At 48.3% G+C, this 57,671-nt stretch carries 56 protein-coding genes (2 of these 56 cut by a window edge); 7 read left to right on the forward strand and 49 right to left on the reverse strand.

Annotated features, from left to right (window positions below; genetic code table 11):
- Together ACAN54_RS03825 and ACAN54_RS03830 are read right to left on the reverse strand one after the other, a co-directional pair.
- Positions 1-1,143: the 5' portion of a hypothetical protein gene (locus ACAN54_RS03825; RefSeq protein ID WP_379152737.1), read on the reverse strand. It extends 1,494 nt beyond the left edge of the window; the window shows 1,143 of its 2,637 coding nt (coding positions 1-1,143); the start codon lies at positions 1,141-1,143; the stop codon falls past the left edge of the window.
- Positions 1,144-1,264: 121 nt separating this feature from the next.
- The gene (locus ACAN54_RS03830) at positions 1,265-2,107 is read right to left on the reverse strand and encodes a helix-turn-helix transcriptional regulator (RefSeq protein WP_379152739.1); all 843 of its coding nucleotides are present in this window, start codon (positions 2,105-2,107) and stop codon (positions 1,265-1,267) included.
- Between the two features lie 251 nt (positions 2,108-2,358).
- Between ACAN54_RS03830 and ACAN54_RS03835 the strand changes: the two genes are divergently transcribed.
- Positions 2,359-4,413, forward strand: coding sequence for a beta-galactosidase (locus ACAN54_RS03835; RefSeq protein ID WP_379152741.1), 2,055 nt, complete (start codon positions 2,359-2,361; stop codon positions 4,411-4,413).
- 181 nt (positions 4,414-4,594) lie between these two features.
- Here the strand turns inward: ACAN54_RS03835 and ACAN54_RS03840 are convergent, their stop codons facing one another.
- From ACAN54_RS03840 to ACAN54_RS03895, 12 genes are all read right to left on the reverse strand, one after another.
- Complete coding sequence (locus ACAN54_RS03840; protein WP_379152743.1) at positions 4,595-4,954, reverse strand: hypothetical protein; 360 nt, start codon at positions 4,952-4,954, stop codon at positions 4,595-4,597.
- Positions 4,955-4,983: 29 nt separating this feature from the next.
- Positions 4,984-5,901 carry an alpha/beta hydrolase gene (locus ACAN54_RS03845; RefSeq protein WP_379152745.1) on the reverse strand — a complete coding sequence of 306 codons (918 nt, stop codon included), beginning with the start codon at positions 5,899-5,901 and terminating at the stop codon, positions 4,984-4,986.
- A gap of 108 nt (positions 5,902-6,009) precedes the next feature.
- Positions 6,010-6,417 (reverse strand): MerR family transcriptional regulator, encoded by a 408-nt coding sequence (locus ACAN54_RS03850; protein WP_379152747.1) that lies wholly within the window; start codon positions 6,415-6,417, stop codon positions 6,010-6,012.
- Between the two features lie 37 nt (positions 6,418-6,454).
- A complete protein-coding gene (locus ACAN54_RS03855; RefSeq protein WP_379152749.1) occupies positions 6,455-7,762 on the reverse strand; it encodes a hypothetical protein in 1,308 nt (435 codons plus the stop codon).
- A gap of 20 nt (positions 7,763-7,782) precedes the next feature.
- Positions 7,783-8,871, reverse strand: coding sequence for a DUF58 domain-containing protein (locus ACAN54_RS03860; RefSeq protein WP_379152751.1), 1,089 nt, complete (start codon positions 8,869-8,871; stop codon positions 7,783-7,785).
- Positions 8,872-8,874: 3 nt separating this feature from the next.
- Positions 8,875-9,852 (reverse strand): AAA family ATPase, encoded by a 978-nt coding sequence (locus ACAN54_RS03865; protein WP_379154153.1) that lies wholly within the window; start codon positions 9,850-9,852, stop codon positions 8,875-8,877.
- 94 nt (positions 9,853-9,946) lie between these two features.
- The gene (locus ACAN54_RS03870) at positions 9,947-11,041 is read right to left on the reverse strand and encodes a GerAB/ArcD/ProY family transporter (RefSeq protein WP_379152753.1); all 1,095 of its coding nucleotides are present in this window, start codon (positions 11,039-11,041) and stop codon (positions 9,947-9,949) included.
- Positions 11,042-11,062: 21 nt separating this feature from the next.
- Positions 11,063-12,226: a Ger(x)C family spore germination protein gene (locus ACAN54_RS03875; protein ID WP_379152755.1), complete on the reverse strand. Its 1,164-nt coding sequence runs from the start codon at positions 12,224-12,226 to the stop codon at positions 11,063-11,065.
- Entirely contained in the window at positions 12,223-13,653 is a 1,431-nt protein-coding gene (locus ACAN54_RS03880) for a spore germination protein (protein ID WP_379154155.1), read from the reverse strand. Before ACAN54_RS03880 ends, ACAN54_RS03875 begins: the two co-directional genes overlap by 4 nt.
- Positions 13,654-13,810: 157 nt before the next feature.
- Complete coding sequence (locus tag ACAN54_RS03885; RefSeq protein WP_379152757.1) at positions 13,811-14,791, reverse strand: aldo/keto reductase; 981 nt, start codon at positions 14,789-14,791, stop codon at positions 13,811-13,813.
- 134 nt (positions 14,792-14,925) lie between these two features.
- Positions 14,926-16,218, reverse strand: coding sequence for a right-handed parallel beta-helix repeat-containing protein (locus ACAN54_RS03890; protein ID WP_379154157.1), 1,293 nt, complete (start codon positions 16,216-16,218; stop codon positions 14,926-14,928).
- Positions 16,219-17,211: 993 nt separating this feature from the next.
- Positions 17,212-18,072, reverse strand: coding sequence for a DUF421 domain-containing protein (locus tag ACAN54_RS03895; protein WP_379152759.1), 861 nt, complete (start codon positions 18,070-18,072; stop codon positions 17,212-17,214).
- Positions 18,073-18,243: 171 nt separating this feature from the next.
- Between ACAN54_RS03895 and ACAN54_RS03900 the strand changes: the two genes are divergently transcribed.
- Positions 18,244-18,450, forward strand: a complete 207-nt coding sequence (locus tag ACAN54_RS03900) for a DUF1657 domain-containing protein (RefSeq protein ID WP_379152761.1) — start codon at positions 18,244-18,246, stop codon at positions 18,448-18,450.
- A gap of 310 nt (positions 18,451-18,760) precedes the next feature.
- Here ACAN54_RS03900 and ACAN54_RS03905 read toward each other — a convergent pair whose 3' ends face one another.
- Together ACAN54_RS03905 and ACAN54_RS03910 are read right to left on the reverse strand one after the other, a co-directional pair.
- Positions 18,761-19,825 carry a Gfo/Idh/MocA family protein gene (locus tag ACAN54_RS03905; protein WP_379152763.1) on the reverse strand — a complete coding sequence of 355 codons (1,065 nt, stop codon included), beginning with the start codon at positions 19,823-19,825 and terminating at the stop codon, positions 18,761-18,763.
- 23 nt (positions 19,826-19,848) lie between these two features.
- A complete protein-coding gene (locus tag ACAN54_RS03910; RefSeq protein WP_379152765.1) occupies positions 19,849-20,736 on the reverse strand; it encodes a sugar phosphate isomerase/epimerase family protein in 888 nt (295 codons plus the stop codon).
- A gap of 124 nt (positions 20,737-20,860) precedes the next feature.
- On the opposite strand from ACAN54_RS03910, the gene ACAN54_RS03915 reads away from it, so the two are divergent.
- Positions 20,861-21,748 carry a helix-turn-helix transcriptional regulator gene (locus ACAN54_RS03915; protein WP_379152767.1) on the forward strand — a complete coding sequence of 296 codons (888 nt, stop codon included), beginning with the start codon at positions 20,861-20,863 and terminating at the stop codon, positions 21,746-21,748.
- A gap of 140 nt (positions 21,749-21,888) precedes the next feature.
- Here ACAN54_RS03915 and ACAN54_RS03920 read toward each other — a convergent pair whose 3' ends face one another.
- The 5 genes from ACAN54_RS03920 to ACAN54_RS03940 form a co-directional block, all read right to left on the reverse strand.
- Complete coding sequence (locus tag ACAN54_RS03920; protein ID WP_379152769.1) at positions 21,889-22,992, reverse strand: Gfo/Idh/MocA family protein; 1,104 nt, start codon at positions 22,990-22,992, stop codon at positions 21,889-21,891.
- 18 nt (positions 22,993-23,010) lie between these two features.
- Positions 23,011-23,739, reverse strand: coding sequence for a ThuA domain-containing protein (locus ACAN54_RS03925; RefSeq protein ID WP_379152771.1), 729 nt, complete (start codon positions 23,737-23,739; stop codon positions 23,011-23,013).
- A gap of 40 nt (positions 23,740-23,779) precedes the next feature.
- Positions 23,780-24,940, reverse strand: a complete 1,161-nt coding sequence (locus ACAN54_RS03930; RefSeq protein WP_379152773.1) for a Gfo/Idh/MocA family protein — start codon at positions 24,938-24,940, stop codon at positions 23,780-23,782.
- Positions 24,937-25,989 (reverse strand): LacI family DNA-binding transcriptional regulator, encoded by a 1,053-nt coding sequence (locus tag ACAN54_RS03935; RefSeq protein ID WP_379154159.1) that lies wholly within the window; start codon positions 25,987-25,989, stop codon positions 24,937-24,939. The genes ACAN54_RS03930 and ACAN54_RS03935 overlap by 4 nt, the downstream gene beginning before the upstream one ends.
- A gap of 93 nt (positions 25,990-26,082) precedes the next feature.
- The gene (locus ACAN54_RS03940; protein ID WP_379152776.1) at positions 26,083-26,949 is read right to left on the reverse strand and encodes a LysR family transcriptional regulator; all 867 of its coding nucleotides are present in this window, start codon (positions 26,947-26,949) and stop codon (positions 26,083-26,085) included.
- Positions 26,950-27,079: 130 nt separating this feature from the next.
- Between ACAN54_RS03940 and ACAN54_RS03945 the strand changes: the two genes are divergently transcribed.
- Positions 27,080-27,982, forward strand: a complete 903-nt coding sequence (locus ACAN54_RS03945; protein ID WP_379152778.1) for a DMT family transporter — start codon at positions 27,080-27,082, stop codon at positions 27,980-27,982.
- Positions 27,983-28,087: 105 nt separating this feature from the next.
- Here ACAN54_RS03945 and ACAN54_RS03950 read toward each other — a convergent pair whose 3' ends face one another.
- The 6 genes from ACAN54_RS03950 to ACAN54_RS03975 all read right to left on the reverse strand — a co-directional run bounded on the left by ACAN54_RS03950 (position 28,088) and on the right by ACAN54_RS03975 (position 34,361).
- A complete protein-coding gene (locus ACAN54_RS03950) occupies positions 28,088-29,572 on the reverse strand; it encodes a DHA2 family efflux MFS transporter permease subunit (protein ID WP_379152780.1) in 1,485 nt (494 codons plus the stop codon).
- A 45-nt stretch (positions 29,573-29,617) separates the two neighbouring features.
- On the reverse strand, positions 29,618-30,232 hold the full coding sequence (locus tag ACAN54_RS03955; protein ID WP_379152782.1) for a TetR/AcrR family transcriptional regulator: 615 nt from the start codon (positions 30,230-30,232) through the stop codon (positions 29,618-29,620).
- 169 nt (positions 30,233-30,401) lie between these two features.
- Complete coding sequence (locus ACAN54_RS03960; RefSeq protein WP_379152784.1) at positions 30,402-31,172, reverse strand: stalk domain-containing protein; 771 nt, start codon at positions 31,170-31,172, stop codon at positions 30,402-30,404.
- A gap of 138 nt (positions 31,173-31,310) precedes the next feature.
- Positions 31,311-32,114 carry a M15 family metallopeptidase gene (locus tag ACAN54_RS03965; protein ID WP_379152786.1) on the reverse strand — a complete coding sequence of 268 codons (804 nt, stop codon included), beginning with the start codon at positions 32,112-32,114 and terminating at the stop codon, positions 31,311-31,313.
- A 152-nt stretch (positions 32,115-32,266) separates the two neighbouring features.
- On the reverse strand, positions 32,267-33,733 hold the full coding sequence (locus ACAN54_RS03970) for a DHA2 family efflux MFS transporter permease subunit (RefSeq protein ID WP_379152788.1): 1,467 nt from the start codon (positions 33,731-33,733) through the stop codon (positions 32,267-32,269).
- Positions 33,734-33,791: 58 nt separating this feature from the next.
- On the reverse strand, positions 33,792-34,361 hold the full coding sequence (locus tag ACAN54_RS03975; protein ID WP_379152790.1) for a TetR/AcrR family transcriptional regulator: 570 nt from the start codon (positions 34,359-34,361) through the stop codon (positions 33,792-33,794).
- Positions 34,362-34,529: 168 nt separating this feature from the next.
- Here ACAN54_RS03975 and ACAN54_RS03980 point away from each other — a divergent pair, with 168 nt between their 5' ends.
- Positions 34,530-34,970 carry a DUF4395 domain-containing protein gene (locus ACAN54_RS03980; RefSeq protein ID WP_379152792.1) on the forward strand — a complete coding sequence of 147 codons (441 nt, stop codon included), beginning with the start codon at positions 34,530-34,532 and terminating at the stop codon, positions 34,968-34,970.
- A 9-nt stretch (positions 34,971-34,979) separates the two neighbouring features.
- On the opposite strand, the gene ACAN54_RS03985 is transcribed toward ACAN54_RS03980, so the two are convergent.
- The 7 genes from ACAN54_RS03985 to ACAN54_RS04015 all read right to left on the reverse strand — a co-directional run bounded on the left by ACAN54_RS03985 (position 34,980) and on the right by ACAN54_RS04015 (position 40,714).
- A complete protein-coding gene (locus tag ACAN54_RS03985; protein ID WP_379152794.1) occupies positions 34,980-35,318 on the reverse strand; it encodes a DUF6054 family protein in 339 nt (112 codons plus the stop codon).
- 46 nt (positions 35,319-35,364) lie between these two features.
- The gene (locus tag ACAN54_RS03990) at positions 35,365-35,901 is read right to left on the reverse strand and encodes a hypothetical protein (RefSeq protein WP_379152796.1); all 537 of its coding nucleotides are present in this window, start codon (positions 35,899-35,901) and stop codon (positions 35,365-35,367) included.
- A gap of 72 nt (positions 35,902-35,973) precedes the next feature.
- Positions 35,974-36,960, reverse strand: coding sequence for an ROK family protein (locus ACAN54_RS03995; RefSeq protein WP_379154161.1), 987 nt, complete (start codon positions 36,958-36,960; stop codon positions 35,974-35,976).
- A 193-nt stretch (positions 36,961-37,153) separates the two neighbouring features.
- On the reverse strand, positions 37,154-37,897 hold the full coding sequence (locus tag ACAN54_RS04000; protein ID WP_379154163.1) for an ABC transporter permease: 744 nt from the start codon (positions 37,895-37,897) through the stop codon (positions 37,154-37,156).
- A gap of 48 nt (positions 37,898-37,945) precedes the next feature.
- On the reverse strand, positions 37,946-38,740 hold the full coding sequence (locus tag ACAN54_RS04005) for an ABC transporter permease (protein WP_379154165.1): 795 nt from the start codon (positions 38,738-38,740) through the stop codon (positions 37,946-37,948).
- 79 nt (positions 38,741-38,819) lie between these two features.
- The gene (locus tag ACAN54_RS04010; RefSeq protein WP_379152798.1) at positions 38,820-39,875 is read right to left on the reverse strand and encodes an ABC transporter ATP-binding protein; all 1,056 of its coding nucleotides are present in this window, start codon (positions 39,873-39,875) and stop codon (positions 38,820-38,822) included.
- A 56-nt stretch (positions 39,876-39,931) separates the two neighbouring features.
- A complete protein-coding gene (locus tag ACAN54_RS04015) occupies positions 39,932-40,714 on the reverse strand; it encodes a GTP cyclohydrolase II (protein WP_379152800.1) in 783 nt (260 codons plus the stop codon).
- Between the two features lie 187 nt (positions 40,715-40,901).
- On the opposite strand from ACAN54_RS04015, the gene catR reads away from it, so the two are divergent.
- Positions 40,902-41,228: a catDE operon transcriptional regulator CatR gene (gene catR, locus ACAN54_RS04020; protein WP_379152802.1), complete on the forward strand. Its 327-nt coding sequence runs from the start codon at positions 40,902-40,904 to the stop codon at positions 41,226-41,228.
- Between the two features lie 91 nt (positions 41,229-41,319).
- Here catR and ACAN54_RS04025 read toward each other — a convergent pair whose 3' ends face one another.
- The 8 genes from ACAN54_RS04025 to ACAN54_RS04060 all read right to left on the reverse strand — a co-directional run bounded on the left by ACAN54_RS04025 (position 41,320) and on the right by ACAN54_RS04060 (position 50,224).
- Positions 41,320-42,204, reverse strand: coding sequence for an ABC transporter permease subunit (locus ACAN54_RS04025; RefSeq protein WP_379152804.1), 885 nt, complete (start codon positions 42,202-42,204; stop codon positions 41,320-41,322).
- On the reverse strand, positions 42,201-43,169 hold the full coding sequence (locus ACAN54_RS04030) for an ABC transporter ATP-binding protein (RefSeq protein WP_379152806.1): 969 nt from the start codon (positions 43,167-43,169) through the stop codon (positions 42,201-42,203). The genes ACAN54_RS04025 and ACAN54_RS04030 overlap by 4 nt, the downstream gene beginning before the upstream one ends.
- Positions 43,166-44,287 carry a hypothetical protein gene (locus tag ACAN54_RS04035; protein WP_379152808.1) on the reverse strand — a complete coding sequence of 374 codons (1,122 nt, stop codon included), beginning with the start codon at positions 44,285-44,287 and terminating at the stop codon, positions 43,166-43,168. Before ACAN54_RS04035 ends, ACAN54_RS04030 begins: the two co-directional genes overlap by 4 nt.
- A 61-nt stretch (positions 44,288-44,348) precedes the next feature.
- Complete coding sequence (locus ACAN54_RS04040) at positions 44,349-44,867, reverse strand: sigma-70 family RNA polymerase sigma factor (protein WP_379152810.1); 519 nt, start codon at positions 44,865-44,867, stop codon at positions 44,349-44,351.
- Positions 44,868-45,469: 602 nt separating this feature from the next.
- A complete protein-coding gene (locus tag ACAN54_RS04045; protein WP_379152812.1) occupies positions 45,470-45,913 on the reverse strand; it encodes a glucose PTS transporter subunit EIIB in 444 nt (147 codons plus the stop codon).
- Positions 45,914-45,934: 21 nt separating this feature from the next.
- Positions 45,935-46,795 (reverse strand): PRD domain-containing protein, encoded by an 861-nt coding sequence (locus tag ACAN54_RS04050; RefSeq protein WP_379152814.1) that lies wholly within the window; start codon positions 46,793-46,795, stop codon positions 45,935-45,937.
- 181 nt (positions 46,796-46,976) lie between these two features.
- A complete protein-coding gene (locus ACAN54_RS04055; RefSeq protein ID WP_379152816.1) occupies positions 46,977-49,718 on the reverse strand; it encodes a CHASE3 domain-containing protein in 2,742 nt (913 codons plus the stop codon).
- A gap of 113 nt (positions 49,719-49,831) precedes the next feature.
- Positions 49,832-50,224, reverse strand: a complete 393-nt coding sequence (locus ACAN54_RS04060) for a DivIVA domain-containing protein (RefSeq protein ID WP_379152818.1) — start codon at positions 50,222-50,224, stop codon at positions 49,832-49,834.
- Positions 50,225-50,413: 189 nt separating this feature from the next.
- Between ACAN54_RS04060 and ACAN54_RS04065 the strand changes: the two genes are divergently transcribed.
- The gene (locus ACAN54_RS04065) at positions 50,414-50,974 is read left to right on the forward strand and encodes a TraR/DksA C4-type zinc finger protein (RefSeq protein WP_379152820.1); all 561 of its coding nucleotides are present in this window, start codon (positions 50,414-50,416) and stop codon (positions 50,972-50,974) included.
- Positions 50,975-50,976: 2 nt separating this feature from the next.
- Here ACAN54_RS04065 and ACAN54_RS04070 read toward each other — a convergent pair whose 3' ends face one another.
- From ACAN54_RS04070 to ACAN54_RS04100, 7 genes are all read right to left on the reverse strand, one after another.
- On the reverse strand, positions 50,977-51,336 hold the full coding sequence (locus ACAN54_RS04070; RefSeq protein WP_379152822.1) for a replication termination protein: 360 nt from the start codon (positions 51,334-51,336) through the stop codon (positions 50,977-50,979).
- Positions 51,337-51,685: 349 nt separating this feature from the next.
- Positions 51,686-52,342 (reverse strand): general stress protein, encoded by a 657-nt coding sequence (locus tag ACAN54_RS04075; protein ID WP_379152824.1) that lies wholly within the window; start codon positions 52,340-52,342, stop codon positions 51,686-51,688.
- Positions 52,343-52,447: 105 nt separating this feature from the next.
- A complete protein-coding gene (gene hrpB, locus ACAN54_RS04080) occupies positions 52,448-54,943 on the reverse strand; it encodes an ATP-dependent helicase HrpB (RefSeq protein WP_379152827.1) in 2,496 nt (831 codons plus the stop codon).
- A gap of 127 nt (positions 54,944-55,070) precedes the next feature.
- Positions 55,071-55,466, reverse strand: a complete 396-nt coding sequence (locus ACAN54_RS04085) for a DnaJ family domain-containing protein (protein ID WP_379152829.1) — start codon at positions 55,464-55,466, stop codon at positions 55,071-55,073.
- Entirely contained in the window at positions 55,463-55,843 is a 381-nt protein-coding gene (locus ACAN54_RS04090; RefSeq protein ID WP_379152831.1) for a GIY-YIG nuclease family protein, read from the reverse strand. The genes ACAN54_RS04085 and ACAN54_RS04090 overlap by 4 nt, the downstream gene beginning before the upstream one ends.
- Before the next feature lie 21 nt (positions 55,844-55,864).
- Positions 55,865-56,653 (reverse strand): DUF2087 domain-containing protein, encoded by a 789-nt coding sequence (locus tag ACAN54_RS04095; RefSeq protein WP_379152833.1) that lies wholly within the window; start codon positions 56,651-56,653, stop codon positions 55,865-55,867.
- A gap of 223 nt (positions 56,654-56,876) precedes the next feature.
- A protein-coding gene (locus ACAN54_RS04100; protein ID WP_379152835.1) for an SDR family oxidoreductase crosses the window boundary here: on the reverse strand, positions 56,877-57,671 show its 3' portion. The gene runs 15 nt beyond the window's last position; 795 of the gene's 810 nt are visible here — the last part of the coding sequence; its start codon lies off the right edge, out of view — the gene reads right to left on this strand; the stop codon is at positions 56,877-56,879.

A 57,671-nucleotide genomic window follows, 5' to 3' on the forward strand; every position in this document is an offset into this window, starting at 1 on the left:
ACCGCTAGAGCTGATAGGGAAGGTTGTCCCTTTTGCGGATCGAACCGAGAGGTCATAAGAAGGTAGAACCACCGCTTGTTTGCCGGCATTTTTAATCCGGAACTGGAACGTCCATATCCCTGTAGCATCTTCAGCATAGACATTTGCTGCAGTTAACTGAAATTCGATAGTATTGCTGTTGATGCCGACCTTTTTGATAGCCCCTTTGCCTACGTTCAGGTCAGGGGTTGCAGCCGCAGGAAGCTTGGACGAAAATTTAGCGAGATCAAGTTTAAGCGTCTCATCCCTCTGAACATATTGTATCTTCATGTTGTCGGTCTTTAGGTACGGCGGAATCTCGGTTAGGTAATAAATGGTTTTCTTTTCCTGGGGCTGAATCTTATAACCTGCCTGCGAATTGTCGAGTGCCAGCTCGAAGGCTGTTCCTCCTGCAGACATTAGGTATGCGGAATAACCTGGGTCCGAGAGTACCTTATTCCCCACATTGCTGAAGTTAACCCCAACCTTTGCGAATACCTTGCCTCCATATTTATAGAGCTGTAGGGATTCCGAAGCAGCAGTGACTGGAATGTTGTTAATGTTGAGTTGCTGTTTTTGGCCGATGGCTGCACTCGATGAGTAATTAGAAGGAATACTGAGGGTTCCCGCATGTCTCAGGTAACCTTTGCTTTTGGGGTCCCACACATACATTGTAACTTTAAGTCCGTTAAGTGAATTTATTTTGCCAATGTTAACATAGTAGGTTACCCGTTCGGTTTGTCTGGATACGACTTTGTTCTTAGCCGAATCGGCGGTCACCGGATTGCCTGGAATGACAGAGCCTCCAGAAGTAACTACTCTCGAAAAATAATGACTCAGACTTGCATTGCTACCCCCTGCGTTGGAGTAATTCAGCGTATACGTTAGAATATTCCCTCCCGCCTGAGACCAGAGAGTCACATCTTCTAACGTAGCTTTGACATTCGCCTCCAGCTGGATGGAGCCCAGATTCTTGGGGACGGCGCTTATTGTAGATACTGCAGATCCATGCAAACCGCCGTTATTTACCGGCGCAGAGGCGGCTGATGCAGGATTAGCAGACAGTTGTCCAATAGCGAATGTGCTTAACAGTAACGCGATATATGTAGTTCTAAGCTTTCTCATTGATTTCCTCCCATGTACATTTGCTAGGAATAATTATAGTGGTTGAGAATCAGGTAAATGTATCCAATTTGTAACCATAGATTTCAATCTGTAACTTTCACATGAAAATAGAAACCGTATGTTAAGTCGCAGTTGATCCAAATGCAAGCCTATATTGGTTGGGGGGCATTCCCTCAAACTGTCTGAATACTTTAATAAAATAGCTCGATTGGGCAAAGCCAGCCTGCCGCGCGATTTGTGAAACGGAGAACTCAGTAGATACAAGCAGCAGTTTCGCTCTGGCCAAACGGCATTCTGTCAAATAGCGGTTCGGGGTCTTACCCATGACTGTACGGAACAGACGCAGAAAATGATAGCTGCTGTAACCCGACAACCGGGCCATGGTCTCCAGTGTCCAGGTCCCCGCACACTCCCTGTGAATGAGATTCGCTGTGTTGCGGATGGAATGCCTAATCTCCAAAGAAACTGCGCCATTCTGCGGTTCGGAGTTTTGCAATAGTGTAATCAAGATTTCATATAACAGCGCCGACAGCTTCGGTTCGTAACGGGTCTCGTAGGAAGTGCCAAGCCGGTACATCTCCTCAAATAAACTTTCCAGCCCCGCTTCCGGATCAAAGGTGAAGAAGTAACCCCTCGACTGATCGGCCTCCTCCAGTAATGGCAGCGGCATACCGGTTCCAAAGTGTACCCAACGTACATCCCAGGGCTGGCTCAGATCAGAACCGTACTGTTGATAGGCGCCTCTGGGGAAAAGAAAACCTTTGCCTCTCTCCATCGGAATCCGTTCCCCCTCATGAAATACATAACCTTCCCCGGCAAAGATCAAATGAAGATTATAGCTGTCCAGGAATCCTTCCGCTCTTCTTTCTGTATGCTGGGGAAATTCGGTGTAGTGGCCCAAAAACTCTGGATAACATACATATTTGGTGTAAGCCGGTGTTGGCAGATAACATTGATTTCTCATTCGTTCATTAGCTCCCCTCAGTGCTCTTGTGTAATCTCGCAATATCGTCATATAAAAGCAATATTTTGTTATATAATGTTCATTTCACTTGATAATACAATAGATATGTAAATGAAATAAAGCATATTTTTCATAATATCAGTGAGTCTCTGCCTCTGATATTGCTGCTTTTGCTTGGAAGAAGATCACCCAAAAGCGGCCCCATTTCGGGGACACAACGATGAAGTGTTCTCTATCCTTTGGAGGTTATGATGAGAAAGCCCTTAACAAATGATCAGTTTGAGCTTGGCGTATGCTACTATCCTGAACACTGGCCGGAGGAACTCTGGGCAGATGATTACCGCCGTATGGTTGAAACCGGATTCACAATTGTCCGGATGGCTGAATTCGCTTGGAACCTTTTTGAACCTGAAGAAGGTGTCTTCCAATTTGATCTGTTCGACAGAGCAATCGATCTGGCTCATAGCTATGGCCTTAAGGTAATTCTGGGTACGCCAACGGCTACACCCCCCGCCTGGCTTACCGAACGTTACCCTGAGGTGCTGAATGTTACTTATGACGGAGTGACGCTACAGCACGGCATGCGCCGTCATTACAATTACAGCAGTCCCCAATACCGGGAGCTCTGCGCCAGAATCACCAGACAGCTCGCCCAGCATTATGGCAGCCATCCGGGTGTGGTTGGCTGGCAAATTGACAATGAACTGAATTGTGAAATTAATGTATTCTATTCGGAGAGTGATCACCAGGCCTTCAGAGAATGGGTACAGGCCAAATATGTAACGCTGGAGAAGCTGAATGAGGCTTGGGGAACTGTTTTCTGGAATCAAACCTATAACAGCTGGTCACAGGTTTTCCTGCCGCGCCCTACCCCTTCAACCATGCAGCCTAATCCGCATCAGGCGCTGGATGAGAAGCGGTTCATTTCAGATAACACCATTTCTTTTGCCAAAATCCAAGCTGATATTATACGGGAACTAGCCCCTTCCCAATGGGTAACCACCAATGGATTGTTCGGACATCTGGACAGCCATGAGCTGAATGATCAGCTTCTTGATTTCTTCAGCTATGATTCCTACCCGCAGTTCGCAAGTATCAGTACGGATCCTGCAGAAGCAGAACCGCTGCTGGACCGGAGCTGGAGCCAATCATTGACTGCGGTCCGCTCGATCAGCCCCAACTTTTGCATCATGGAGCAGCAATCCGGCCCTGGCGGCTGGGTTAACCGGATGGATATGCCTTCACCCAAACCTGGTCAAATGAGGCTCTGGACGTATCAGTCCATTGCCCATGGAGCAGACAAGCTGCTCTACTTCCGTTGGCGGACAGCCACGGTGGGCAATGAAATTTATTGGCACGGCATCAATGACTATCATAACCAGCCAAACCGCAGGGTCAGGGAGGCAGAACAGATTGGCCGGGAGCTGGCTGCAGCTGGTAAACATATTGTGGGTACCCGCTCTAAAGCGGATATCGCCATTCTGCGTGACTACGACAATGAATGGGATGGAGAATACGATGTTTGGCATGGACCTTTTACGTGGCAGAGCAACAAGGAATGGTTCAAAGCACTGCAGAAACGGCAAATCCCGAACGATATCATCTACATGCGCAGCAAAACCACCATTGACGACCTGATTCCATATCATGTTCTGGTCTATCCGCATCCGGCCATTATGAGCGATGAGACAGCAGAACTGCTGGATCAATATGTGCAGCAAGGCGGAACGCTGATTTTTGGCTGCCGGACCGGCTACAAGGATACCCGCGGACAATGTTATATGCGGCCTTTTCCAGGTGCTGCGAAGGACCTCTGCGGCATCAGCGTTGAAGAATTCACCATGGTCAAAGGCACCCGTCTTCCTACCTCCATCCGCTGGGGTAACGATTCCGGGGTACTTACCGGGGCAGATGCATTCAACGATATTCTTCATGTCGAAGAGGACACAGTCGAGGTGGTCGGCACCTATGTAACCGATTATTATGCCGGCAAACCGGCAGTCACCAGAAACAAACGCGGCAAAGGAGAGGTGTGGTATTACGGAGCTGTTTTTAACGCGGAAGCAACCCTCCAGATCATAGACAGACTTTCGCTTCACTCCCCTGTAGCGGAATGGCTGGAGCTTCCTTCGGAAGTAGAGCTGCAAATCCGCAAAAGTGAAAATAACAGTTATGCGTTTCTGCTGAACTTCAGTGAAGAACCTGCAACGATTCAGCTCAAAGAACAGAGAATGGATCTGTTGACTGGTGATGTCATCAACGGCCCATACAGCCTTGAAGGCTTCGGAGTACTAGTGCTCTACTAAAGTTGGCGAAAGACTCTTCCATACCGCAGTTATCTGCAGAGGAGGAGTCTTTTTAGTAATTAGAGTTCTCTCTGTAACTGGATATCTTCTTATTTCACTGATCAACCTACGGTTGTTATTCTCATAAAACAGTAAAGAGACCGTTCCGAAGAACCGTCCCTCATAAATCATAAGTTAGTAATTACTTCACCAGACTATTCAGATAAGCATCTGCTTCTTCAAAAGTCGGATAATGGACAGCAAACTTTCCGAATAATCTGTTCATCTGCATCTTCCACACCTTGGAGTTCGCAACATATACCCATCCACCCACTCCATGCGCGACGGCTATCTCACCTGTTGGCGCAAGCATGGAAGCAACCTCAGGGGTGAGAATGGATTGGGACTCCGTTACATCAGTGACTCCAGTGAAGCCTGGTTTCAGTTGCTTCATGGCTGCTTCAAAATCAGATATATAAGCTGGCACATCCGTTTCCGTAAGACCAAATGATTTTACAACCACTTGATTCTTGGCTACATTAACTTCCATTGTGTAAGGCATATTATTTCCTCCTGTATCCGTTCGACCCTCTATTTATCCCAGATCCTTGTGACAAAATCTCCAATATTCCCGATCGCTTCCTGCCCTTCCGGAAGTAGAGCGGACATCATCTGGAACACGCTCCACAGGTTCTCCCATATTTCCAGTTGCACCTCACCTCCGGCAGAACGTACACGCTCTGCGAGCCGTTCGGCATCATTCAGCAGCACTTCCTGATCCCCGACCTGTATCAACAATGGTGGCAGCCCACCCAGTTGAAGCCTTAGTGGCGAGAGCAGATCAGGCATATCCCCCTCATATCCTCCAAGATAATCCTGCAAGATTCTATGATTTCCCTCCCTGCTTCCCGTAGGATCCAGTTCTGCTCTGCTGTCATAGGATTCCCCGTCCAGGTGGACAAGATCGCCGTGTGGGGAGAGAAGAAATGCGGCGGCAGGCAATCCCTCACCTGTATCACGTAACGTAATCAGGGTCATTATTACGAGAGTGGCACCTATAGAATCCCCGCCCAGTATGATGTCTTCCGGCAGGAGACCCTGCCGCAGCAGCCAGAAGTAAGCAGTTAGACAATCTTCATTGGCTGCAGGATATACATGCTCGGGTGCAAGACGATATTCTAACGTAAACACCTTCACACCGCTGGCGGAAGCAATTCTTGCAGACAGATCACGGTAGATCTCACAATTCCCGGAGATGAATCCTCCTCCATGAACGTAGAGTATAGCCTTCTTCCTGTCCTCTGCGGCATAGTCTTCCATAACATTAAGCCATTCTCCTGCTACACCGTCCGAATCAATTCTTTCGAAGGATATTCCATGAAGCGGTGGCAACCGTGAGGCGGATTCGGCCATTTCCTGACGGATTTGAACTGCTGTTTTTCCAATAATTTGATTATTTTGTTTCAAATATTGCTTCATGGCTTGAATCATTTCCTTAGAGCTCTGCATCCTTCATTCCTCCCGGCATTGGCCTGATACCTGTATTGTAAACCCTGTATCAGGGTACAGAGTCAAGCAGGATCAGAAGCGCAAAACCTATGAACGCCTCCCGAATTTTTATGTATCCATTCTAAGAATTTGCAGGGTTTCCTTCACACCGGGATGATGTTCCGCAGATTCAAGGTTTAATTTCAGATTCTGCAGAAGCAGTCTGGTACCCTCACGTTTGGCAATTTCCAGATCCACAGCAATCATCTTCCGCTCAATGGCCATAATGAAATCTGTAATGCCTATACTTCCTTCCTCCGACTTAGCCAGTGCTTTTTTGATTTCACGCAGCGTGAATCCGCAATTCTTGGCATTCTGTATAAAAATGATCCGGGTGAGTGCCTCCTCTGTATACTTGCGATAACCCGAGACCGTCCGCTGCGGCTGGGGAAGCAAGCCGTGCTTCTCATAGTACCGGAGCGTTTCAATATTGACTTTCGCTGCCTTTGCCAGTTCTCCACGTAAATAGGTAACCATGGACTCTCTCTTCCTCCCGTTGCTGTTTCTGAAACGGCTATAACTTCAGCTTTTCCTTCAGCTTTAGTACTTCTGCTTCCGAAGGTTCAGTCTCCCCATATCTGGCCTGATTATAGAACTGGAGAAGCTGATCGGAAGTGGCGTCAGCAGTAATTGTTGAATGTCTATGCTGGCTTTTCTGGCTCACACTCCACTTTTCAACATCTTTCAGAGTCTCCTGAGGGGTAAGATAGCTCCTCTGCAAGTAACCTTGAGCACGTTTGTTCTTCAGCCAGTGGCGGTATAGCCAGCGGGTCTGCTCACGCCCTCCGTTCAAACCTTCCCAGCGGTCCCGCCTGGAAGCAGAAGTTGTACGGTTCCGCCAGTACTCTCTTACGCCTTGAACCGTCTTCTCCCAGGTGAAAATACTTTTTTCTTCATCTTGATATGCGGTATTGGTCGATGGTGATTCTCTGCGGAGTAAGGCTAACACAGAGTCGATGAGTCTTCGCCACACTCCACTTGTATTGCGGTATAACCATCGTAGGCCCAAATACAATATTATGATCAACACCGCTGCTCCAATGGCATAAAAAGCAACATTCAGAATTATCGCCAGCAGTCCAGGCTCATGAGTATCGCCTGGGGGCATATCAGGCATTACAGGTGGCGGAGCATCCAGCTCCGGCGCCGGCTCATCGGAGTCGGAGAACAGCCGGCTCACCCAGCCGAAGAAGACCTTCACGGCACGCCAAATTAATAGTCCCAATACTCTGCCTGCCCCCGCTGCAAGTAGCGCCGCCACTGCAATGAACAAAAGAACAAACAAGCGGTTATGCCGGCGAATCCCTCCCGGAAGAGGAGAACCGGCTCCTGTGAATGAGCTGTAATGCAAGTGACTAGTGTTAGAATCCAAGAGGGCCAGAATTAGACAGAGACTGCCGCTCCAGGTCAATTCTGTAACACTTGGCTGAAGCAGTGGAATACGATCGAAAGCAATTACAGCTACAAAATATACTGCAAGCCCAGCTATATATATGCTAATCCTGTTGCTACGGCTCCCGGCAGTTATGCCAAGATAGGCTGATATCATAGCACCTGCATATAATGGGATTTCTTCTAATGAAAATGATCCTGATAAGATTCCAGCCAGCACACCAAGCAGAAGTGCTGCCAAGAGCTGCTTCCACTTCCGGTCGCAGAACTGATGAAGCGTCCCTCCCGCCATGGATATGAGCGGCAGGGTATAGATCCATGGCAGCAACGCAGAACCGGACTGCAAATACTTCTGTAACACGATCCATACAGGGAGGAACAGCAGCCATTCTACAATACATGTCAGGTAGAGCTGCAATGTATATTTCAAGTGTTTTGGAGCTTGCAGCCTCATACAATCTCCCTCCCTTCCACAGGAATTTGCAGCCACTCTACACCATTCCCGGATAGTCTTAGCTGTTCGGCTGCCTGCTGAAGTTCAGGACCGAGGTGACAGGAAATAATGAGGTAATCTGAGTCGGTGTTTCCTTTCTCCGCTTCCTGCTCCAGCAATCTGCTCATTGGCATTGTCCGATCCAGCTGCAGCCTTGCCAGTAATCCTAGAATGTCATCCAGCCGTCCCATAGGTTCAGCATCTACCGGATCATTCGCACCGCCTCCATCCAGCCTTCCGTTACTGAGGAAGCCGGTTTCGATACCATGTCCAATGGCATAATCTGCTACCGTAGCGACATAACGAATGCCAAGCTCAATCCGCTCCACATCCGTGACGGTTCTCCACATGGAATCGCTGATCTCCATGTTTAGGCAGATCACAAGCCTTGAAGCAGCCGTAAATTCCTTTTGGTGAACCTGCATCCGGCCGGTACGGGCTGTGGCTTTCCAGTTCAATGACCCCAGCGAATCGCCAGGATTGTATTCACGTGTGCCTGCTGTAAGAAATGGGTCCTGAACAATCCAACGCTTGACAGGGAGCTCACCCAGCCAGCTGTGTACAGGAAGAGGCAGCTCGTACAAGTCCACCAACATAGGAAAAACCATAAGTTCAAGCTGTAAGGGGAAGGTTTGGGTGCTGCGGCTAAGTCCGAACAAATCCCCAGTGATCATGGTAGCCGTATCCAGACGGAACAGCCCGCGCTGTAGACAGCGGACCTTGTGTGTACGTTTGATATGGCGGAAAGCCCGTAGGTAGAATAGGCTCAAATGGTTCTGATAGATTTCACCACTGCTGATGCCCAGATTCTCCTGACTTCCGAATTCGAGCCCCCGGGCGATGCTGGACTCCAGACGAAGCCAGGGCAGCGGCAGCAGCTTGCCATTGCTGATCTCTTCCACCATCTCGACTGTTTCTCCCTCAAACACCGCATCAGAAGAGAAATAACGGGTATAATTCACCTTCTTCAGAGCATTTCGCTGATAAACCGCGGAGATGAACAGCATCAGCAGTAGCGTGCTGATGATAAACCAGGGCAGTGTCATGATTTAGTCCACCCTTCCACCTCTGGCGGCCGTTAAAGGCTCAGCGGGAACCTCAACCTCACGTAGTACTTGCTGCACAAGCTCTGCCGCCTGTCCTTCACGGGAACCGGGGCCGCGCTGCATCAGCAGACGGTGGGCAAGCACAGGTATCGCTACTGCCTTGATGTCATCGGGCAGTACATAATCCCTTTCCCGGAGGAGTGCGTACCCCTGGGCAGCACGAAGCAGCGCGAAGCTCGCACGGGGGCTTGCGCCTAGTCTGACTGCAGGAGCTTTGCGAGTCGCTTCAATAATGCTAATCATATAACCCAGAAGATCATCACTGACTGTAACATCTGCGGCAAGCCTCTGCAGTTCTTGAATATCACGTCCGGTAGCTACAGCTACTGTATCCTGCAAAGGATTATTCCCGCGGAATCTTTGAAGAATATGAACTCCCTCTTCATAGGTTGGATAACCTGTGGTGACCCTCATCAGGAACCGGTCCAGTTGTGCTTCCGGCAGCGGGAAGGTTCCCTGGCTGTCCACTGGATTCTGTGTAGCAATGACAAGAAAAGGCGCTTCCAGCTCATGAGTCAGACCATCAATGGTAATCTGCCGTTCCTCCATGCATTCCAGCAGGCTGGATTGGGTCCGAGGAGTTGCACGGTTAATCTCATCCGCTAAGAGAATGCTGGCGAAGACGGGACCAGGACGGAACTGAAACTCGCCTGTTTTCTGATTATAATAATTGATTCCGCTAAGATCCGAAGGCAGCAGATCTGGAGTGAACTGGATGCGCTTGAAGGAGCAGTCCAGCGAGCGTGCCAATGTTTTGGCGAGTAATGTTTTACCCGTACCCGGCACATCCTCCAGTAGTACATGTCCGTTCGCCAGCAGGGCGGTCAAGAGCAGATCTACCCCTTCATCTTTGCCGACAATAACTTTAGCCAGATTGACTCTTATTGCTTGTATTAGTGCGTTCGCTTCCTGAAGCATCATGAAGAATAACACCATCCGTTCCATATTTAGGTATGTGTTAAAGCTTAATCATACCAGAAAGCGCATCCAATTTATAATAGATAAGTCGCTGCGGTTATTTGACAGCCGGACTGATCTTGGAACGGATGACTGCAACGATGTAGTAATAGACTGGGATGCACTCGACGAATAGCCACAGGTAGATGGTCAGATTAGCGTTGAAATCTCTATAGTATATTATTGTATTATTAATGGAATACAAATAAGCTATGATCATGGAACAACCCATTAACAGAGGAACCATATACTTCCGCCCTTTTTGATGGGTCAGGTACATAGCGCATTTGGCAGATATATACATCAAAAATGATCCGTGAATGAACATTGAAGCCGACCAGATCCCAATGAGGATAGGGTCCATATTCCCGAGAATATTGTGATGCGAGGAACTGCGGATCATATCCAGAAAAGGATATTGCAGCTCACTGCCCAAGTGCGGGCCAAAATTCAGCATGGTCAGCACCCATGCAGATAATATGATGAATAGGAGGCATATCCCGGTTACAGCCAGGTTTTTTAGCATCTTGATCCCGATTTTAAACTCCGGTGCCACGAAGAGAAATACGACCCATTCCGCTAACCATGACATTGTTGAAATAGAATCATTGATGGCAAGGCCGGGATCATGATAATGCAGGAAGGCCGGTAACATCGAGAAATCCGCATATGGAATAAATAAATAGACGGATAAAAGAATAGCAGCGAAAAAAATCAAAAAAATTCCATCCGCCATACAGATAATTGTAGACAATCCTAGAGTCGCACAGTACATGATTACGAGTCCTATGACGGTTATTATGAAAATCGGCGAGGTTCCCCTCATATAATTAGAGCCAAAAAACAGGACAAAGTTCTCAATATCTAAAGCAGTATAATAAATACACCAGCATAACAGCATCAGCACCATCAGCCTGTGTACCCATTTCCCCATAATCTCATTGCCAAATTCAATCCATCCCTGGTCTTTTCTCAGGCAGCCTACCTGCATAGTAAAGAACAGAATGATCAGGCTCAGAAATCCGCCGCCGATGAGCGCAATCCATCCTTGATAACCAGAAGTATCCACGAGTACAGGAATCAGGAAAATAGTGGTCTGGGAACTCAGATAAACCAGGCTGAATCTGAACAACTGCCATTTCGATGTGTGCATAAAATCTCCTTTGACTATTCTTTATTTTCCCGAACCAACATCCTGAATCTGAAAGGTTACTTGTACCTTAATTTGTGCCTCATGCGCATAATAATCTGCCCAGTGTTCCCTGAGCTTTTTCCATAGGTCCGGATAATTCCATTCCAGCTGCATGCCCAATTGCAGTACATCCGTTCCCGCCTCCTGTGTAGCACGGATAGAATCGGAAACCTCTTTCATTACCCTATCCTGAATCTTCTCCAGCATAACGTAGCTAAGTAAGATCGCCTTCCGGCCTTGTGAGTCTTTGAAGTTAGTGATGCTTATTTTCCCCTTCAGCTTTACATAGAAAACCGGTTCTCCATCTATTAATTTGGAGCTTATCGATGATTTGTTGCTTAAGAACAGTGCGGTTGCTCGACCCGGATCGTCTCCATCCCAGCTAACCGTATACTCGGGCAGAGCTAGTTGTCCCGCCAAGTTTCCCGCTGCCCAGGCAAGTGCCCTGCCCTCCCTAAATTGCAAAGTAGCCCGCATCTTGCCATCCTGAAACAGCGCAACTCCCTGAATGCCTGCCCAATGTAAAGATTCGCCCTTGTCCGATTGGCCACTCTTATGTCCAAATGAGAGATAATTCATGGCATAGCCCATATTCGAGGACTCTGCCAGCAAGCAGTCTCTAATTGTAGTTGCATACAGAAGGTTCTCCTCCGAAAAATTCATCAGCACCTGGTCGGGCAACTGCTCAAATATAGCCGATAGCTGGGCTACTTCCTTCGCTTTGCCTGGAGCCGTCATCATATATGTTCCAAGCGGGATTTCAGGCTGACGCTTGAACCATTGCAGAGCCTCCTCTATCCCCTGACTGGCGTATTCCTTCCCCAGCACAACCACCTTGATATGAGAGATTTCCAGCCTGCGGGACAAGTCTTTTTGAATTAAAATAACAGCATCCGTAATGTTTGCAGCCGTCTTAGTTACCATAGAATAGGATTTGCCGTCTCCGCCCCCCGATTGTGTGCTGGAGAGCAGACGGTTGGGCAAAGGCGAGCTGATCGAAACTTCAACCGTTCCCGGTTCTTTTCCCACATCAATATAGAGACCAAATATAAAGATGAGTTCATCCAGTTCAATTTTGGATCCGCAGCCAGCCAGATTCAGGAGCAGTACAACGCTCAGAACCAGCTTAAAGAGCTTCATTTTCATTTCTGCCTCTTTTCATTTTTAGTGTTCGTGAACGAAGTGCTTCTTTTCGTCATAAAAGGAGAAGGCACACGAAGCAATGTGTCCTTCCAATCCTGGAAGACAAGTGGGGCAATCGGCTGCAGGTAAGGAGTGCCGAAAGATCTAAGATTCGCCAGATGTGCGTAAATTACAAATGCTGCGACAAATACGCCAAGCAGCCCCATCGTTCCGCCGAGAATCAGCAGCACAAAGCGGAGTAGTCGAAATGTTAAACCCAGCTCAAGATGGGGAATAATATAAGATGCGATGCCTGTAATAGAAACAACGATAACCATGGGAGCCGATACAATCCCAGCCTGGACAGCAGCCTGTCCGATTACAATCCCGCCAATAATGGATACAGTTTGTCCTACAGGCTTGGGGATCCGGGTGCCGGCCTCTCTAAGCGCTTCGAACGTAAGCTCCATAATCAAGGCCTCCGTCAAGGCGGAGAACGGAATATTCTCCCTCGCAGCAGCAATGGTAATCAGCAGATCTGAGGGGATGATCTGACTGTGAAAAGTTGTGATAGCCACGTATAAGGACGGCAGCAGGATAGATATCATGGAGAAAAAGAATCGGACCAATCGAATCCAGCTTCCTGCATAGAAGTTCTGATAATAGTCTTCAGAGGATTGCAGCAAAGAAAAAAAGGTTACCGGTGTCAGTAAAGCTGAAGGTGTCCCGTCCTGCAGCAAGCCCAACCGTCCTTCCATTAGAGAAGCCGCAACCGAGTCCGGACGCTCTGTATACTGAAATAAAGGAAAGGGTGAATACTGGCCCTTCTCTATTTGCTCTGCTACATTGCTTATGCCAAGCGCAGAGTCCACTGTGATGTCCCTCAGCTTTTTCGTGAACTCATCCACAATTTCCGGCTTGCACAGCCCTTCAATGTAGACCAGATACACATCTGTTTTCGTATACCTGCCGATAGAGAAATGCAGGGTCTTCAAATCTGCATGTTTGATCTTATGTCGTAGCAAAGACAGGTTCGTCTGCACATCCTCGATAAAGGCCTCCTGAGGCCCTATAACCACCAGCTCATTCTGCGATTCGGAGACCGCTCTTTTCTGATAATGCGTAATCTCAAAATAATAAACATAAGGAAGACCCTCAATCGAGAGCACTGCTTTGCCGCCTACGATGAGCTCTACCGCACGATCCAACTTATAAGCTCTGATATAAGGAATGGCAAAAGCAGAACCGTGATCCAGCCGTTCCAAAAATCGTGCCCAATCCGGCTCGGCATTCGCCTCCGCCTTAAGTGGTGTGGAGACAAATTCCTGCAGGCTGAGCGTATCTACAATAGAAGGAATATAGATCAGCATACAGGCATGTCCGTATATATTAATGGATTGATATACTGCATCACTGCAGTCCGTAAGCTGCTCTTTAATAGCCTCCAGCATACTTTTCTCTGCCACCTGTAATACCTCCTTGAGATTCCGCTGGGAATTGAATGTAGTATGCCAATAAATTGGAATACTATACTAAAAAAACAGAGCAGCAACTCTCCAAAATGTCCGGAGAATCGCTGCTCTGTTGTCTTTTTAGGAATTACCGTATTCAGCTGAACCCTACTACCGGATGCGGAATGTACGGTTCTTCCAACCGCTTCACCTCAGCCGGTGTCAGCCGGATCGAGACCGCTGCTGCAGCATCCTCTAAATGCTCCATCTTCGTGGCTCCTACAATCGGTGCCGTCACCGGCTTCTTCTGCAATACCCACGCGAGTGCTACCTGGGCCCGCGGAATTCCGCGTTCTTCTGCGATTTCCTTGACTTTTAGCGCGACAGTACGATCCGCTTCTTCGGTTCTGGAGTACAAGTACTTACCGAATTCATCGGATGCTGACCGGGTGCTGGTCTCCTCCCATTCACGGGTGAGACGTCCTCTGGCAAGCGGACTCCAGGGAATTACACCGATGCCTTCCGCTTCACAAAGCGGCAGCATCTCCCGTTCCTCTTCACGGTAGAGCAAATTCACATAATTCTGCATGGATACGAACCGGGTCCAACCATGGCGTTCAGCGACATGTAGCGCCTTCAGGAATTGCCAGGAATACATAGAGGAAGCTCCGATGTAACGGGCCTTACCCGCCTTAACCACATCATGCAGGGCCTCCATGGTTTCCTCGATCGGCGTGGCCGGGTCCCACCGGTGGATTTGGTACAGATCTACATAATCCGTTCCCAGCCGCTTCAGGCTATGGTCAATTTCACTCATAATTGCTTTACGGGATAGTCCCCCACCGTTAGGTCCCGGACGCATGGTTCCATGTACCTTGGTTGCAAGTACAATCTCGTCACGTGCAGCGAAATCTTTTAGCGCTCTGCCGACAATCTCCTCACTGGTTCCATCGGAATACACATTAGCTGTGTCAAAGAAGTTAATGCCGAGATCCAGCGCCTTTTGAATAAAGGGTCTGCTCATCTCCTCATTTAGCGTCCAGGAATGATTTCCCCGTTCCGGAATTCCGTAACTCATACATCCCAGACAAATTCTTGAGACCTCAAGTCCGGTAGAACCAAGCTTCACATATTCCATAATTGACAGCAGCCTCCCTATTAGAAAATATATAAATCCCAATCCACTATAGTATACCGCTGTCAACGGCAATAGAAAAACGAGGTCCGATCGTATATCTCAGTCAGAGCGACGTTGTAAGCCCAGACTTTCACCTATTTATTGGTGGCACCAATATTGGTACCACTTGGTGTACCGGAACCAATCAGATCGCTGCCGGCGGCCAGCTTCAGGAAATTCCCAAGGCTGAAGGAGCCATCTGTATTCCGGACGACGGAAGGAGTCAGACTTAAGAAATCAGTGCTGCTGGCCACAAGACCCTTAGCATTGGTACTGGCGCTGCTCTTCCACCAGACATTGGTGCTGGAAACATCGGTCCCACTTGTTTTATCGCTGGAGGTTCCGGCAAAGCTTAGGTTATTCGTAAATATATGAGTACCAGCATCAAAAGCGAAGTTGCTCGCCCCATTGCTCCAGGAAGTATTATTAGTTAATTGAATCGAACCTGGATTGCTGTTATAAGTAAAACCGTGTTTCTTATTCTGGAAGGCAACATTGTTCGTTACAATATGGTTGACCGCGATAGAATCTCCACCCAGCTTAAAGCCGTTACCATCACTGCTCGTGGTTGTGTTGCCATCCGAAGTTTGGCCATTTTTGTACGCGATACTGTTCTTGATCGTTACAATGCCAATAGGACCGGTATCTGATTTGGTATATAGATCCCACCCATCATCCGTATTCCAGGCAGAGATGCATTTATCGAATACGTTGCCGGGTCCGAGGGTCAGTTTGGCGGCGAAACCGTCCGCATCTTCACCGTTATCCGGGTCGAAATTATCATGAGAATAGACACCGATGATCTGGTTGTAACTTGGCCAATCGCTCATGCTGGATGCTGTAGAGGCGTAGCGGCTGATTTGCAGCCCGGAGTCCCGGTTATGGTGAGTCTCGACATTCTCAATAAGATTATAGTTCCCTCCGATGAAAATCCCATTATCACCGGCTCCTTTGACCTCCAGACCTTTTACAGACCAATAATGGCCGAAGATTTGCAGCCCGCGCTCAGTGGAAGCAAAGCTTTCACCGGAGAAATCAAGCACAGGCTTTTCACTTCCATATGCAGCAATATTCTTGCGAGAGCCGGATGTACCGCTATTATCCCGCTCAATGGTTACCGGTGATGAGAAGGAATACGTGCCGCCCCGCAAATAGATGGTTCCGCCTGCAGCAATTTTGGTCACTGCCGATCCAAGAGTGGTCGGGCTGCCTATGGTTCCCGGGTTGCTGGCTGTACCATCTGGTGCTACATACAGTGCACCCGAAACCGGGGTTGCTGTTGGAGTGACCGTTGGAGTTGCGGTAGGCGCTACTGTTGCTGTTGGTGAAGGCGTTGATGTAGGTATTGGTGTTTTTGTAGGGGCCGCTGTCGGACTAGCTGTCGGCACTGCAGTTGCTGTAGCAGTTGGGGCAGCTGTCGGAATTGCATTGGTACCGCTTACAATAACGTTATCGAACTTGGCAGCAGTCTTGTATGCAATTAATCCAATTCCTCCAGATGTCAAAATGTTATCGTGTGCATTTAATTGCAGCACATTATTCACATACATATTAAGCGAGTCTCCGCTCATTTCAAGCTTCACAGAATACACTGTTCCTGTTGTGATAGCATAATCAGTCTTCGCTGCTAGTGTAGTGCTTGCACCACCCGATTTTTTGCGGATTTCGAGTGTGCCGCCGTTCGAGTTGGATATGGAAGCAGCATAATAGTTATTTCCATCCGTATAACGCCCGCATACATAAGTACGGTTACTGCCGTTAAAATTATCGACCTTAACATCAGCCTGGACGCTATAGTCGCTCCATGTACTGCTGCCTGCGGAGGTGCGCCCTTCAGAGCTGCTGGACTGATAATATACATGAGAGCTGCCATCCTGTACCACAGACCACGTGCCTGTAGTATTATTCCAATTGCCGGCATTGCCAGACTCAAAATCATCACTGAAGATGCTTGCTGCCTGTGCGGAAGGGATGCCCCATTGCAAACCGCCAAAAGCCAGTACTGCAGAAAGCCCAATCCATGCGGTAAAGGCAAATCTCTTTTTTATTTTCACGTTAACATTTACCTCCAGAGTATTTTGTATTTTCAGAGCCTGTTGCAGCTGTTGCATTCTTACATTCCCATTGCTTCCTTACGAACCACAGATGTATTGTCGATCGCACTCCTCCTTGACCGATGACATGCAGATTGCTGCAAAATTCTTTTTTTTGCAGAAGTCAACCTACTATCCACTATAAGTAAATATTTGTAATTGTACAGAGATTTTTTTAGGCATAATATTACAAATATGTGAATTAACATGCCTTTCAGGCAAAAAAAGAACCGTCTGAACAATTTGTTAGACGGATCTTATTGATGTGTTATCCCAATACCACTGGGCTCAGCTTTGGACAAATGGCTTCAGCTTCTGCAGAAGATTCTGCAGCTGTTCGGAACACTGCCCATACATCTTCTTCGCCTGTTCATTGTTAGTAGACAAGCTGAACAACTCCAAATCCGCCTCACACTTCTTAAGCAGTGCATAGAGCTGTGGTTTTTCCTGAGTCTTAGGAACCTCTACACCGTCCGCGTACAAGTCCACGGTAAGTTCTCCATACGAATCCACCTGTCCCAGAAATACATTTTCCGGGGTCAGGTTAAGCTTTTCCAACTGACCTTGTAGCCAGCCGCGTGTCAATCCTAGAGTATCCAGCGGTTCATCCATAATAACCCCATCCATAATTACGGCTTGAGTCGCCTGCTCCGGGGCTACCTTTACCCCAAGATGCTTGGGTGTAAGAGGCTGGTTCTCACGGGTAAGCAGAACGTTTATCGCCCCATCCGACTCCATAATGGCAAATTCTACGTCGGCAACCTTGAAGACATCTTTTTTCCGCAGCTCCTCCAATAATTCGTCGGTCGACAGCCTTTCTTTTTTCATATTCTCCTCAAGGATTTTACCGTCCTTGATGAGCACAGTCGATTTGAAATCAATGAAATCTCTGGCCTTTTTGCTCTTGATCTGCAGATATTCAATTCCCAGTGAGAAAGCAACCCAGACCATCAGTGCTATAATCCCCAAATGCCAAGTCTTGTCGGTATCCAACGAGATATACGCAGCAATACTGCCCACAGTAATCCCTGTGATATATTCGAAGAACGAGAGCTGAGATACCTGCCTTTTACCAAGCAGCTTCGTCAAAAAGAAGAGCATGACCACAGCAAAAAAAGTGCGCCATACAACCTCAAACCATTCCGGCATTTTTTGTAGCCTCCCATTAACCTGTATTCATATCATTAACATTCATTATTTGTCATACGGTGCGGGAATAACCATAAAATATTTTCTAATCGTACGGGAGAGTATACATTCCAGCACCTCGGCAAATAATATTTCGCGAACCGCACCGCCATCCAAAGGAGGAATAATGAAATGACTGTAGCCTCACAAGTTAAAACCTGTGTCTCCTCTTTGAAGAGTGCCCAGGCCAGCCTGGAACAATTCGCCATGGAAACTCAGAATAAAGAAGCTAAGACCCTGTTCACCAATGCAGCTCAACAGACGCAGCAGATTGTAGATCAGGTAGAATCACGCGTGACTGAACTGGAGAATGAGGAACCTCAATATAAAGGTTTTTAGTTCCTTCTACAGAACTTTACCAAAGAGGCTGACTCAGCAGAGAATATCTGCAGTCAGCCTCTTCATCATTTATTTAGTCTTTCGCCATTCACATCCCACGTATTTCCGTCAGCCTCCCAAGACTTGACCGCATCCACAATCAAAGAGACGAACCCGAGCTTACCTTCCTGATATAACCAAATGGATATTTGTGACTTTCGGCGATAAATACTTAGCCTGAAACAGCAAAAAAACGCTTTGGACAGAAATATGCTCCTGCTCAAAGCGTCAAATTCCCCTTTTATTCCTAGTAAAAAACTGGATTCTTCAGCTATTGTCGCTGCATGTTCATTTCACTACTACGCATAAAGCTGGACAGGTCTACTTTCTTTCCCGTCCGGGAACTCTCCAGTGCTCCGAACACCATGGCCATGCTGTAGCAGTTGTCACGGCAGTCCGTCTCAGCCGGGCGGCCTTCTGCCAGAGCCAGGAACATCTCCTCAAGACATCCCTGATGGAAGGTTTCCTTCATCTCGACAGCTATACCTTCTACGCGTTCATAATCACGAATAAATTTACCATCCGCAACACTTTCCTGAACCTTCTCGGCGTAGGGCATTCCTTCGCCGTCCCAGACGGCAGTTCCTTTGTCACCCTGAACCCGCCATGAGGCTTCCCATGAAGTTGGGGCGCCTTCAGCGCACCAGGAGCCCTGATAACTGAAGACCGAGCCGTCCGACATTTCAAAGATACATACTGCGGAAGCATTCCCAGCATACCAGGACCCGGGAGGATTGAATTCCTGACAGTACACCGTAACGGGGTCTGCACCGCTGATGTAACGGGCCTGATCAAAGGTGTGTATCGCCATATCGAGAAGAAGCGGGCTTTCCATGATATCCCGGAACCCTCCAAAATGCGGTGCCAGAAAAAAACTCGCTCCGATATAGCCAATCCGGCCGATATTGCCCCCTTCTATCAGTTGGCGAAGGGAGCGTATACGGGGATCATACCGCCGGTTCTGCATGACGGCATGGCTGCGTCCGGACCGTTCTGCTAAATCCACAATGGCGTTACACTGCTCCATCGTCTCAGCCAGCGGCTTCTCGCTGAACACATCGCATTGACGTTCAAGCGCTGTGCTGGCAACCGAATAATGGCTGCCGGGAACGGTTACATCAAAGACGAGATTGGCATCAGTAATATCTATGGCTTCAGCAATATCGGTGAATACCGGACAATTAAGTCCATGCTTTTTGGCCATATCTGCTGCTGCTTCGAGCCGTATATCCACAAGTGCGACAATACTTACATCAGAACGCTTCATAGCATAACTAATCCATTCATTAGCCATTCCTCCGCAGCCGGCGACGGCTACACGGTATATTGCAGTCATATATGCTTCCCCGCTTTCTGCTATTAGACCGGATTAGGGATGAAGCTCCCACCGCGGCAATGTTTCAAATAATTCAGCGCATGGACCTGACCGGTCATTTCCAGCTCATCCCGGTATACGGGATCATGCCACCCTTCAATGTCGATGGTGCCCTTGTAACCAGCCTGCCGCAGAATGGTGATTACATCCGTCCAATTGGTGTCACCGAAACCCGGAGTCCGGTGCCATACATAAGGCTTGGGACCATGAATGCCATACTCTTTGACGACATCCCAAGCGATTGTTGCGTCTTTGCCATGTACATGGAATATTTTGTCCGTCCATTTACGCAGTTGTGGAATCGGATCGATCAGCGCAACCATTTGATGGCAGGGCTCCCACTCCAGACCGAGGTTGTCTGCCGGAACGGCGTTGAACATTTTCTCCCAGGCTATAGGATTGTGGGCAATATTCCAATCCCCCGACTGCCAGTTTCCATCCATGGAGCAATTCTCAAAAGCTATCCGCAGTCCTTTGTCAGCAGCTCGTTTTGATAGTTCACCGAATACTTCTGCAAATTTCGGTATCGATTCGTCAATTGTCTGCCCGGTCAGTCTGCCTGTGAATCCGGAGACCATATCTGTACCGAATAAATGGGCATGATCAATCAGACGTTCCCAGCTCGCCAGGGTGTCGGCATTGCCGCCCGTTCCCGTCAACGGATTCCCGAAGATTCCCACAGAGGAAATGACAAAATGATGTTCAGCGGCCAGTTCACGAACCCGTGCTGCGGTCTCCACCAGATCTGTTTCACCTGTAGTCTGCCAGAACGTCAGGCTGAAGGATTCAAAACCATGCTTAACGATTTGGGGAATCACACGGACGGCATCCGGCGCCCCGACAAGTGTTCCGATTCTAATGTCTTCGTGCATCTTGTATACCACTCCAATATTGGTTTATAGTAAGTTCAGCAATCCAAGTATATAGCGCATTTGTAGCGAAATCTCTTCTTATCTTGTGCATAAATAGCTGAATATTGTGGGAGTTGATGTGATTGTGACCTATCCAAAGGAACTGAAGGAATATCCTCAGCTTGAAGAAAAAACCTACCCGTTCCGCTTGTTTTTCAATCAATGCCTGGATGCCAAGACTGAGCAGAACATTCTTTTTTTACACTGGCATGAGCATTTCGAGATCATTGTGATGCAGCAAGGCAGAGCCATCTTTCATATTGACAGCAAACCTTATGAAGCCGGGCCGGGTGATGTGATTCTAGTGCCTTCCGGGGGTCTCCATGTCGGTTACAGCTTGATCAGCGGAGATATTGCTTTTGTGTCCATAGTGTTCCATGGTTCCTTGTTCAAGGACCGGAATCAGGATTCGCAGCATGAACTATATGTAGCCCCTTATTTGAATAACTTGTATCATCTCCCTGTCAAGCCTGTAGAACAGAACCCTGTATGCAGCAGCTATTACCCTTTGCTTAACGCGATCATTCAAGAGGTTCAGGAGGAGGGACCGGCATTTCAATTGGTGGTCAAAAATCAGCTGCATCTGTTCTTAATCTTGCTCTCGCGGACTTTTCCGCCCCTGCAACTATCAGAACGGTATCACAGGGAACGCCACTCCATTAACCAGGAACGCTTCAAACCCCTGCTTGAATATCTGGAACAGCATTATGACGACAAAATAACCATTGAGTCTGCAGCCAGATTCGTGAATCTCAATCCATACCATTTCTGTAAAACCTTCAAAAAGCTGACCGGACGCACCTTTATCGATTATGTGAACCTCTGCCGGGTAGAAGAAGCGGAACGGTTACTACTGGAAACGGACTTCACGGTAACGGAAATCGCCGGCAAAGTCGGCTGCGATAATCCTAACTATTTTACGAAACTGTACAAACAGTATAAGGGGATTACACCCTCAGGCGCGAGAAAGTAGGGTTAGCTAATCTCACCAAAGTCTTGTTCATGTGATATCGGCTCTTGTTCCTATATCCGGGTGGCTCTAACGCTTCACTTCATGTAAAAAAACACCGTTCATGATCTGTGAACGGTGTTTTACTGGTACTATCAACTCTATTAATCGAGTGTATAAGGTGCAAGTCCTTGAGGAAGAGGTGCCGGACGAACACAAGTGCTCTCCATCTTATAGAAACACTGCGAATCAGAGGAATCATGAAAAGCCCACATGGCTTCCAGTACATGATAAGCTAATTCGCCGCTGGCACGGTGAGGGCGTCCGCTGCGGATAGCATAGGCCATATCTGCAGGACCGATCCCGCGGGTATTCTGATCGTAGCCTGGAAGAAGCGGCTGTTCTTGCCAGTCACTTTCACCCGTCTTGCGGTATCTGACTTTACCTCCGAACGTGTTCGGATCAGGTACCTGCAATGTTCCTTCTGTGCCGTAGATCTCTATCGGCGGTAATTCACTGCCGCCAAACACATCAAAACTGGTGATCAGCGTAGCGATCGCACCGCTGCTGAATTGCAGCGTTCCGGCAACATGAGTTGGAATGTCGACCGGAATCTTTTGTCCGGCCTTTTTCTCGCTCGTTATGGTACGTTCCTCCATCGCCTTTCCAGTCATGCCGGCTACCATGCGGATAGGCCCAAGGAGCTGCACGAGGGCGGTTAAATAATACGGACCCATATCGAACATAGGCCCACCTCCCGCAGCATAGTAGAATTCCGGATCGGGATGCCAATGCTCATGCCCTCTGCCTAACATGAATGATGTCGCCGCAACCGGGCGGCCAATGACACCTTCCTCAATCAGCATTAGTGCTGTCTGAATCCCGGCTCCCAGGAAGGTTTCCGGGGCGCTGCCAACCAGCAGACCTTTGGCATCAGCCACTTCCAGCACCTTGCGCCCTTCCTCTCTTGTAACCGTGAGCGGCTTCTCGACATAGACATGCTTGCCGGCTTCTAGCGCCCGCAGACTGATATCAGCATGTGCCGCAGGGATGGTTAAGTTGATTATAATCTCAATTTCAGGATCTTCCAGAAGTTGGTCAACCGTATACACGAGAGGAATTCCGTACTTAGCTGCCTGCTCTGCTGCTCTGTCCCGGTCCATGTCCGCACAGGCTGCAAGATCCAGAATCTCGAACTTCTGGCAATTCTCCATATAGATGCTGCTTATCTTGCCGCAACCGATGATGCCAACCTTTACTTTATCCATGTCCTGTTCGCTCCCGCCCTATAATTGGCTGTCCGCCATGCCGCTGTATTCGGCACCTTCCGTTTGTCCGGCACTCCCTGCTGCTTCTGCTTTGCCATCTCCCGCCCATAGCAGTCCTCTACGCATCAATTCTTGTACAGGAGGAAGCTCTACAATATCCGCGTGGTGGCCGAGCGAATTGTAATATACACGCCCCTGACCCCAGCGTTTGGTCCAGACTACCGGCATATCAACTGCTTTGTTCGCTGCGTGCGGCCCTTGCACAACCGGGAATCTTGTTGTCGCAAGCACTTCCACGGCCGGATCAATATGCAGATAATATTGCTCGGATGTGACTTCGAAATCCTCAATACCTGCCGTCAGCGGACTGGAGCTTTGACTGATCTCCACCTTATACTGGACTCCATCATTGCCTGGGTGGGCAACCCATTGACCACCTGTCATGAACTGCCAATCTACATTGGTCCGGAAAGAGTCGCACATTCCACCATGACAGCCCGCCAGCCCAGTCCCATTCTGTACGGCTGCCGATACGTTGTTGACCAGATCCTGTGAGATTTCCCCCATCGTCCAGACCGGTACGATCAGATCCAGCCCCAGCAGCTTCTCCTTATCAGCGAATGCTTCCAATGTATTTGCAACTTCTACCTCATACTGCGCTTCACGAAGAATATACGCAAAAACTCCGGCAACCTGCTCCGGCTCATGTCCATCCCAACCGCCCCATACGATTAGTGCTTTTTTCATCATTGTCACTCCTTCTCCACAACCATAGATTTAAGTATCCTTACATTTCGGACAGTTCTACCCATCGCCGTTCCTGCACCGAACGCTCCACTGCTTCCAGTACCGCCTGGCATTTCACCCCATCATGAAAATTCGGCACAGGCTGTCGGCCTTCGGCTACCGCTGAAGACAACTCCAGAAATTCGTGAATAAATGTATGTTCAAAACCAATGGTATGACCCGGCGGCCACCAGGCCTCCGCATAATCATGAGCCGGATCGGTGGCGAGAATCCGCCGGAATCCTTGCACATCCTCCTCGTCAGAGGTCAGATACACTTCCAGTTCATTCATCCGTTCAAAATCAAATTTCACACTTCCGAGACTGCCGTTGATCTCAAAGGAATTGGTAGAGCGGTGTCCAGCAGCAAAGCGTGTAGCCTCAAAGCTGCCTATGGCACCGTTTGCAAAACGCGCCAGGAACAACGTAGCATCATCTACAGTAACAGGACCTCTTGGGGCACCCGCACTTGCTTTGGCACTAAGACCTGTCATTTCTGCCGCCAATGGCCGTTCCTTGATAAAGGTCTCGCTCATTCCGATAACCTCTTTCAAATCCCCAACCAGATAATGAGCAAGATCGATCAGATGGGCCCCGAGATCGCCATGCGAACCCGAACCAGCAATCTCCTTTTGCAGCCTCCATACCAGCGGGAATTCGGGATCCAGAATCCAGTCTTGCAGAAACCATGCGCGGAAATGATAAATTTGGCCCAGCCGTCCGCTTTCTACCAGCCGTTTGGCCAGCCGCACAGCCGGTGAAAACCGGTAATTGAAGCCCACCATATGCATAACGCCGGCTGCCTCAGCCGCCTTCAGCATTTCACGGGAATCCGCAAGCGTCAGTGCCAGAGGCTTCTCGCAAAAGATATGCTTGCCTGCTTTCGCAGCAGCCAGCGCAATCTCTTTGTGAGCATCACTGGGGGCGTTGATATCGATCCAATCAATATCGTCACGGCTAACAAGTTCTCTCCAATCCGTTACAGTCTCTTGCCAGCCTAGCTGCTCAGCAGCTTCCTTCAGTGCCCCGGCATTCCGTCCGCATAGTACAGACATCTCCGGCTTTAGAGCCTTGGGGAAGAACATCGGCAGACTGCGGTAGGCGTTGCTGTGGGCCTTGCCCATAAACTTGTATCCAATCATTCCGATGCGAAGCTGTTTCATTGAATCCCTCCTGATCTTAATGATGAATCACGAACAACAAGCTTGGTTGGAAGCTTCACGCGGATCATGCTATTCCCGAGATCCACGCCTCCGCTCTCCTGAAGTTCAAGTACTTTAGCTGCAGCAATTTCCCCCAGCTGATAAAAAGGGACCCGGACGCTGCTGAGGGCCGGGGATGTGAGCTCGGCGGCATCCGAATCGTCATATCCGACGATCGCAGGCATCCGGTCTATGGTAACCCCTAATTCCCGCAGGCCTTGCTGTAGTCCAATGGCCATCCGATCATTAGCTACTGCCACTGCATCGATATGCTCAAGCTGAGCCCATATGGCCTTCGCGGCAGCCATTCCGCTTCTTCTGCTGAAATTCCCTTCGAACATAAGCGAGGGGTCCGCCTGAATCCCCTCCTGCTGCAGCGCCCGTAAATACCCTTCCAGCCGGTCACGGCTGTTTGAATATGCCTGAGGACCATTTAGGAAACCTATACGTGTGAAGCCTTGCTGCAGCAGATGCTTCACCGCAAGCTGGCAGCCTTCGACGTGGTCGGCATCCACCTCATGGAAGGATTCGCCTTCATAATGCTGGTTAATCAGGCAGTAGGGATGCCCCTCCTTCTTCAGCTGCCGGAGTGCTTCCAGCTCTCCAGCCTCCTCTTTGGCACCCAGCACTATGCAGGCATCTACCTTGCGCATCCGGAAAAGCCCACAATAATCCAGCGGCTCATCGGCATCACGGAAGATCATCAGCAGATCATAGCCCTCTTCTCTTGCCCGGCTCCCGATTCCGCTTAGAATTTCGGAGAAGTAGTAAGCGGAGAACAGCCGGGCTTTGGGCAGATAAGGCATGACTACACCCAGATTCCCGCTGCGCCTGCGGGCAAAGCTGCGGGCAAGTGAGCTTGGCGTATAGCCCAATTCACGTGCTGCTGCAATCACACGTTCCTTGGTCTTCTCCTTCAGCGGACCGACATTGTTCAGCACACGGGAGACCGTCGCTTCTGAAACACCGGCACGCTCGGCAACCTCTTTGCGGCTTGCTATAGCAATCATCCTTTCATGAAGTCTATCCAAATGTACACGCGTACATTTTCTCACAGAGCACGGTTGGCGTCAATCACCAAATCCGTAATTCGATTAGTCGGTTTATTGTAACCAGGACTGAACATGTTTCAAGAACCGCTTGGTCGCCGGAGAAGCATACTTCAGTGAATGCACGGCGATACCCAGTGAACGGAAGCTGCGCTCTTCAAGCTCCAGCATAGCTACGTTATGATTTTGGCGCTGAATGACAAGCTCCGGCAGTATGCTGATACCCAGTCCGTTTTCAACCATAGCTATAATGGCGTAATCATCTCCGGCCGAGAATTTGATATTTGGCTTAATTGCCGCCTTGTCCAGCACACGTCTGACATCATAGTCCGAACCTGCCTTCGGAATAATGAAATCCTCATAAGCGATCTGTGCAAGCGGCATATAGGGTGCCCCGCTCAGGGGGTGATCCTTGGGAAGAATCGCCAGCATTCTGTCCTGCTGGAGTGGAATAACCTCGAATCTCTCCCGGGTAGGTAGCGAGATGAATCCGCAGTCGACCATTCCAGCTTCAATCCACTGCTCAATTTCCAGATAACCGCCTTCCATCAGCTTAAATTCGATATAGGGGTACTCTTTGCGGAACTGCTTGATCATTCCCGGCAGCCAGTGTACAGAAACACTTGTAAAGGTACCAATAGTAATCGTTCCTGTCTCGAGTCCATGAATGTCAGCAACCTGCTGCTTCAACTGCTCGTTCCACTTGATCATTTCACGGATTGGCTGCATCACCTGCTCACCGTTGACTGTCAGTTTCACCCCGGAACGGTTTCTGACGAGCAGAGCGAAACCAAATTCCATCTCCAGGCTGGAGATCGTATGACTGATGCCGGACTGGGTGAAGCCCATCACCTCTGCGGCCCGGGTCAGGCTGCCCAGCTCCACAACCTTAAGGAATACTTCATACTTGCTAATACTCAACTGGTTGTCACCTCCGGGTATACATTAGTAATTCTCATGTATTGTATGATAAACATTCAGTTAACTTATGCAATCCACCATATTATACTATAGTGGCTTGCTACATGAAATGATGAAGGATGATGATTGAATGAAGCCGCTCAAGGCTGAGCTGATGCTCTTTATAGTAACCATGTTCTGGGGCTCCTCCTATATGTTCATGAAGATGGGACTAGGGTCGCTCGGGGAATTCAATCTGATTGCTTTACGTTTTGGACTTGCTTTTATTCTGGCAGCGATCCTATTTCACAAACGGTTCAAAGCCATAGATGCAACAACGCTGAAGTATGGTGCACTGCTAGGATTTCTGCTTCTTGGTGTGTTTACCTGTATCACCTTTGGTTTGAAGACTACGACCACTTCTAATGCCGGTTTTCTTGTCGCATTGACTGTTATTTTTGTGCCGATGATTGATGTGCTCGTATTCAGGAAAAAAATCGCTCCTCCCCAAATCTTTGGAGCTATTCTGGCGATTACCGGAATCGGACTCCTCACCTTGAATTCTTCTCTACACATGCGACCTGGCGATGTTCTCTGTATTCTATCCGCTGTATTCTACGCTGTGCAGATTCTGGTAACAGGTAAAGCGGTTAAGACCTGCGACAGTCTGAATATTGGTATTCTGCAACTTGGTTTCGCCGGAGGTTTCGCACTGATCTTGTCATTCTTATTCGAGACGCCTGCTCTACCCTCTTCTCTATCCGGTTGGATTGCGATCCTGGCACTTGGCATCTTTTGCAGCGCCTGTGGATTTATACTTCAACCTGTAGCCCAGAAATACACGACACCTACCCGTACGGGATTGATCTTCTCGATGGAGCCCGTATTCGCTGCTCTATTCGGTTATTGGTTCGCCGGAGAACAGCTGTCGATGCAAGGTTACACCGGTGCGGCGCTTGTGCTACTGGGGATCATCGCCTCAGAATTGCTTAGTAAAGCACACTTCGCTCCTTCTACCTACAAGCTGCACAGGAAACGGCGGGCCAATCTATAATAAGTTCAGTCTGAATCAACAACAGCACTTAACAGCAAAAAGCCGCTCAGCAACAAGCTGCAGCGGCTTTTTGTACTAACTTAACACTAATCTGAACAATTTTGCTTAGTGTCCCATCATCATTGCAGGATCAACAGCTTCAGCTTCCGGCGAAGCCGGGGCAGCGCCAACTTTCGGCTTGCGGAGAATCAGGCTGATTACTACACCTGCCACAGCAATGCAGGCTGAGAAGAAGAACACATCATTGAATCCGAGTACCATGGCGGATAGAGGATTTGCGCCTGCGGCCATTTTACCCATATGAACTGTAATTTGACTGGTCAGGTAACCGGTCATTCCAGCCACGGCAAAGGATACCACAACTTGCTGGGCAGCGGCGGTAAGCGGCGTTACCCGGTTCACCCATTCACGCGGTGCCGAGTTCAGCACATGTGTGTTGACCGGCATCATCGACAGACCCATGCCAAGACCCATCATCGCCAGGCAAGACATAATAAACGGCAGGCTAGTATCTACAGTCACACCCGATAGCATAAAGAGTGCGGTTGAAATAATACTTAGACCGATAAACACCAATGGACGTGCACCAATCTTGTCAAACAGACGTCCACCCAGCGGCATACCGATCCCGGAAGCAAGAGCTTGCGGAAGCAGGATCAAACCGGTTTCCAGCGGTGTAAAATTACGAATCTGCTGCAGATATAGCGGTACGAACAGCATGGAGCCGAACAATGCAGCCTGTGTCACCCAGCTGAGAATAATCCCCCGGGTGAAGTCGGATGAGCGGAATACACGCAGTTCCAGCAGCGGATGCTTATGAAGCAGCTCTACGATAACAAACAACACCAGTGCAACACCACCCACAGACAAACCTACAATCGCACCTGTAGAGGACCAGCTTTCGGCGCCGCCCTGGTTCACACCGTAAGCTAGCATGGAGAAGGCTACCGGAGCCAGAATAATTCCCAGAATGTCGAGATGGGCTTTGCCCTTCTTTTCTGTTTTGGGCAAATATTTAATCCCGAGAATGATTCCAACGATGCCAATTGGCAAGTTGATCAGAAAGATCCAGTGCCAGCTCACATATTCCACCAGCCATCCAGACAATATAGGACCAAGCGCTGGAGCCAGCAGCATCGGAATACCTAGCAGACCCATGATAGATCCTCTTCGTTCCGGTGGAGCCAGTCTGAAGACCATCGCCATCCCGATTGGGGCAACCATACCCCCGCCCAGACCTTGAATGACACGGAAAAGCACCAATTGACTTGAAGTTTGCGCTAATGAACATAGCATAGATCCCAGCACGAACATGGCGACCGTTGACACAAATACCTGCTTCGAACCGAACCGGTCCGTCATATAACCGGCAAGCGGGATGACTGCAGCCAGGGCAAGAGTATATCCTGTTATTGCCCATTGTACGGTTTTGAGATCAGTACTGAAATATTCCACCAGCTTGGGTACAGCTACATTGACTACTGTACCGTCAAGGATAACCATGATCATCCCTACGATAATGGCCAGCAGCGGCGGCAGTATGGCTCTTAGTGAGAAAGGCTGCTCAGCAGAAGCAACTTTCGCATTCATTGAATTCGGCATTCATTTTCCACTCATTTCTCTATTTGTATAGTATTAATGAAAAAAACGTTCGAATAACGCGTCGATCTGCTCCTCAAGGGGCGGAGGATTAAAGACCGGCATGAAATCCGTATTGTCCCCAGGCAGGCTCGCAACCATAATAACTGGAAAGACCACTGCTCCGTATATCTGAAGCTGCATCATCATCAGCTTATTTTTGTCCTCTTCTCCGGTGATTTCCTGAATCGCCTGCAAAATCTTTTCCAGCCGCATCATTTTACAATAACGGGAATATTCATCCAGGGAACTCATGATATGATGTCTCTGATCAAGCATTTGTCTGGCCAATCCAGGATAGCGCTTGAGTTCTTCAATGTATCGTGTAAAAAACAGCTTAAGACGTTCCCTTGGGGGCAAAGTATCATCCTCCAGAACTTCAAAGGCGCCATCAAATGTAGCAAGCAGCATTCTTACCGCATCAGCCAGCAGTTTCTCCTTGGAGCCGTAATGATAATTAACAAGCGCCAGATTCGTCTCTGCTTTGGCGGCTATTTTACGCATGGTGGCACAACCAAACCCTTCTGCCCGGATCAGTTCCACTGTTGCTTCAAGTATCGTCTGCTTCGTATCCTTGTCTGAAGGTTCTGTTATGTTATGGGTTCTAGTCATAGGTGTGAGTATGTTCTCCTTCCCCGTCCACTTGTCTGATCAGTGTTTTAAACGGCGTTTAACAAGAGTTAATTTACTCCCTATATGGCCTTCTGTCAATAGTTTCTTGAAATAAAAAAAGGCGAACCTCCACCAACTAAGGGATGGGTCGCCTTCTTGCATATACGGGTTACTTCACTGTAAGAGCCGCAGCCGCATTTGCAGCCACCGGTGCCAAGGTCAGTGTTGTAATCTTTCCTGTTTTGTCTACAGTTAAAGTGAGCAATGCTTCTGACTTCGAGAAGAGCAGCACACTCCGGATTGTCATCACTCCATCAATCCACTGGCTCTCTGTAGTTTTTATGCCAAAATAATTACCAGATGGTGTCGCAACTGCCTCCCAGCTCCGCTGGATCACCGGCAAGAATGCTTGCTCTGCAACAGTACTGCTTAAGTAACGATCCTGAAGCTCCTGATACCTGCCTGCCGCCAGCAGACCGGTAACAGCTCCTGCAGCAACTTCTGGAGCATAAATTTCGACTTGCCCAGTGTTATCATCATAGGCGGCAATAAGCCCTATTGCATTAAAAAAAGACAAAGGAACAAAGATTCGTTTTTGTCTGACTTCAATCCGCTCCTGAAAGGGAACCTTGTCTTTCCCGTTAAGCAGCACTTCATCACCGCTGAGCTTGAAATCAACAGTCTCATTAATCCGCGCTAACTGAACCTGTCCGGTACTGCCTTTGTAAGTAGTATGGTATTTAAGCGCTTCAGCTGTCTCCCTTAGTGGAATCATGACGGCCGATCCGCTCTTGTATGCACTTGACTCTTCCAGTTGTAGAAGCTGTCCATTCAGAACGACTTTAATGGGGTCTGCGGCTTGTGCGCGCTGAGGCACGAATAGCCCTAACCCGCCTGCAAATAACAGAATACTGAGGGTTACGGCTGCGATTTTGTTCAACACATCGATTCCACCTCTCCTGTATTAGATTACATATCTTTGCAAGGCTAAGGAAGAGAACCTACATTAAACATTACCCTTTTGCTTAGATTTTATAACATTCATATGATCGATTGGAAGCATAAGTTTATTCCGCTTCTACTCTACATCGAAATTGAAATATTGTGCGGGAAAAGGCTCCTTGATCAGTGTAAAATGCCACCACTCTTTACTGTACGGTTTGAAACCCTGCTTTGCCATCGCATCCTTGAGGATTTTACGGTTAGCATGCTGCACTGTGCTGATAAGTGAAGTATTGTAATACGATATTTCTCCAAAAAAATCATACGGACTGCCCATATCCACTATAGTGCCTGTCTTGGCATAGGCTAGTGTCAAATCAACCGTGCTGCCACGAGAGTGCCCGGATTTATCAGCGATAAAGCCCAGCTTGAAGAGATTTCGCTTGTCCAGCTTAGGATAATACTGCTGCTTCATTTTAATGTCAGAGGCATCCTTTGACCAGAATACAAAATCATCCACTGCTTTTTGCGGGCGGTAAGCATCATAGATTCTTAAGAGATAGCCTTTCCGGGCCAGATCTTCGCTGACTGCCTTTAACGCTTTAGCCCCCACTCTTGAAAAGATGGCCAGCGGTGCCTTGTATCCCTCAACACGAGATCCTGTGAAATTATTCTCACTATAATAACGTATTTCATATTGCGCGGTAGGAATAACTTCATCCAGATAGACGAACCCCTCAGGCAGGTTGTTTAGCTTTTGCCCTTGAATCTTTCGGTTGGCATCAGTACCCGCACTCTGTCCCGGTTCTGCAGTTACGATATTCCTAGCGGAAGCAAGGTCTCCATGAAACAGAAACGCACCCTCCACACTGACTGCGAGCATAAGAGAGAGAATCAGAATTTTCGTATTGCTTTTGAATACTTCCTTGACGGTTCTCATAGCCCGCTCCCCTCAGCCAGATTAATATACATTATATTTCCATGTATTATATTTTATTCTATTCCCCTCTGTCCATGAAAAGTTACAAATGCCAAAAGACACACCTGAATAACAGATGTGTCTCCTAACAACGATTTCACAGCTCTATGTGATTAATGCATCGAAACCTGTGTTTTATGCTGTACGATGACTCTCTTGAGGAAGAATGCAATCAACAGACCGATAATCGCCATGGACATTCCGAACACGAAGGCATTCTGTACACCTTGTGTAAAGGCTGGCAAAATATTGGCCGGATCGGCAGGATTGCTGGCAGCTTCAATATAGCTTTTGGTCCCTGCAGTCATGATGCTAACTGCGAGTGCCGTACCAATTGCACCAGCTACCTGTTGCAAGGTATTCATGATAGCTGTCCCATCCGGATACAGTTCCATAGGCAATTGGTTGATACCATTGGTCTGGGCAGGCATGAACACCATGGACACCCCTATCATTAGCGCGCTATGCAGCACGATAACGAACACCACGGTCGAAGTGGCGGTGATGCTGGAGAAAAACCACAACGATACTGCGACAATAACCAAACCAGGAATGACCAGCCATTTCGGACCGTATTTGTCAAACAGCCGTCCCATAATCGGCGACATCAGACCGTTGATCAGACCGCCTGGCAACAACAGCAACCCGGCTTTGAAAGCCGAATATCCTTGTCCCTGCTGGAGGTACATCGGAAGAATCAGCATGGAGGACAGAATCACCATCATACAGATGAAGACCATCAGCAGACCTACGACAAACATCGGGAATTTGAATGCCCGGAGATTGATCATCGGCTGCTTCATCGTAAGTTGACGGATTACAAACAGAACAAGTGCAGCCACACCAATCGCGATAGCAATAATGACTTTCGGACTTCCCCAACCCTCAGCTTCCCCGGCGCTGCTGAATCCGAATACCACTCCGCCAAACCCTACAGATGAGAGTACAATGGATAGGATATCAATCTTCGGCTTGGTTACCTCGGTAACGTTCTGCATGAACAGAATACCGCTAATTAGCGCTATAACCAGAAAAGGTAATGACAGCCAAAAAATCCAGTTCCAGCTCAGACTTTCAATCAGCAGACCTGCAATCGTAGGCCCTATAGCCGGAGCGACCATGATAACAAGTCCGATGAGTCCCATCGCTGCACCTCTTTTTTCAGCGGGGATAACGACCAGAATGGTGTTGAACATCAGCGGCAAGAGCAGTGCAGTTCCCATCGCCTGAACAACACGGGCTGTAAGCAAAAATTCAAAATTCGGCGACATTGCGGCCAGGAAAGTTCCCAGGATCGAAAAACACAATGCGGCGACGAACAATTGTCTGGTAGAGAACCATTGCAGCAGCAACCCGGATATCGGTACGAGAATACCCAGTGTCAACAGATAAGCTGTAGTCAGCCATTGTGCCGTCGTAGGGGTAATGTCCAGAACTTTCATCAGGTCGCTTAACGCAACATTAAGGGCGGTCTCACTGAACATGCCAATAAATCCTGCAAGCAGCAAGGAGACTAGAATCGGCAAGGTCTTAAATTTTGTTACTTCGGTTTGATTCTTTCCAGTTTTGGTGGCTTCCACTCTATAATCCTCCTGATAATAAAAGATTGTTCTCTCTATCTGTTTACTTTCTTCTTGCCTAGCTAAGCAATACGGGAACCAATTTGGCGGCGGCAAGTAGCGGCCCTGTACTATGACAGGTCAAGGTCTGCAGCAGCGCGCCCTCAAACAACGAGACCACCACTGAAGCCTTATCTGCTGCGAGCTGAGCATCTACTCCCTCTTCAAGCAAACGCTGCAGAATAACGTCCTGCCAATCCTCGAATACAGACTGGCACGCAGTTCTCAGCTCCTCGCTGATGCAGGATGTTTCCACAGCTACCCAGAAGCTGAAGGGCACCATGCCTTTGTAATCAGACTCTTCCGCATCCTTGATCATCTGACGAATGAACTCCTGAACAGCCTTTGTAACCGAAGTTTCCTTCTCCACATATTGCTTCAGCTGTCTTACAACATACTCACTGGTTTTGTTGATACAGGTTAAAGCCAGTTCCTCTTTGCCATGCGGGAAATAATAATACAGCGATCCCTTGGGCGAGTCACTGTCCTTGATAATCTGACTCAAACCCGTAGCATGATAGCCTTGTGTGAAAAATAGTCGTGAAGCAGTATCCACAATCGCTTCACGTGCATTGGGCTTGTTGGACAAGCGGGACACTTCCTTTACTTTTATAACAATCGGTCTACATAATAAGACCACAAATCGGTATGAAATGTCAACATTTAATTATTAAAATTTTATTTTCTAAACTTTAATTGCTGCATGAGATTTAATACGTTATAATTTCATTAATCCCATGCGAAAGGTGTGAATTAAATGAAAGGAAATGCTATAACAAAAGGTATCCCACGCCCTCTTGTCCAAACCAATCAGACGTTTATTGTATTGTCGGTATTGGTAAGCTGGATTACAGCCCAGCCCTGGATTCTCGCACTTCCGCTTGCCGCTGGATTATCCGGATTGATCTTCAGATATAACCCGGTCCTCAAGCTGGCTTCCCGGTTCCTGAGTAAGGAACGTTCCGCTTATGTGCTTGAGGACCCGGATCAACAGCAATTCAACCAAGGTATTGCTGTCTTCTTCCTTAGCGCCGGGCTGCTCAGCTTCCTTATTGGCTGGACGGCTGCCGCCTACATCTTCACAGCCATGGTCGCAGTGGCTGCCACTGTGGCTATCCTTGGTTTCTGCATTGGCTGCTTCATCCATTATCAATGGAGAATGTACACCTACAGACGCAAGCAAGGAAACATTCAGTAAACACTAGATTCACTCCAGAATGTAATCAGATAATAGCTTTTCAACGGAGGAAGCAAAGCTTTGGCCTGCCCCCCAATCCAATTTCATGACTATTCCTTTCGAGGCCCCTGCCGCGATGAGCCGTACATTCGTTACTCCCTGCAGATTATCGAATATAATGACCAGCGCGGCCTGATTGCCTGAACGGAAGAAATATCGCTCATAGATCATCGTTCCAATCGAATAACCATCGCCCAACTCATTATGCTCTTCATACAACAGCTCTGAACTAACGGGCATTCCCTCTTTCACCATAATCAGAACTTCCTCAGGCTGCAGACTAACATTAAAGCTGTACCCATCTGCCAACACAACCTCCTCCTTCCATGATCCGCTGAAAGGGTTCTAGTAGCCCCTAGTCCCTCTGCTCTTCCCCGGCGACATCCCAGCGGTGCCGGTACTTTTCCAGACGCGGGTGAAGATTACCGGGAGCAGCAGACAGAATCAGCCTCAGCTTAACGATCCACTCCTCAAAAGAAGAATACGAAGCAAATTGGTTAGCCGTTTCAGGTGTCAAATAGAGAAAATAAGGCGAAGGATATATCTCACTGATATGCCGTAGCGCTGTGTCCAGCGGAGTATACTTCTTCCGCTTGCCTTCCAGACTCTCCACGGTAATGTTGGAGCGGCCTTGTTCTCTTTTCCATTCATGCAGGCGGTCTTCCCGTTTATAAAAGGACTTTACCGGCTCCTTGCTCATCCGTCTTACCGTTTCTTCATGCAGCGGATACAGTACCAGCTTGCTGAACTTACGTTCAGATGCGGTGCGGGCAGCCTGCTCCAGCTCCTGATCCGTAATATGTTCAAAGGAATCATAGAACACCAGGGTTCCTTTACGTTCTGCAGCCGGCGGCTCATAGCCAAAAGGTACGTTCTGTATCTCTCTTTTCATCACAGGCCTCCTGCTAATCGTATTTTGACTACAGCATAGCATGCTACAGCAACAGATACATCATTCAGAGATTCACTCGTCAGCTTCCCCTATTTCTTCACCTATCAGCCTCCGGTAAGCATATGCCGCAGCACCCAGCGTGCCTGCCCGGCCGCCCAGCTCTGCCTGAACAATGCTGCATCGGCTGCCGGACAGCTTCAGGGCGTGCTCTTTCACGGTCTCTCGGACGCTGCACAGCAGCCGGTCCCCGGCCGCAGACATCCCGCCACCGATAACAATCACTTCCGGATTCAGCAGATTAATTACGTTGGATAGTCCATAGCCTAGCAATACGCCGGTCTCATGCATGACTTCCACCGCTACAGCATCATCCAGATCATAAGCTTCCGATATCATAAGCGCCGTTATCTTTTCAAGGTCACCGCATATCCAGGTTTGAATAATACTTTGTCTGCCTTGTACCAGCTTTTCTTTGAAGGTGTTCACCATGCCCGTTGCCGATACATATCTTCCAAGACAGCCAGAGCTTCCGCAGCGGCAGGGACGGCCCTGCCTGAACATATTCATATGTCCGATCTCCCCTGCACTGAATGAGGTCCCGTACACCACCTTACCCCCGCTTACAATTCCCGAACCGAGTCCCGTTCCGAGAGTAAGCAGAACTACATTCTTATACCTTCTAGCTGCTCCATACTGCCATTCACCATACAGATTTACCCTGACATCATTATCGATAAATACAGGAAAATCATAAAACGGTCTCATCTCATTGACGATATGTACGTGTTCCCATCCTGGAAAATTGGGAGAAAACAGGGACAACCCTTCTTCAGGATCAAGCAGCCCGGGAATCCCCATACCCATGCAGGCAATATGCTGAATTCCAATTCCCTTCTCCTCGGTCAGCATCTGTACAGCCAGCCGAATACGCGTGAGCACATGTGCCGGTCCTTTTGCAGCTTCAGTGGGTATGGATATTTCTCCAACTGCCGTGAATCCGTCATCAAATAGGGCTGCTTTAATATTAGTTCCGCCTAGATCCACACCGATAGCATACATTTTCAATTCCCCACTCCTCCGGATAAATATCAATGTGTTCATTATGAGGAATCTCGCCTTATGTGAAAAGAGATTTATATAACATCTTATATTACTTTTGGAACTTCCGGTGGGCGTCTTAGCGGCAAAAGAAAAAACAGACCGGCGATTAACGCGCGAGTCTGTCTTTCATCCTTTCCGTGAGGGACCTGCCTTATGAGCCGGCTCCTTTATACTTTTTGACCCCATAATTCCAGGACACAATTCCGATCCCCAGGAACACAGCCCCTACCACCGGAGTCAACAGCGCCATACTCTGCATCTCCTCACGGTGCAGGAACAGCGCCGCCGGATATACGCCGACAAAAGCAAACGGGATAATCCAAGTCAGCAGTACCTGAATCGCACGGTTATAGATCGTAACCGGATAACGGCCATAAGTCTGAATATTGTACATCAGCGGCAGAATACCGGTGGGAGCATCCGAATAGAACGACAGTGAGGTCAAAGTCGTGTATATGCCGGTGTAAATCGCAACCGCACTAAGCGTCAGTACAATAATCATAGGTATCGTCCACCATTCAAAGGGCAGACCCAGATTACTGCCGCTGATCGCCATGATGATTAGACCGATGAAAGAGCCAACCAGTGCCGGAGGGTCCACATTCTCCAGGAAAATCTGGAACAGGTTATGCGCCGGACGGGTCAGAATGCGATCCATTTCCCCTTTTACGATATAGCGCTCACTGAAGCCCCACATATTCACAAAACAGCTGAAGACTCCAAAAGGCACCATAAAGAAGCCGTATACGAACACTACTTCATTCTGGCTCCAACCACCCAGACTATTGGTATGCATAAAGATGACCAGAATGAAAATAAAGTTGGTCGCTTGAAACAGCAGGTCTGACACCACTTCCACCCAAAAATCGGCGCGGTAGGTCAGACGTGTCTTCATATAGTTTTTGATGTATTCCACTAATAAATCCAAGTAATACAACTTCACTCACCCTCCCTGCACGAACAGCCGCTGACGCGACGCGTGGTATAGCCAGACAATTGGAATCAGTAGTACCACGAACCAGATCACCTGGATCCCCAGCACATTCCAAATGCCCACCCCTTGAACCCGCCCAGTAAATACAGAACCCGGCAGGTAAGTAATGGCTTGAAAGGGTAAAACTTTAAGGATAGAGGACAGCCAGTCCGGGAACAGGGTGATTGGAACGATCAAGCCGGAGAATAGGTCAACCACGACACGCTTCATCCGCATCATGCCCTCATTATTCTCGACGAAGAACGCCGATAGACCCGTTATAATATTGATCTGTGAACTGATTAGGAAGCTGAAAAAGAGCATGACCAGAAAACCAACCCAAGCCGAAGGCTCTGTTGGTAAGTGCACCGGGAAGAGCAGGATGGCAATCACCATACCCGGGATCATCAGCATCATAAAGCGGAACATGCCTTCGCCAAGTCCCTGCATCATTTTGACCAGCACGTAGTTATAAGGCCGGATGAACTGGATTGCGATACTTCCATCCCTGATATCGGTAGAAATCTCCCGGTCCAGGTTGTTAAAATAAAAGGCCCTCGCCATCCAGGAAACCGCAACATACGTCGTCATCTGTGCACCAGTAAACCCGCCCAGGGATTCCCCATCCCCATAGATAGCTCTCCAGGTGAAATAGTTCACTCCAATATTGAGTGTATAGATCAGAATACCTGAATAATAATTGACACGGTAAGCGAGCATGGTTAAAAACCTGATGCGTATAAAATCAAAATAAGCACCCAGCAGCAATCTCCATCCCTTTTCCTCGGGACCGCCAGCGGAAGAGCCTCCGGCAGAAGAAGTGGCTGCTGCAGCTTTAAGCTGTTCAGACATGGATGACCTCTTTCTCATCCTTCAGCGCAAGAATCTTCTCTTCCGGTTTCTCGGCCGAACCTGATTGATAAATGCTGCGGACAATATCATCCGTATTGGTTTCAATGATTTTGATATCCGTAATATCTGCTTGACCCACAACTCGTCCAAGTACATCCGAAACGTTCAACTCCAGCGGAATCCATACCTTGGCACCCAGATCATTCTCAGATGACCAGGTCACCGGCATATCCTCTGTCCACTGCTTAAGCTGCTCAAGTTTTGTTGCAACTCCGAACTGGAACTGAACCTCACGGCCTGTACCCCAGCGCTGTTTCAGCTCTTCCAGCCCGCCGTCATAAATGATTCGTCCATCGTCCAGCATAATCACCCGTGAACAAAGCGCTTCAATATCTTGAAGATCATGCGTGGTGAGCAGAATCGTTGTTCCATGTTCACGGTTCATATCCTTCAAGAACTGGCGGATTTCCGACTTTACCACGATATCCAGTCCGATTGTAGGCTCATCCAGGAACAGAATTGACGGATTATGGAGGAGTGCTGCAACCAGCTCACACCGCATCCGCTGCCCCAGACTAAGTTTGCGGACCGGACGGCTCAGCAGATCCTGCAGTTCCAGCCGCTCCACCAGCTCATCCAGCCTTTTCTTAAAATCGAGCTCAGGTACACGATATACCTTGCGGAGTAACTGGAAGGATTCAATCACACCAATATCCCACCACAGCTGGCTGCGCTGTCCGAACACAACACCGATATTACGCACAAATTTCTCCCGTTCCTCATAAGGGATAAACCCTCCAACAGAAAGGCTACCCGAGGTTGGCACAAGAATGCCGGTGAGCATTTTGATCGTCGTGGATTTCCCTGCACCATTCTCGCCAATATAGCCGCAGATCTCGCCCTGGGGAATGGAGAAGGAAATGTCCTTTACAGCTGTAACTTCGGAATATTCCCGCTTAAACAAATCAGCGAAGGCCCCTTTGAGGCCCTCGCGGTTTTTTTGGACTTTGAAGGTTTTGCGTAAGTCCTGCACTTGAATTGCATTCATATTGTACCTCACTAAGTTAAGGATTAGGTTCAGTACCCCATTATAACATTTCTGAATTATTTGGCTACTCGTCCATCAAAAAAATCAGCGTTCGGTACCGCCTCCAGATGGCCGGAACGGGCCACTTTCGTGCGCAGATATTTTTCATTAAATACAGATACGTCGCCCCATAGAGGAACTCTCTTCCCGGTATTCATCCCGGCTGCCTTAAGAGCTTCCATCTTCTTCGGATTGTTCGTAATCAGGGTAACCGGTTTGCTGCGCAGATGCTGCAGGACGCTGATCGCATCTCTGTAGTCTCTGGAATCATCGGCAAAGCCCAGCTCCAGATTGGCTTCTACAGTATCATATCCTTCTTCCTGGAGAATATATGCCATAGCCTTGCTGAACAAACCAATCCCTCTTCCTTCATGATTAGCCAGGTAGAATAAGGCGCCAGAACCGTGCTGCGCGATCATCTTCATCGACGTGCGGAGCTGGAAACCGCAATCGCAGCGTTTGCTGCCAAAGATATCCCCCGTATGGCAGATGCTGTGCATCCGGATCAATGCTTCATCCGAATCTTCAAAGTCTCCATACACCAGCACGCTCGACTGTTGCCCTTCGGCAAGATTCATGGAGGACAACCGGGAGATCAGCAGTTCCGTTGCTTCTTTACTGTCGCCGCCCTGCAGTTCTTCATCCGTAGCTTTCAGCCAGCTGTACCATTTGAAGGTAACGGTCTCCCCGTCCAGATTCACCGGCAGTGTAATGGGGCCAACGAGTATATTAGTAGAATCATCCATGGTTATCCGTTTGATTTTATTCTGTAGTATAGATAAGATATCTGGTTTGATCATGATTGCACCGTCCTAAGCTCATAGTCTAAATTTTAATATTATAAATTAATTCCAACCCTTTAAGTCAAGTAACTATTTGTAAGTTAGTTTATCATTGTAATATAACTTCGTCAAGTTATAATATATATATAAATATTAATAATTACTTATAGTAAGTTTATGATATAATGAATGCGAGGTGAACATTATGGATAATTTCGAAATGTGTCCACGCTTTGAAAAAGCGGTAGATATGCTTAGCAAACGCTGGGTTGCGCTAATAGTATTCGTTCTAATGAAAGGTCCCCGCCGATTTGGTGAAATTGAGAGCTGTCTCTCCAACCTGAGCGGCAAAGTACTATCCGACCGCTTGAAAGAAATGGAGAACGAGGGCATCATTCAGCGTACAGTCTATCCCGAAATGCCGGTACGGATTGAATACTCGCTGACCAGTAAAGGAACGGCACTGGCTCCGATCCTTGGTGAAATTGGCAACTGGTCTACCGATTGGATCGAGATCGGTGCAAACAAGTGATGTCCGGTCTGCAGCCTAAATAGCGCCTTGACGGTTCCATCCCAGGAATCCATCAAGGCGCTATTTGTTGTATCAGTAGTGAAAGTACAGGTTACAAATCCTTGTGCTGAAACCGCAGCAGTCCTATCGCAAACACCACAACCGTATACAGAACGGCATACACCACAAATGAATCCGAAGGAACGGAATTCAAGTCTAATAGTGGAAAGGAGCTTGTATTCATATTAACCATCCCTCCCAAATCCTTCAGGCTGAAAAGCTCTGCTGTCATTTTTTGTTGCAGTCCGTCTGCAGGCATGAGAAGAGACATGATCCCCGTGAGATTATGCAGTGTATGGATCGCTTCTTCTTTCAAGCCTAGCGAACTGCTCAATTTATCGATCATCCCTCCAAGCCAGCCTGCTCCATAGAGCATGGTCATGAAAACCCCGTTGCCAAGTGCCGAGAATAAACCCGACCCAAGCATGGATAAGCTGATTAGCAACGGTACTAGAGAAGCAAAGAGTAGAAAAGCCTTTATAAGCGCATCGTCGTCTCTTGGGATAGAAGCATGTGCACCTGCTATCAGCAGAATCGCTGCAAACAAAAGAAAAGCATAGAGAATTCCTAAGGTGACATACCCAAGCCAGCGCCCCAGATACCATTTCCACCGCGGCAATGGGCGAGGGAGTAATGCTTGCATGATCCCCTGTTCCGCTTCTCCTGAAATGGAGGAGAAAGAACTAAAAATAGCCAGAAAGGCAATCACAAAAGCCCCGAAGAAAAACCCCATGGTCAAAATAAAAGTGCCTGTCGTAAAGCTTTCAATCAGACTTCTCCCATTCATAATGCTGGTTGCTCTTCCAGATTCGCTGCTCCCGACAATAGCTGCAACGAACCAGAACGCGATCAGAAAGATAATAGTCATAACCAGAGTCATGAGCATCACTTTTTTCCGCAGCAGTTCTTTCCAGGTCATTCCCAGTATGGTCATCATTCCTGCTCCCCCCTATGGCTGAGCCCGGATACAGCATCCAGGAACCATTCTTCCAGTCGTTCTTTTTTACGCGAAACCTCATATAAGGTCATACCCTGTTCAATCATCAGTGAATTTAACCAACCCACTTGTTCTTCACTCTCAACTTCCGCCATCAGCCACACAGTGCTTCCTTCGATGGTATCCTGATTCCCGTCCACCACTGCCTGACTGATCTGCAAACCCGTATGATCCTTCAACCATGACAGCAAAAAAGGCGAAAAGCCGCCCACTTTAAAATGCCAGCTTGTTCGCTTGCTTACTACTTCTGAGACTTTGCCGTGCCGCAGGATCTCGCCGTTATTCAGCAGCGCCATCCGGTCGCACAGCACCTCAACATCCTCAAGTAGGTGAGAGTTGAGAAAAATGGTGATACCCCGCTGCTTTAGCCTTTCCAGTATAGATCTCACTTCCATTCTGCCGATTGGATCAAGAGCCGATGACGGCTCATCCAAAAAAACAAGTTCCGGATCATTCACAAGTGCGCAGGCTAGCCCCAACCTCTGCTGCATTCCCTTGGAGTAATACTTCACTCGGTCACGGCCCCGCAGTCCTAATCCTACCTCCTTCAGCAGCTCTGGTATTCTGCGGTCTGCTACAGACTTTTCGATATTGCATAATCGGGCATGGAGTCTAACTACCTCTTCTCCACTCAACCATTCCTGGTACCGGTAAAGTTCCGGCAGATAACCTATCTTCGACTTGGCTGCAAGAGTTCCAATCGGATGTCCGAAAAGAGCGGCACTTCCACTGGTCGGACGAATTAAGCCTGCCAGCATTTTAACAAAGGTGCTTTTACCGGCACCGTTGGGACCGAGGAAGCCGAAGGCTTCCCCTTTCTCAACAGTAATAGTTACATCTCTGCAGCCGCGTCCGTTACTGTATTCTTTGGTCAGTAATTGCGCTTGAATTGCGGGTAGATTCATTGCGTGATCAACTCCTGGAGCTGCTTCATGAATTTCTCTTTGTCCTGATAGAGTGAACCACCGGAAAAGTCGAATAGCTGCCCATTATTCACCCATGTAGCACTATAAGTAGGCCCATCTCCATAATTCATAGTTTCCATGATAATCTTTATACCGTTCACTTCAATCTGCTCGGAAGGATTCCCTTTGATCACAGGCATAGGCAGGTCTCCGGCCAGAATACTGCTCTGCTGCAGACTGGACTTCAGTTCATCCGGGAGAAGCGGGAAATCAATGACAGCCCGCACAGCCTCTTCCACGTTAATTGAAGGATCTACATTCACCACAGGTGTATTCATCTGTATCAGATTCGCCCAGTGATCATCCACAGAATAATCATAACTTACGGATTCTGGAACCGATAGTGTGAGCGGCTTGCCGTCAATGGATTCTGGCAACAGCTCTTTCGCCCCAAGACGTGTCAGCGCCTTATTTACCTCATCCACCTTCAGAGTTAGTGTAATTTGCTGTGAGGAGTTTATATATACGCTTGTAACCTTATCAAAAGCTCCACCGGTCACCGCAGGGTAGCCCAATTTATCCTGCAATGCATTCACTGGCACCATTCCGCTTAACTTACCGGATGAATAGCTGAATGAGCCGAATTTGTTAACAGCTTCATTCATATTTTCTTCTCCGCTGACCTGATAGAACAAATTCCGCAGATCATCTTCATTGACAGCCGTTACTTCCTGCATTCTAAATTGACCCAATATAGCGGCCATGGCCGTATTTCCTATAGGAGTGGCAAGTACGGCTGCAAATATGGCTACGCCCGCTGCAGCAGTTGCCCATTTCCGGCGGCGGTTCATGGTAAACCGTCGTGGCTTCCGGCTATTGGTTTTCACCTGTGCTCCCGTGATGTCCACTGGACTCACTAAAGGCTGAACCTCTTTCTTGCTATCACTTGATTCTGCTATGGATGCCGCATGATCTTCATCTATGCTAATCTCTTTGACATCCTGCCCCCATGATGCCCATACCGGATTCACTGGCTCTGCAGCAAGTTTATTTTGCAGCTTCGCCCAAGCTTCGTTCGTAATTTGTTTATCGGAATCATATTTCATAGGATTGGTCACTGGATGGTTCCTCCTAAAAGTTTGATGTTCATTAACTGCCTGGATTCGCTTCGTACACGAATCAATCGGTCTGAGGATATGAATTAACCGCCTGCTGTTTCAGCTTATGGGTTGCCCGGTTAAGCAGTGTTCCGACAACCGGAGGATTAATGCCAAGCTGCCCTGCAATCTCCGAATAGCTGTAACCCGAGTAGCGCAATAGCAGCGCCTGTCTGTCTCTCTCGGGCAGACCATCCAGCCAAGTCCGGACATCCTCCTGATCCAGCTTGCTGAGTACAGTCTCTTCACCGGAAGGTGGAGCTGCCTCGGCGCTGAACAACAGCTCATGCTTATCCTGGAGCCTACGCTCCCTCGCCTTTTTGTTCAAATAGTCATATCCGATCCGGGTAAGCACTCTATGAAGCCAAGCACCCAGCGCATTCGGATCATCCGGCGGGTTGCGGTATAGTCTGAGAAACACATCCTGGGCTAAATCGTCTGCTGCCGACTCATCCCGTACAAGCGCCGCCAACTTCCGCCGCACCACCGGATAGTGTTCATAAAATATAGTTCGAAACATTTCAGATTCCGGAAATTCCATTGTGTAAATCCTCCTTATCAGCTGCAGCTATAAGTAAGACGAACGTCAAAACGATTTTGTATCAGAGTTAAATGCAATTATTATAACTTTACTAATTTATTTTTCTCCCTGCACTGTCTGTAATGGCAGATTTCAGGGCCATCCGTTACGGATGACCCTTTTTTTTATTCTTGTATGATTCAATAGCGAAAAGGATTCTAGTAACCACGACATCAAAACCGAAACCCCATCCGGTAATCACTGCATCAGCTTGGTAACAGCGAATATTCGTTAAACCCGACATCCGGCGATAACATCGCAGGAGCATATGTTCATCGGAATCAAGGTCTGTAACGAAATGATTCGCCTTTGCTACTCATGCTCATGTGACGGAACGTAAGAAGAGAACCATCAGTGATAATGTTCGGATTCACTTTAAGAATATCCCCGATCCTGCAATTACTAAGAACCCGCATAACCATTGTGGTTATGCGGGTTCTTAGTTTGTATCCGATCATGGAAAAAATGACGATGAAGCTTGAAGGAATGCAAATGTTATTTTGAGACTACATTAGTGGCTTGATCTATCTGATCTTGATATTGACGTTTGAAATACCCTATTATTACAGGAGTTTCTTGATGTCATCCTTAATTTGCTCCGATTGCGGACCAAATACGATTTGCACCGCACCTTGGCCTAGTCTCATTACACCCGATGCTCCCAGCTGCTTCAGCGCAGCATCCTTGACAGCTTTCTCATCATTTACAATTAGCCGTAGCCGTGTAATACAAGCATCGATGTTGCGGATGTTGGATGGCCCGCCGATATTTTCAAGAATTTTAACGGCTCTGGAGGATGCGGAGATTTTTGCTCCACTCACATCAAATGGGGCAATTACTCTCCCCTCGCTAGGTTCTATAGCTAACCCCTTCCCCATATGACCACCTGCGAATGTTTCATCCGGCACATCGTATAATGGAATGGCCTGACCGCTTACCGGAGCGATAATTTCCAGTGTCAGTACTTCGGCCGGACACTTTTCTTTTTTCGATTTCCATGTAAACATGTATCTCTCTCCTCACGGTTGCTATTTATCTAAGGTTTGGAACAATCGCCACAAATGCATGGCAAGGAAGCCAATTTCTTCTTTGGGAACTTCTACACCCAGGGATTCCTGCATAACCTTGCCCATTTTTTGGGCCAGCTTGTATTCCTCTTTGTATTCTTTCTGAATATGCTTCACGAACGGATTATCAATGAGCGAACCCTGCAGAATCCGTTCAATCGAAAATCGCAGATGAATCATGAGCCGTATGTGGTTCATACTTCCATGAGAAAAGGTGAAGTTTCGTTCTCTGCGAATCATATCCAGCAACTCGCTGACGATATTTGAGGATTTTACCAACTGACCTACCGTTACATTGCTGACCGCCGAATATACGTGATACGTTAGAAACCCCACTTCATCTTCAGGGATCTGAACCTGGAACTCTGCACTGATTTTCTCCGCCGCTCTGTAAGCGATCTCAAATTCCTTGGGAAAAGACATTTTGGTCTCCTGTAGAAACGGATTGACAATGTCCATTCCATTCCTGAGACGGTAGACGGTGAACTGGATATGGCTGGGGAGCGCTAAATAGATCTTGTCATTCAGCTTGCCTGAAAATTCAAACGCAATATCCGCAATAATATCATCTGTTATTCTCATCACTTTTGGATCTATATCTTCAAGAAGAATCTGATATTGACTCCATTCCTCACGATCCTCCAACCTGAATAATTTCTCAATCCGCTTATCATTTGCTTCTATGATTCCTGAATCTTTAACAGCAAATCCGATCCCTTTGCCAATAATCACATATTCCTTGTTCTTACGGCCTCCTTGCACCATCACTACGTTATTGCCGATCACCCGCAGTACCTCAAACTGCTCATTATCTTTGACCAAGGTCCCCCTCCTTCCCATTTGTCCGATTTTTTTGCATCAAAAAGAGCCAAGAAAGACTCATTAAAATGAGGTCAATTCTTGGCTCATGCCCTTAAAGGTAACACGCCGATTGCATATAATGGATCATTTATAAAACCATAATAAGTCATACTTATTTTTCAGTCAATTAGTTTTTATAAAGTCAAGCGCGACCCTCTAACAGCCGGCACATTCGTGTCACCACATCCTGAATCACGACCGGCTTACTGAGAAAATCTGAAGCTCCTGCTGCCAGACATTTCTCACGGTCATCCTTCATCGTTTTGGCTGAGATTGCGATAACGGGAAGTTCAGGCAGCTGCAGTTCCTCACGGATGATCGAAAGGGTATCATACCCGTCCAGGTTCGGCATCATGATGTCCAAGAGTACAATATCTATGTCTGGCTGTTCTCTGACGATTTGCAGGCACTCGAATCCGGATTGAGTAGTTAGAATATTCATGTCATAGGGCTCCAGCCCTTTGTCCAGAGCATAGATGTTGCGGATGTCGTCATCTACAATCAGTACAGTCTTCTCACGAAGCTTGCTATAATCCTTGTCGAACTGCGTACGATCCTTCTTAACAGACTTCTCATGCTGCAGTTCACTCCATTCAGAAGCAGCTGCAGCCTGTGTACTCCAGACATCTGGAACCATGGAATCGAACCCGTCATCGATTTCACGGCAAGGGAGGTACAGTGTAAACGTGCTTCCCACACCCTCTTTACTGTCCAGTGTAATGGTTCCCCCTAACAGTCTGGCAAGCTGCTGAGAGATGGACAAGCCCAGGCCGGTACCACCATATTTACGGACGGTTGAGCCGTCAGCCTGGCGGAAAGCTTCGAAGATGCTCTCCCGGTTTGCATCCGATACACCAATTCCACTATCTTTTACGGTAAAGGCGATTGCTGGTTCACCTGTATGAAGGTGTGGCGGTGTGAAAGATTCCACACGGTGGATCACCACTTTTACAAATCCCTGTTCCGTAAACTTAAAAGCGTTGGAAAGAAGGTTCCTGAGGATTTGATGCAATCTCATTTCATCCGTAAAAAATAAATCAGGAGCATCATCCTGAAGTATGACCTGGAAATCAATATTCTTCTGCTCGGCGGTTTTGATAAAATAACCATTCAGTATGGATGGCAGCTCTGTAAGGTTAACGGCATCGCGTTCTACTGTCATCTTGCCTGCTTCTACTTTGGACAAATCCAGTATATCGTTGATCATCTCCAGCAAAGCGCTTCCAGAAGAATGAATAACAGCCGCATATCCCTGTTCTTCTTCTGTCAGGGTCTCGTTGCGGTTCTCGGTAAGCAGCTGTGAAAGAATAAGCATGCTGTTAAGCGGTGTACGCAGTTCGTGAGACATATTGGCTAAAAATTCAGATTTATAGCGGGAGCTTTGCTCCAATTGTTCATTATATTTCTCCAGTTGAACGGCTGCATTCTCGGCAACAGACTTCTGGTCCTCCAGTTCCCGGTTAATAATCAGCAATTCATGGGTTTGATTCTGCAGCTCTTCGGTCTGTACCTGCAGTTCCTCAGATTGTACCTGAAGCTCCTCGGATTGGATCTGTAATTCTTCGTTCAAGACTTGAGATTCCTTATATAAGTGCTGAATTTCCATACGTGTCAAAACAGAATTCAAGGTGACCCCCAACATGGTTAGCAGCTCGTCAAACAGCTTAAGTTGATAGGGGGCCCATTGAGTCAGCGAAGCGGCCTCCAGAACGGCTACAGTCTTGTTCTCGAAGATAACCGGAGCAATAACAGCAAATTTGGGTGCGGATCTTCCGAGTCCGGAATGAACACTTATATAATCCTCTGGCAAATCCTCAAGCAGAATCAGCTTTTTATCGATCGCACACTGGCCAATGAGCCCTTCACCCGCATGTATCTTCGTCTTTCCGATCTCCAGCTTCAGCTTCTCTGAGCCGGCATAGGAATACATTCGTTCATATAATTCATTCTCACCCAGCACATAAATGACACCATATTGCATTTCCAGCATAAAGGATAATCTATTCATAAATGTCCTGCATACGATAGACAAATCAGTAGTTTCTTGTAGAGCCATAGACATTAACGAAATCTGTCCACTACTCCAATGATCCCGCTGAACATTATCTAATAGCTCATTCGTTGCATTTCCCAGTTCATAGATCTCATCACGGGTCTTCACTCTGATCCGTTCGGACATGTTCCCCCCGCTTGCTATACTCTGGATCGCTTGAATGACGTGTTGCAGCGGATTCACAATACTTGCAGAGATCAGGTAAGTTACAAGAGCTGCCAATAGGGCAACCATAGTCCAAAGTGCATACATGGTTATCATTAGCTTATCGTTGCTGTCTTTCAAATTGGCAATTCGTTCGCTTGTAAGCTGTCGTTCGTTATCCCGGAAGTACTCCAGCTGTGAGCGTGTGGAATCAATGATCATTTTACCGCTGTCATTGCGAAAAAAGGCATTCACTGCCTCAGTCTGACCATTGCGTTTCAGATCAACTACGTAACGTCCCGCTGTTCCGATCCATTTATTAATATTCACTTGGATATCTTGCAGGATCAGCATTTGATCCGGGTTATTCTCAATCATTCTGCGTAATTTAGTATAATTAATCTCCCACTCTGCCGTCCCCTTATCAAAGGGAGGCAAATAACCGGGGTCGCCTGTAAGTGCATATCCTCTTTGACCAGTCTCCATGTCTAACATATTTTTTTCAATTTGATAGGTAAGCTCATGCACCTTCATATCATGGTCACTCAAAAAAACAGTTTCCTTCTCCAGGTCAGTGATCCTGCTGGATACAACGAGCAGAAACAGTCCCAGCATTAACAGGATCATAGCATAACCGAGAGCAATTTTTCCGCGGATCTTCAGGCTTATGCCTCGCTCATCAAGCAATGGTCCAACCTCCATCTGGCATTCCATATATATTCCAATTACTCAAGCTGATGTTTTATAATTGTAAATTCTGGCAATTCAGAATGCAAGGGGTCCATTTGCTGCAGGACGTTTTATAAATAACTTTCGCTGCGGGGCAGTCTGTCCTTCAATTGTCTCACATTAGCTTCCAGCTTCAGAATCACATCCTCCAGATCCATCGGATCAATTCCTCGAATAACTGGTGCTACCGCCGGTGCAGCTTCTACCTTCTGAACCTTGTCTTTCATTTCACGAAGCTCAATCTGCTGCTCCTGCCATTTATCCATCAGATCGGCTATAGTAGCATAAAAGCGCTCATAATCCTTAATTACGCTATCCAAAAAAGTGTCTACCTCTTCGGCATCATAGCCGCGTAGCTTCATACTGAATTCTTTCTCGTGTATGGTAAGTGCGTCAAGTGTAATGCCTAGCTGGCTGAACAGCTTTCTCTGCTTATCCAGTCTGCGTTTCATGTGTTCATCCATGTAAGTTACCTCCAAGTATATAGCGTTTCATCCAGCAGTAATCATTATAACAGGCTAACAGCAACCTGAAAATATCACTTAAGTTATAGACCCGCAGTTAATTGGCCTCTGATTGCTTCTGCTGACAATAGGGTAAGGAAAGAATACGGTTTAAGTATAAATATATTCACAGAAAGGAAGATCGACTATATGAGCCATCTATCCAAAGAACAGCTAGCCACATTAAAATCTTCTCTTGAGGAGCGGCAAAAGGAAATCGAGCAGCATTTTTCATTGAATGATGAAGAAAACAGCCTGCTTGGTGACTCACTCAGAATCTCTACCGGTGAACTCTCGTCTGCAGACAATCATCCGGCTGATACGGGAACTGAAACCTTCGAAAGAAGCCGTGATCTGGCCATCAATACTTCGCTTACAGAGGAACTATCCGATATTGAAGCTGCATTAGAGCGGATGAAAGACGGAACCTACGGGATTTGTATCATAAGCAATGAGGAGATTCCATATGAACGCCTTGAAGCCATTCCCTTTACACCCTATGCTGTAGAATATGTGCCGAGCCGTGAATCGTTGAATGACCGACCAGTAGAAGAAGAAGTAATGACACCCCCACCCGCTGGAGCAGGCCGGAACCGCCAGGAAGAGAGCGGCCGATTCGACGATGCAGGTGCTTGGGAAGCTGTAGAAGATTACGGTAGTGCAAGTTCTCCGGTTCCCCCTGCAGGTCAAAATGAAGAAGATGAAGTCTGATACTAGAAATTATCCGCAACGGCTTTATTCAGAATACCCAGGCAGCGGTCAAGATCCGTCTTGACCTGCTTCTTATACAATCTGGCTTTTTCCTCTCCGTCAGCTGTGAAATGATAAAGGACAATCTCCTGGAAATCTACCTTAGGATCATTCCCTTTCAACTGTTTGGTCCGGTATAGAATCCCCTGCTGTACCAGCTCATGCAATGCCCGGTAGATTTCGCTCTGGGGAGGGGAATAGCCATGCATTTTGAAATCTCTCCGTAAATCCTCTAACATTTGATACCCATAACCCTTATGCTGCTCAACCATTGTAATCAGATAAACCTTGATAAAAGCCCGCTGGGCGATCATAAACGCCATGGGACACCTCCTAATGGTGTGTTTCCTTATCTTTCCTGTGTAACTCTAGTATAAACACTATTTCCCTGCTTTCACAATTAGAAATTTTAATATAGTCGCACACCTTATTACCGATAATTATGGTATAAGTACCCGAATAAGTGCGCGTATAATCGCAGGTTCTAGAAAAGTGGATTTATGATTTTACTATTATGAATTTTTCATATGTTGAAATATCATAATTTCACTGCTGAAAAAGGTGGCCATCTAGCAGACGCAAAAAAGACTGCACCTCAGGTTATTCCTGAAATGCAGTCTTTTTTGGTTAAAGATATAGCTCTTATCCGCCCACAGACGGGACTTAATTACATTACATCCGGTTGCCGTTGTAGAGGTCCGGGTCAGTATTTGCATTCATCGAGCCACGGTTGCCCATTGTGTTACCAACTGTCGTATCATCTCTTATCACATCCGGATTCGTAGCCCCCCGGTCAGTAATAGGATCATTCAGGGTAGTATCACTATACCGGCTGTCATATCGGCTGGCATTCAATGAGCGGTTGCCTGTGAATACATTATGGATGTCGCGCCCGCGTCCATTATCATCCACCAGGACGAGAATTTTGCCGCTGTCCACGTAACTTTCATATTCTTTGGCTTCATCTTCAGGAATACCCAGTCCAATTAATCCGCCAACCAGACCGCCCGCTCCTGCGCCGATCGCCGCACCTGTGAGTGTAGCTACGATTGGGCCTGCCGCCAGAATCGGACCGATTCCCGGAATGGCCAACGCCCCTATCCCCGCAAGCAATCCGGTAATACCGCCGACTACTCCTCCTGTTGCAGCACCGGTTGCTACACCTTCCGGAGCCATGGTACCTGTATCATCCGATATATGTTTCAATTCATCCCGGTCACGAGTTATTACTGAGATTTCATCATTGCTTACACCCTGTCGTTGTAACCCTTCAATTGCTCTGGTCGCTTCTTGTTCCGCATCGAATACACCTACGATTTTGTCTGCCACTTGAAGCCCTCCTTCGTAATTGTCGTTCGCTACATTATTACCCGTTCGCATGCTTCCCAAACAGGTTGTAAGCTTTTTCATTGGAATGACAACGAGGATTATCGTTTATTTTGAAGGACGTGTACGGTTCGTAGGAACGGCCTGCAGAGGGTCATCCGGCCAATAATGTTTGGGGTAACGCCCCTTTAAATCTTTTTTGACTTCGAAATACGTGGTTTGCCAAAAACTGGCAAGGTCCGCCGTGACCTGGACCGGTCTCCTTGCAGGAGAAAGGAGATGCAGCAGCACCGCTACCTTGCCTCCCCCGATCCTAGGTGTATCTACCTGGCCGAACAACTCCTGAAGCCTTACTGCAAGAACGGGTACGCCTGGAGTACTGTAGTCCAACGGAATCCGGGAACCGCTGGGGACTGTTATATGCGTCGGTGCTTCTTTATCCAACAGCTGCCGGCTACTCCAATCCAGCATTCCTTCCAGCGCTTTGGCAACAGGCAACCGCTGCAGGTCACGGAGATTGCGCATACCCTGAAGATATGGCTGAAGCCATTCGTGAAGCGAGGACAGCAGGGCTTCTTCCGAAGCATCCGGGAAATCTGTCCGCAATCCATGCAGGAATACCATCCGCTGCCATAGCTGAACCGTTCCTTTATCCCATGGCAGCAGTTCGAGCCCTTTGTCGGCGATTACACGAAGCAAAACCTCTTCTGCCTCTTCTGTTGTAGGCCTTTCATGCGAGGTTTCCTTCAACATCAGTGCACCCAGCAGGGTTCGCCTGCGTGCCTGCACACTCCCGCTCCCGCTATCCCAATAGACTTCGCGCTCTTCTTGCAGACTCTCCTTGTGATGCTTCAGCAGCTCTGCTTCGGGCAGCTCGGCTGCCAGTATAATCCGGCTCTGGCCGGCGCGGTCATCTATGCCGGCCGCTACTATATAGGGCGAACGCGTGAGCGGCTGGCCTTCCCGCATAGCCGCCCCCCGTCCGCCCGAGAGCAGAAACGCGCCATCGCCGCGTTTCTGCCCGATGCGGTCAGGGTAGGCGAACGACAACAGCAGCCCGGTTAGGCTGATGTTGTCCGGCATCGCTCCCGGCGCGGCCTGCAGCTGCGCCAGGAAGCTCCGGCTCTCGCGCTGCACCGCGCGCAGAGCTGCCGGGTCTGCTCCGCCGCTGTCCGCAGCGGAGCGTTCGTACCTGAGCAGCGCCTCCACGCGCAGCGTGAGGTCGCTGTCCATTGCCGCGGGACCCCGCCAGAGGTCCCGCTCCTGGAGCAGCGCCGCCAGCCTGCAGGCGAGCGGCGCCGCTCCCAGCTCTGCCGCGCGCAGCAGCATATGCGCGACGCGGGGGTGCGCGCCCAGCGCGGCCATGCGGCGACCGTGCGGCGTAATGGCGCCGCCGGCGTCCAGCGCGCCGAGCTGGCGCAGCAGCGCGGTGCCCTGCGCATATAGCGCAGCCGGCGGCGCGTCCAGCCAGAGCAGCGCCGCCGGGTCAGGCGCGCCCCACAGCGCCAGCTCCAGAGCGAGCTGCGCCAGGTCGGTCTCCATAATCTCCGGCACATTATCGTCCGGAAGACGGGCATGTTCTTCCCGGCTCCATAGCCTGTAGCATACTCCAGGTGCTGTGCGTCCCGCACGGCCCCTTCGCTGGTCGGCCGAAGCCTTGGATACAGGGACCGTGGTCAGCCGGGGCATGCCCGTGCGGGGCGAGAACATCTGAGTTCGTCTCAGCCCCGTATCGATCACTGTCCGCACTCCTTCAAACGTCAGACTGGTTTCAGCAATCGAAGTAGCCAGTACTACTTTCCGTTCACCCGGTACGGAGGCTGCCACGGCGGCATCCTGCTGCACCTGTGAGAGCTGGCCATATAGTGGACGAAGCACGGTACCCGGAGGTAGATCTCCACCCTCCAATTCACGCTCCGTCCGCCGGATTTCCCGCTCACCTGGAAGAAAGACTAGCACATCTCCCGGTTGCTCAGCTAGCGCCCGGCGAACAGCAGCTGCGGCGGATTGCTCCAGCTGCTTGTCTCCAGAAGCTTGCAGATATATCGTTTCCACAGGAAATACACGGCCGGGGCAATCCACAACAGGCGCATCTCCTAGAAGAGCAGAGACCCTTCCACTGTCCAGTGTCGCAGACATAATCAGAATCCTCAGGTCCTCACGGAGTACAGCCTGCGCTTCAAGGGTTAACGCCAGTCCAAGATCTGCATGAAGACTGCGCTCATGGAATTCGTCAAAGATCACAAGCCCTACATCGCCAAGCGACGGATCACTTTGCAGCATTCGGGTTAATACACCTTCTGTGACAACAACAATACGCGTATCTTTGCCCACTTTAGTGTCACCCCGCATACGGTAACCTACCGTTTGTCCGACACTTTCCCCCATGGAGGAGGCTATATAGCTCGCCGCGGAGCGGGCGGCCAGCCTTCTGGGCTCCAGCATTAGTATCGTTTTGCCGTCCAGCCAAGCCTCGTTCAAAAAAGCCGGGGGCGTTCCAGTAGTCTTCCCAGCGCCTGGTTCGGCAATCAGAACGGCGGCGGGTGAAGTATTCAATATATTTCTCAGCTCAGGGAGTACCTGTGCAATGGGAAGCTGTCTCATCTTATCTCTCCATGTCCTCTTATTGTCCGGTATTTCTAATATGATGGGCGAAACCTTAATAAATTTCAAGCGCTCTGCATACAAAAAAAGAGTCACCCAGCCTTTTCGGGCCAGGTCACTCTACTCCTTATTCTTCCTTAGCAAGCTGCTCCTGAATCTTGTCTCCATACTCGGAGAACGCACTGCTGTTCTCGTATCCACGCTGACGCATAAGTTCCTGCAAGCGAAGCCGTTTCAGCGTAAGCTGGGATTTAAGCGCGTTCCGTTCGCCATCCGCAGCGCTTCCGCTGGAATGACATGACGCGAGCAGCTTCTCCAGGGTTACACATTCGCCGCGCAGCGTGACTTCTTCCGGGACCAAACCGGCGTTCTTCATGATTTTGAAGGACATCCGCAAATCTTCAGGTACCCCGGACAGATCCTCCAGCTGGAGTGGTTTGCCATGTCCCGGCAGATTCTCGAACGCTCCACTGCGCATAGCCTCCTGAATCTTTTGTTCCGCAAGCCAAGATAATATCGTCATGATTTACGGACCAAATATCCCCGTTCCCCGTATGGCGCCAGTTTCTCCAGCCATTTGCTCTCCAATTCAGGCAACAACTTGCGGTATTTAGAAAGCTCGGATACCTCTGCCACAAAATCCTCCTCAGGTTTGATCTGCTCCAGGATCTCAAAGACAAACGCCGAGTCTCCGTATTCCTTCCAGTCTGCCTGAAGTGCTTTGTTATCATGTTTTCCAATGTCCAGCATGAACTTATGCTTATTCCAGACTCCGTCCAGGTTAATGCTGCTGCCCACATAGGCCTTATCATTTAAGGTGTTAACAATGCGGTATACTCCCATCGGCCGGTGGGAATGAGTATAATTATAGGCCAATTCTTTACGTCTAGTCTTATCCATGTTTACCCTTCTCTCCTTCATCTATAGACTAACCCAGTAGCGGCTCCCATCAGGCTCACGGTCCAGCAGCCTATAATCGATCAGATACCGCCGGAGCGTCACATAATCCGCATATGCGTCCTTTAGAATGGTATTTACCTCATTCTCCGAATATTTGCGTCCTGTCTCAAAACGCTTAATCAGCTGGCGCAAAATGGCAGCTTTTCGTTTCTGTTTCTTGGGAAACTCCGTGATGGGGCCCTCCAGACCTTCTTTGAAATAGGTGTTCAGGATCTCTGCATTTTCGTCTTCTGTAATAGCAAATCGCTCATCAACCATAGCAGCGGAACGCGGGATGCTGACAAAAGGCGAAGCTGACCCAGGCTTTTCTTCGGTAAGCTCCATCACTGCTAGGAAGAGTTTTGCCTGCTTCACCTTTTCCCGCAGAGTAAACCGATGATTACGCACCGTAGATGTACTCCCTATGCCCAACTGCTTTGCGACTTCACCATCACTAAAACTTTGCCGGAAAGCACCAAGCAGCCCTTTCTGTAGTTCCGTCAGTCCGGTAAGCTTCTTGTCCAGACCCAGCAGCCACTTAAACATCCCCCCATGTGCATGTTCCACATGATATGCTGCATATTTCCAGGCTTCATAATATTGGCTGTCTTCCTTGTAGATTAACCCTTTCTCAAATTCCTCTCCACAAACCAGACATGTATAGAAACCCGAATGTTCCCGCATCTCAAAAATATAGCCCTGCTTCAGCTCATTAATGGAGGCATTCCAGAATTTCTCTGAAAGACTTACCGATTCATTGCCTGCAGCCAACTCAACCACCCAATCCCTCAATAATATATAGACATATTATCATTTTGTTTGTTATTTTACAATCATCTAATTACATTGTTTATAAAATGAACTAAACTATCTCCTTCAGAACACCTTAGGTTATCGGTGTTAAACTACGCACCAAAAGCCTTACCCTGGTTTTGTGAACCATCGGGTAAGGCTTTTAGGTAATTTCACTTGTTATACGTGTCTACTAAGTGTATCAGGACAGCAAAGATTCTGCGCCATCAATCACAATCTGTGCTCCAGTAATATGGATGGAATCGTCCGAGGCAAGAAAAGATACCAGATCCGCCACGTTCTCCGGTTTACCCGGTCCGTCAGCGAGAGGCTGCGCCCCTTCCGGGAACTCAATGGGAATAACAATAGCCTCTACATCCTCATTAAATTCCGTACTTTCATCAATATTGGTAGAGATGGCTCCCGGACAGATAACGTTAACACGGATTTTGAACTTCGCCAGCTCCAGAGCAGCCATCTTGGCAAAAGCAACCTGCCCGGCCTTGGTAGTACTATACGGTGACCAGCCAAAGCTGGCAAACCGGCTATTGCCATTGATGGAGCTGGTAATGATGATGCTGCCTTTACCTTTTTCCTTCAGATGAGGAATGGTGTATTTCAATGTAAGAAAAGTACCTGTCAAATTCACGTTCATCGTGCGCTCCCAATCGCCCAGACTCAGCTCCTCAATAGGCCCTACTGCTCCATTAATTCCCGCATTGGCAAAAACAATATCGACTCCGCCGAAACGTTCCACTGTTTTGCGTACTGCTTCTTCCATGCGAACCGCATCCGATGTATCCACATCTATAGCGAGGGCGCAGTCTTTGCGTTGTTTGTTCAGCTTCTGCTCCAATACAGATGTCCGTTCGTTCACCAGATCGAATAAGGCTACATTTGCGCCTTCACGGGCCATCTGAATAGCTGTCGCTCTCCCGATTCCAGAGCCCGCCCCTGTAATTATGGCTGTTTTACCTAGAAAACGCTGTTTTTTCAC

It is taken from the genome of Paenibacillus diazotrophicus (assembly GCF_042610465.1).

Coding starts and splice junctions, on each gene's coding strand:
- ACAN54_RS03830 (WP_379152739.1), bottom strand. CDS start 2,107: ATGAGAAATCAATGTTATCTGCCAACACCGGCTTACACCAAATATGTA.
- ACAN54_RS03835 (WP_379152741.1), top strand. CDS start 2,359: ATGAGAAAGCCCTTAACAAATGATCAGTTTGAGCTTGGCGTATGCTAC.
- ACAN54_RS03840 (WP_379152743.1), bottom strand. CDS start 4,954: ATGCCTTACACAATGGAAGTTAATGTAGCCAAGAATCAAGTGGTTGTA.
- ACAN54_RS03845 (WP_379152745.1), bottom strand. CDS start 5,901: ATGCAGAGCTCTAAGGAAATGATTCAAGCCATGAAGCAATATTTGAAA.
- ACAN54_RS03850 (WP_379152747.1), bottom strand. CDS start 6,417: ATGGTTACCTATTTACGTGGAGAACTGGCAAAGGCAGCGAAAGTCAAT.
- ACAN54_RS03860 (WP_379152751.1), bottom strand. CDS start 8,871: ATGACACTGCCCTGGTTTATCATCAGCACGCTACTGCTGATGCTGTTC.
- ACAN54_RS03865 (WP_379154153.1), bottom strand. CDS start 9,852: ATGATGCTTCAGGAAGCGAACGCACTAATACAAGCAATAAGAGTCAAT.
- ACAN54_RS03870 (WP_379152753.1), bottom strand. CDS start 11,041: ATGCACACATCGAAATGGCAGTTGTTCAGATTCAGCCTGGTTTATCTG.
- ACAN54_RS03875 (WP_379152755.1), bottom strand. CDS start 12,226: ATGAAAATGAAGCTCTTTAAGCTGGTTCTGAGCGTTGTACTGCTCCTG.
- ACAN54_RS03880 (WP_379154155.1), bottom strand. CDS start 13,653: ATGCTGGAGGCTATTAAAGAGCAGCTTACGGACTGCAGTGATGCAGTA.
- ACAN54_RS03885 (WP_379152757.1), bottom strand. CDS start 14,791: ATGGAATATGTGAAGCTTGGTTCTACCGGACTTGAGGTCTCAAGAATT.
- ACAN54_RS03895 (WP_379152759.1), bottom strand. CDS start 18,072: ATGCCGGAATGGTTTGAGGTTGTATGGCGCACTTTTTTTGCTGTGGTC.
- ACAN54_RS03900 (WP_379152761.1), top strand. CDS start 18,244: ATGACTGTAGCCTCACAAGTTAAAACCTGTGTCTCCTCTTTGAAGAGT.
- ACAN54_RS03905 (WP_379152763.1), bottom strand. CDS start 19,825: ATGACTGCAATATACCGTGTAGCCGTCGCCGGCTGCGGAGGAATGGCT.
- ACAN54_RS03910 (WP_379152765.1), bottom strand. CDS start 20,736: ATGCACGAAGACATTAGAATCGGAACACTTGTCGGGGCGCCGGATGCC.
- ACAN54_RS03920 (WP_379152769.1), bottom strand. CDS start 22,992: ATGGATAAAGTAAAGGTTGGCATCATCGGTTGCGGCAAGATAAGCAGC.
- ACAN54_RS03925 (WP_379152771.1), bottom strand. CDS start 23,739: ATGAAAAAAGCACTAATCGTATGGGGCGGTTGGGATGGACATGAGCCG.
- ACAN54_RS03930 (WP_379152773.1), bottom strand. CDS start 24,940: ATGAAACAGCTTCGCATCGGAATGATTGGATACAAGTTTATGGGCAAG.
- ACAN54_RS03935 (WP_379154159.1), bottom strand. CDS start 25,989: ATGATTGCTATAGCAAGCCGCAAAGAGGTTGCCGAGCGTGCCGGTGTT.
- ACAN54_RS03945 (WP_379152778.1), top strand. CDS start 27,080: ATGAAGCCGCTCAAGGCTGAGCTGATGCTCTTTATAGTAACCATGTTC.
- ACAN54_RS03950 (WP_379152780.1), bottom strand. CDS start 29,572: ATGAATGCGAAAGTTGCTTCTGCTGAGCAGCCTTTCTCACTAAGAGCC.
- ACAN54_RS03955 (WP_379152782.1), bottom strand. CDS start 30,232: ATGACTAGAACCCATAACATAACAGAACCTTCAGACAAGGATACGAAG.
- ACAN54_RS03965 (WP_379152786.1), bottom strand. CDS start 32,114: ATGAGAACCGTCAAGGAAGTATTCAAAAGCAATACGAAAATTCTGATT.
- ACAN54_RS03980 (WP_379152792.1), top strand. CDS start 34,530: ATGAAAGGAAATGCTATAACAAAAGGTATCCCACGCCCTCTTGTCCAA.
- ACAN54_RS03990 (WP_379152796.1), bottom strand. CDS start 35,901: ATGAAAAGAGAGATACAGAACGTACCTTTTGGCTATGAGCCGCCGGCT.
- ACAN54_RS03995 (WP_379154161.1), bottom strand. CDS start 36,960: ATGTATGCTATCGGTGTGGATCTAGGCGGAACTAATATTAAAGCAGCC.
- ACAN54_RS04000 (WP_379154163.1), bottom strand. CDS start 37,897: ATGAAGACACGTCTGACCTACCGCGCCGATTTTTGGGTGGAAGTGGTG.
- ACAN54_RS04010 (WP_379152798.1), bottom strand. CDS start 39,875: ATGAATGCAATTCAAGTGCAGGACTTACGCAAAACCTTCAAAGTCCAA.
- ACAN54_RS04015 (WP_379152800.1), bottom strand. CDS start 40,714: ATGATCAAACCAGATATCTTATCTATACTACAGAATAAAATCAAACGG.
- catR (WP_379152802.1), top strand. CDS start 40,902: ATGGATAATTTCGAAATGTGTCCACGCTTTGAAAAAGCGGTAGATATG.
- ACAN54_RS04025 (WP_379152804.1), bottom strand. CDS start 42,204: ATGATGACCATACTGGGAATGACCTGGAAAGAACTGCTGCGGAAAAAA.
- ACAN54_RS04030 (WP_379152806.1), bottom strand. CDS start 43,169: ATGAATCTACCCGCAATTCAAGCGCAATTACTGACCAAAGAATACAGT.
- ACAN54_RS04040 (WP_379152810.1), bottom strand. CDS start 44,867: ATGGAATTTCCGGAATCTGAAATGTTTCGAACTATATTTTATGAACAC.
- ACAN54_RS04045 (WP_379152812.1), bottom strand. CDS start 45,913: ATGTTTACATGGAAATCGAAAAAAGAAAAGTGTCCGGCCGAAGTACTG.
- ACAN54_RS04060 (WP_379152818.1), bottom strand. CDS start 50,224: ATGGATGAACACATGAAACGCAGACTGGATAAGCAGAGAAAGCTGTTC.
- ACAN54_RS04065 (WP_379152820.1), top strand. CDS start 50,414: ATGAGCCATCTATCCAAAGAACAGCTAGCCACATTAAAATCTTCTCTT.
- ACAN54_RS04070 (WP_379152822.1), bottom strand. CDS start 51,336: ATGGCGTTTATGATCGCCCAGCGGGCTTTTATCAAGGTTTATCTGATT.
- hrpB (WP_379152827.1), bottom strand. CDS start 54,943: ATGAGACAGCTTCCCATTGCACAGGTACTCCCTGAGCTGAGAAATATA.
- ACAN54_RS04085 (WP_379152829.1), bottom strand. CDS start 55,466: ATGACGATATTATCTTGGCTTGCGGAACAAAAGATTCAGGAGGCTATG.
- ACAN54_RS04090 (WP_379152831.1), bottom strand. CDS start 55,843: ATGGATAAGACTAGACGTAAAGAATTGGCCTATAATTATACTCATTCC.